Annotated in this window: 50 protein-coding genes and 1 tRNA gene (2 of these 51 running past the window's edge); 22 read left to right on the plus strand and 29 right to left on the minus strand. The window is 65.8% G+C overall.

From position 1 onward, the window contains the following. The 5 genes from BM019_RS22265 to BM019_RS22285 form a co-directional block, all read right to left on the minus strand. A tRNA-Cys gene (locus tag BM019_RS22265) sits at nt 1-8 on the minus strand; it reaches 66 nt to the left of the window's first position. 268 nt (nt 9-276) lie between these two features. Continuing rightward, nucleotides 277-1,410 carry an MFS transporter gene (locus BM019_RS22270; protein WP_092420468.1) on the minus strand — a complete coding sequence of 378 codons (1,134 nt, stop codon included), beginning with the start codon at nt 1,408-1,410 and terminating at the stop codon, nt 277-279. Between the two features lie 118 nt (nt 1,411-1,528). After that, nucleotides 1,529-1,906, minus strand: coding sequence for a VOC family protein (locus BM019_RS22275; RefSeq protein WP_092420471.1), 378 nt, complete (start codon nt 1,904-1,906; stop codon nt 1,529-1,531). A gap of 55 nt (nt 1,907-1,961) precedes the next feature. Next, entirely contained in the window at nt 1,962-2,780 is an 819-nt protein-coding gene (locus BM019_RS22280; RefSeq protein WP_092420317.1) for an alpha/beta fold hydrolase, read from the minus strand. 120 nt (nt 2,781-2,900) lie between these two features. Then, a complete protein-coding gene (locus BM019_RS22285; RefSeq protein WP_092420319.1) occupies nt 2,901-3,809 on the minus strand; it encodes a LysR family transcriptional regulator in 909 nt (302 codons plus the stop codon). Between the two features lie 105 nt (nt 3,810-3,914). On the opposite strand from BM019_RS22285, the gene BM019_RS22290 reads away from it, so the two are divergent. From BM019_RS22290 to BM019_RS22315, 6 genes are all read left to right on the plus strand, one after another. Then, nucleotides 3,915-4,586, plus strand: coding sequence for an RraA family protein (locus tag BM019_RS22290; RefSeq protein WP_092420322.1), 672 nt, complete (start codon nt 3,915-3,917; stop codon nt 4,584-4,586). Further along, complete coding sequence (locus BM019_RS22295) at nt 4,579-5,238, plus strand: RraA family protein (RefSeq protein ID WP_092420325.1); 660 nt, start codon at nt 4,579-4,581, stop codon at nt 5,236-5,238. Before BM019_RS22290 ends, BM019_RS22295 begins: the two co-directional genes overlap by 8 nt. Beyond that, nucleotides 5,235-5,873 carry an RraA family protein gene (locus tag BM019_RS22300; protein ID WP_092420328.1) on the plus strand — a complete coding sequence of 213 codons (639 nt, stop codon included), beginning with the start codon at nt 5,235-5,237 and terminating at the stop codon, nt 5,871-5,873. Before BM019_RS22295 ends, BM019_RS22300 begins: the two co-directional genes overlap by 4 nt. Next, nucleotides 5,870-7,084: a pyridoxal phosphate-dependent aminotransferase gene (locus BM019_RS22305; protein WP_092420331.1), complete on the plus strand. Its 1,215-nt coding sequence runs from the start codon at nt 5,870-5,872 to the stop codon at nt 7,082-7,084. Before BM019_RS22300 ends, BM019_RS22305 begins: the two co-directional genes overlap by 4 nt. A 182-nt stretch (nt 7,085-7,266) precedes the next feature. After that, complete coding sequence (locus BM019_RS22310) at nt 7,267-8,241, plus strand: quinone oxidoreductase family protein (protein ID WP_092420334.1); 975 nt, start codon at nt 7,267-7,269, stop codon at nt 8,239-8,241. Nucleotides 8,242-8,299: 58 nt separating this feature from the next. Then, nucleotides 8,300-9,238, plus strand: a complete 939-nt coding sequence (locus BM019_RS22315; protein WP_092420337.1) for a LysR family transcriptional regulator — start codon at nt 8,300-8,302, stop codon at nt 9,236-9,238. A gap of 6 nt (nt 9,239-9,244) precedes the next feature. Here BM019_RS22315 and BM019_RS22320 read toward each other — a convergent pair whose 3' ends face one another. Then, nucleotides 9,245-10,138, minus strand: coding sequence for a LysR family transcriptional regulator (locus BM019_RS22320; protein ID WP_092420340.1), 894 nt, complete (start codon nt 10,136-10,138; stop codon nt 9,245-9,247). An 85-nt stretch (nt 10,139-10,223) separates the two neighbouring features. Here BM019_RS22320 and BM019_RS22325 point away from each other — a divergent pair, with 85 nt between their 5' ends. The 4 genes from BM019_RS22325 (at nt 10,224) to BM019_RS22340 (ending at nt 14,892) form a co-directional block, all read left to right on the plus strand. Further along, complete coding sequence (locus BM019_RS22325) at nt 10,224-11,015, plus strand: NAD(P)H-dependent oxidoreductase (protein ID WP_092420343.1); 792 nt, start codon at nt 10,224-10,226, stop codon at nt 11,013-11,015. Nucleotides 11,016-11,224: 209 nt separating this feature from the next. Continuing rightward, entirely contained in the window at nt 11,225-12,481 is a 1,257-nt protein-coding gene (locus BM019_RS22330; protein ID WP_092420346.1) for an HlyD family secretion protein, read from the plus strand. After that, nucleotides 12,478-14,685 (plus strand): peptidase domain-containing ABC transporter, encoded by a 2,208-nt coding sequence (locus tag BM019_RS22335; protein WP_092420349.1) that lies wholly within the window; start codon nt 12,478-12,480, stop codon nt 14,683-14,685. The genes BM019_RS22330 and BM019_RS22335 overlap by 4 nt, the downstream gene beginning before the upstream one ends. Before the next feature lie 6 nt (nt 14,686-14,691). Continuing rightward, nucleotides 14,692-14,892, plus strand: coding sequence for a hypothetical protein (locus tag BM019_RS22340; protein ID WP_092420352.1), 201 nt, complete (start codon nt 14,692-14,694; stop codon nt 14,890-14,892). 237 nt (nt 14,893-15,129) lie between these two features. Here BM019_RS22340 and BM019_RS22345 read toward each other — a convergent pair whose 3' ends face one another. Genes BM019_RS22345 through BM019_RS22355 form a run of 3 tightly spaced genes read right to left on the minus strand, consistent with a single transcriptional unit; the run spans nt 15,130 to nt 20,854 of the window. After that, the gene (locus BM019_RS22345) at nt 15,130-16,506 is read right to left on the minus strand and encodes an efflux transporter outer membrane subunit (protein WP_092420355.1); all 1,377 of its coding nucleotides are present in this window, start codon (nt 16,504-16,506) and stop codon (nt 15,130-15,132) included. Then, on the minus strand, nt 16,503-19,649 hold the full coding sequence (locus BM019_RS22350; RefSeq protein WP_009044254.1) for an efflux RND transporter permease subunit: 3,147 nt from the start codon (nt 19,647-19,649) through the stop codon (nt 16,503-16,505). Before BM019_RS22350 ends, BM019_RS22345 begins: the two co-directional genes overlap by 4 nt. Before the next feature lie 2 nt (nt 19,650-19,651). After that, a complete protein-coding gene (locus BM019_RS22355) occupies nt 19,652-20,854 on the minus strand; it encodes an efflux RND transporter periplasmic adaptor subunit (RefSeq protein WP_009044255.1) in 1,203 nt (400 codons plus the stop codon). 146 nt (nt 20,855-21,000) lie between these two features. On the opposite strand from BM019_RS22355, the gene baeS reads away from it, so the two are divergent. Together baeS and BM019_RS22365 are read left to right on the plus strand one after the other, a co-directional pair. Further along, on the plus strand, nt 21,001-22,386 hold the full coding sequence (baeS, locus tag BM019_RS22360; protein ID WP_037004800.1) for a sensor histidine kinase efflux regulator BaeS: 1,386 nt from the start codon (nt 21,001-21,003) through the stop codon (nt 22,384-22,386). Between the two features lie 3 nt (nt 22,387-22,389). Beyond that, the gene (locus BM019_RS22365; protein WP_092420358.1) at nt 22,390-23,079 is read left to right on the plus strand and encodes a response regulator; all 690 of its coding nucleotides are present in this window, start codon (nt 22,390-22,392) and stop codon (nt 23,077-23,079) included. Between the two features lie 235 nt (nt 23,080-23,314). Here BM019_RS22365 and BM019_RS22370 read toward each other — a convergent pair whose 3' ends face one another. The 3 genes from BM019_RS22370 to BM019_RS22380 form a co-directional block, all read right to left on the minus strand. Further along, nucleotides 23,315-23,764, minus strand: a complete 450-nt coding sequence (locus BM019_RS22370; RefSeq protein ID WP_009044258.1) for a hypothetical protein — start codon at nt 23,762-23,764, stop codon at nt 23,315-23,317. Between the two features lie 107 nt (nt 23,765-23,871). After that, nucleotides 23,872-25,131 (minus strand): sensor histidine kinase, encoded by a 1,260-nt coding sequence (locus BM019_RS22375; RefSeq protein WP_009044259.1) that lies wholly within the window; start codon nt 25,129-25,131, stop codon nt 23,872-23,874. Beyond that, nucleotides 25,128-25,811: a response regulator transcription factor gene (locus tag BM019_RS22380; protein WP_009044260.1), complete on the minus strand. Its 684-nt coding sequence runs from the start codon at nt 25,809-25,811 to the stop codon at nt 25,128-25,130. Before BM019_RS22380 ends, BM019_RS22375 begins: the two co-directional genes overlap by 4 nt. A 224-nt stretch (nt 25,812-26,035) precedes the next feature. On the opposite strand from BM019_RS22380, the gene bamA reads away from it, so the two are divergent. Next, nucleotides 26,036-28,402: an outer membrane protein assembly factor BamA gene (gene bamA / locus BM019_RS22385; RefSeq protein WP_009044261.1), complete on the plus strand. Its 2,367-nt coding sequence runs from the start codon at nt 26,036-26,038 to the stop codon at nt 28,400-28,402. Between the two features lie 7 nt (nt 28,403-28,409). Here the strand turns inward: bamA and BM019_RS22390 are convergent, their stop codons facing one another. Both BM019_RS22390 and BM019_RS22395 read right to left on the minus strand, forming a co-directional pair. Then, complete coding sequence (locus tag BM019_RS22390) at nt 28,410-29,189, minus strand: SDR family oxidoreductase (protein ID WP_092420361.1); 780 nt, start codon at nt 29,187-29,189, stop codon at nt 28,410-28,412. 35 nt (nt 29,190-29,224) lie between these two features. Beyond that, the gene (locus tag BM019_RS22395) at nt 29,225-29,620 is read right to left on the minus strand and encodes a GlcG/HbpS family heme-binding protein (protein WP_092420363.1); all 396 of its coding nucleotides are present in this window, start codon (nt 29,618-29,620) and stop codon (nt 29,225-29,227) included. Between the two features lie 94 nt (nt 29,621-29,714). Between BM019_RS22395 and BM019_RS22400 the strand changes: the two genes are divergently transcribed. Beyond that, nucleotides 29,715-30,638: a LysR family transcriptional regulator gene (locus BM019_RS22400; RefSeq protein WP_092420366.1), complete on the plus strand. Its 924-nt coding sequence runs from the start codon at nt 29,715-29,717 to the stop codon at nt 30,636-30,638. 19 nt (nt 30,639-30,657) lie between these two features. Here BM019_RS22400 and BM019_RS22405 read toward each other — a convergent pair whose 3' ends face one another. After that, on the minus strand, nt 30,658-31,218 hold the full coding sequence (locus BM019_RS22405) for a TetR/AcrR family transcriptional regulator (RefSeq protein WP_239691097.1): 561 nt from the start codon (nt 31,216-31,218) through the stop codon (nt 30,658-30,660). A gap of 277 nt (nt 31,219-31,495) precedes the next feature. Here BM019_RS22405 and BM019_RS22410 point away from each other — a divergent pair, with 277 nt between their 5' ends. The 6 genes from BM019_RS22410 to BM019_RS22435 all read left to right on the plus strand — a co-directional run bounded on the left by BM019_RS22410 (nt 31,496) and on the right by BM019_RS22435 (nt 37,000). Beyond that, on the plus strand, nt 31,496-32,524 hold the full coding sequence (locus BM019_RS22410; RefSeq protein WP_009044266.1) for a cupin domain-containing protein: 1,029 nt from the start codon (nt 31,496-31,498) through the stop codon (nt 32,522-32,524). 29 nt (nt 32,525-32,553) lie between these two features. Continuing rightward, nucleotides 32,554-33,498, plus strand: a complete 945-nt coding sequence (locus BM019_RS22415; RefSeq protein ID WP_085530600.1) for a DMT family transporter — start codon at nt 32,554-32,556, stop codon at nt 33,496-33,498. Continuing rightward, nucleotides 33,495-34,283 (plus strand): glutathione S-transferase family protein, encoded by a 789-nt coding sequence (locus BM019_RS22420; protein WP_085530599.1) that lies wholly within the window; start codon nt 33,495-33,497, stop codon nt 34,281-34,283. The genes BM019_RS22415 and BM019_RS22420 overlap by 4 nt, the downstream gene beginning before the upstream one ends. After that, nucleotides 34,273-34,716 (plus strand): acyl-CoA thioesterase, encoded by a 444-nt coding sequence (locus BM019_RS22425; RefSeq protein ID WP_092420372.1) that lies wholly within the window; start codon nt 34,273-34,275, stop codon nt 34,714-34,716. Before BM019_RS22420 ends, BM019_RS22425 begins: the two co-directional genes overlap by 11 nt. A 12-nt stretch (nt 34,717-34,728) precedes the next feature. Next, nucleotides 34,729-36,015 carry a cation:proton antiporter gene (locus tag BM019_RS22430; protein ID WP_092420375.1) on the plus strand — a complete coding sequence of 429 codons (1,287 nt, stop codon included), beginning with the start codon at nt 34,729-34,731 and terminating at the stop codon, nt 36,013-36,015. Nucleotides 36,016-36,166: 151 nt separating this feature from the next. Then, the gene (locus BM019_RS22435) at nt 36,167-37,000 is read left to right on the plus strand and encodes an enoyl-CoA hydratase/isomerase family protein (protein WP_092420378.1); all 834 of its coding nucleotides are present in this window, start codon (nt 36,167-36,169) and stop codon (nt 36,998-37,000) included. A gap of 76 nt (nt 37,001-37,076) precedes the next feature. Here BM019_RS22435 and BM019_RS22440 read toward each other — a convergent pair whose 3' ends face one another. Together BM019_RS22440 and BM019_RS22445 are read right to left on the minus strand one after the other, a co-directional pair. Continuing rightward, complete coding sequence (locus tag BM019_RS22440; protein ID WP_092420381.1) at nt 37,077-40,220, minus strand: efflux RND transporter permease subunit; 3,144 nt, start codon at nt 40,218-40,220, stop codon at nt 37,077-37,079. Nucleotides 40,221-40,232: 12 nt separating this feature from the next. Further along, nucleotides 40,233-41,369 carry an efflux RND transporter periplasmic adaptor subunit gene (locus BM019_RS22445; RefSeq protein ID WP_239691095.1) on the minus strand — a complete coding sequence of 379 codons (1,137 nt, stop codon included), beginning with the start codon at nt 41,367-41,369 and terminating at the stop codon, nt 40,233-40,235. A gap of 156 nt (nt 41,370-41,525) precedes the next feature. Between BM019_RS22445 and soxR the strand changes: the two genes are divergently transcribed. Then, nucleotides 41,526-42,011 (plus strand): redox-sensitive transcriptional activator SoxR, encoded by a 486-nt coding sequence (soxR, locus tag BM019_RS22450; protein ID WP_092420387.1) that lies wholly within the window; start codon nt 41,526-41,528, stop codon nt 42,009-42,011. A 54-nt stretch (nt 42,012-42,065) separates the two neighbouring features. On the opposite strand, the gene BM019_RS22455 is transcribed toward soxR, so the two are convergent. The 6 genes from BM019_RS22455 to BM019_RS22475 form a co-directional block, all read right to left on the minus strand. Beyond that, a complete protein-coding gene (locus BM019_RS22455) occupies nt 42,066-42,761 on the minus strand; it encodes an anaerobic ribonucleoside-triphosphate reductase activating protein (RefSeq protein ID WP_175510710.1) in 696 nt (231 codons plus the stop codon). Further along, the gene (locus BM019_RS31205) at nt 42,758-42,880 is read right to left on the minus strand and encodes a hypothetical protein (protein ID WP_275668617.1); all 123 of its coding nucleotides are present in this window, start codon (nt 42,878-42,880) and stop codon (nt 42,758-42,760) included. Before BM019_RS31205 ends, BM019_RS22455 begins: the two co-directional genes overlap by 4 nt. A gap of 26 nt (nt 42,881-42,906) precedes the next feature. Next, nucleotides 42,907-44,097, minus strand: coding sequence for an NnrS family protein (locus BM019_RS22460; protein ID WP_092420393.1), 1,191 nt, complete (start codon nt 44,095-44,097; stop codon nt 42,907-42,909). Between the two features lie 344 nt (nt 44,098-44,441). Further along, entirely contained in the window at nt 44,442-45,800 is a 1,359-nt protein-coding gene (locus tag BM019_RS22465) for an oxygen-independent coproporphyrinogen III oxidase (RefSeq protein WP_092420395.1), read from the minus strand. A 91-nt stretch (nt 45,801-45,891) separates the two neighbouring features. Then, complete coding sequence (locus BM019_RS22470; protein WP_092420398.1) at nt 45,892-46,335, minus strand: CopD family copper resistance protein; 444 nt, start codon at nt 46,333-46,335, stop codon at nt 45,892-45,894. A 248-nt stretch (nt 46,336-46,583) separates the two neighbouring features. After that, complete coding sequence (locus BM019_RS22475) at nt 46,584-47,933, minus strand: hypothetical protein (RefSeq protein WP_092420401.1); 1,350 nt, start codon at nt 47,931-47,933, stop codon at nt 46,584-46,586. Nucleotides 47,934-47,989: 56 nt separating this feature from the next. Here BM019_RS22475 and BM019_RS22480 point away from each other — a divergent pair, with 56 nt between their 5' ends. After that, complete coding sequence (locus tag BM019_RS22480; RefSeq protein WP_092420403.1) at nt 47,990-49,642, plus strand: hypothetical protein; 1,653 nt, start codon at nt 47,990-47,992, stop codon at nt 49,640-49,642. A 58-nt stretch (nt 49,643-49,700) separates the two neighbouring features. Here BM019_RS22480 and BM019_RS22485 read toward each other — a convergent pair whose 3' ends face one another. The 6 genes from BM019_RS22485 to lptA form a co-directional block, all read right to left on the minus strand. Next, the gene (locus tag BM019_RS22485; protein WP_092420406.1) at nt 49,701-52,181 is read right to left on the minus strand and encodes a TonB-dependent siderophore receptor; all 2,481 of its coding nucleotides are present in this window, start codon (nt 52,179-52,181) and stop codon (nt 49,701-49,703) included. A gap of 103 nt (nt 52,182-52,284) precedes the next feature. Next, nucleotides 52,285-53,244, minus strand: coding sequence for a FecR domain-containing protein (locus BM019_RS22490; protein ID WP_092420408.1), 960 nt, complete (start codon nt 53,242-53,244; stop codon nt 52,285-52,287). Beyond that, complete coding sequence (locus BM019_RS22495; protein WP_092420411.1) at nt 53,241-53,762, minus strand: sigma-70 family RNA polymerase sigma factor; 522 nt, start codon at nt 53,760-53,762, stop codon at nt 53,241-53,243. The genes BM019_RS22490 and BM019_RS22495 overlap by 4 nt, the downstream gene beginning before the upstream one ends. A 162-nt stretch (nt 53,763-53,924) precedes the next feature. After that, on the minus strand, nt 53,925-54,944 hold the full coding sequence (locus tag BM019_RS22500) for a fimbrial protein (RefSeq protein ID WP_092420414.1): 1,020 nt from the start codon (nt 54,942-54,944) through the stop codon (nt 53,925-53,927). A 532-nt stretch (nt 54,945-55,476) separates the two neighbouring features. Beyond that, nucleotides 55,477-57,387, minus strand: a complete 1,911-nt coding sequence (gene estP / locus BM019_RS22505; protein WP_092420417.1) for an esterase EstP — start codon at nt 57,385-57,387, stop codon at nt 55,477-55,479. A gap of 167 nt (nt 57,388-57,554) precedes the next feature. Next, nucleotides 57,555-57,671, minus strand: partial view of a lipopolysaccharide transport periplasmic protein LptA gene (gene lptA / locus BM019_RS22510; protein ID WP_092420420.1) — the end only. The gene runs 435 nt beyond the window's last position; the window shows 117 of its 552 coding nt (coding positions 436-552); its start codon lies off the right edge, out of view — the gene reads right to left on this strand; it ends in the stop codon at nt 57,555-57,557.

Here is a 57,671-nt window from a genome sequence, read left to right on the forward strand (position 1 = left end):
ACTCGGCCAAACTTTCGATGCTTTGCAACCGCATCAAAGGCATACAACTCGAAGCTGGAAACCCGAACTTGATCTAGCTTCCAACCCTTTGAATTCTAAGGGTTTTTTCGCATTCCTGAATCAGGAATGGACGCAATTCTGGACTTGTTCGCCGGGCATGTCAAGAACAGGAATAAAATAATTCAATGCCCGGCGCCGGCATCCGTCGCGTCTGGCGCAAGCCCCCTTCCCTGCTTCTTTTATCCTGTGGCGGGCATCGACAGACTAACAGGACTGTCATGACGGTCTTTGCGGAGCGCGTGATACCAGCCTGATCAACCACCCCACCAACAGCACATTCAGCAGCGCCAGCGAGCAGAGCGTTGCCAGCACCCCGCCCGCCCCCAGCGCTTGCAACAGGAAGCCGCCGGCCAGCGGCGTCAGGGCCTGGCCAATCAGCGATGGCCGTGACATGCGCCCCATCAGCAGGACATAGTCCGCCGGTGACATCAGGACCAGCGGCAGCAGGCCGCGAACGATGGCGCGCAGGCCATTGCCGGCGCCGTAAAGCACCAGGCCGAGCGCCGTCGCGCCAGGCGCCAGCGCCACCAGCAGCAGCCCCATGGCCACCAGGGTGACGGAGATCAAGGCAGTCCACACCGGGTGCCGCTTGCGCGCGAATACTTGCAGCACCCGCGAGCCTACCTGGCTGGGCCCCAACAGCGCACCAAAACCAATGGCCGCGGCCAGGGAGTACCCCAGGCCCTGCAGCAGGGAAACCAGTTGCACGGAGATCGCCGTCATGATCACCGCGCCCAGGGCGAAGATCGTGGTCAACAGCCCATAAATACGCCGGTCGATCGCGACCACGGCGGCAACGGCGGTTTGCTGTTTCGCCAGGGACCCGCGCCCGCGCGGCAATGCCCACAGGTACAGCGGCGCCACGGTCAGCGCCAGCAGCACGGCATACACCTGGCAGGTGGCGCGCCAACCGATGTGCTCGATCAGCAGCGCCACCAGTGGCCATGCCAGGGTGCTGGCAAACCCGGAAATCAAGGTGATGCCGGTGATCGCGCTGCCCGCCCGCTCGCCATAAAGCGCGCCCAGGCTGGCGAACAAGGCTTCGTACAAACCCAGCGCCATGCCCAGGCCGATCACCACCCAGGCCAGGAGGAACATCGGCAAGGTTGTCGAAGCGGCCATCAGCCCCAGCCCCGCGGCGACCACCAGGCCACTGCTGGCCAGCACCCCGCGCCCGCCATGCCGGGCGATCAGCCGGCTGGTCACGGGCGCCAGCAACGCCGAGACGAGGATGCTCAGGGACAGCGCGCCATACACCCACTGGCTGGCCCAGCCGGTGTCCTTGATGATCGGCCCGGCCATCACCGCCATCAGGAAGAACGAGCCGCCCCAGACCAGGATCTGCAACAGCCCCAGGACAACAATGCCGAGGACGCCCGGCAACCGTGAATGATCGTTCAAGACAATGCCGCCAGAGGGATGGGAATGCGCAAGGCCCCGAGCCAACGGGGCGACGCGTTTGCGCGCGCTACAGGTACTGCGAGATTTCGATCAGGTTGAGGTCGGGGTCGCGTACGTAGACCGAACGGATCGGCCCGGTGGCGCCCGTACGCTGCACCGGCCCTTCGACGATCGGCCAGTTGTGCCACTGCAGATGGGCGATCACCGCCTCCAGCGGCTGGGCACTGATAAAGCACAGGTCCAGCGCGCCCGGCACGGGCAGATGCGCCTTGGGCTCGAACTCCTGCCCCCGCACATGCAGGTTGATCTTCTGGTTACCGAAACGAAACGCCATGCGGCCGTTGCCGAAGGTTTCCAGGGTCATGCCCAGCACCCGCAGGTAAAAGTCCTGGCAGGCCTCGGGGTCCACGGTGGTCAGGACCAGATGGTCAAGGTGATCGATCAGCATGGGGCGGCTCCTCGTAAAAACGCTGTGCCGCAAGCGCGGCAGGTTACAGGCTTCAACCGGCGTGCGCGCCGGCCTGGAACTCGGCGATGTGCTGCCACATCGCCACGGGGTTGGAGTACATGGGAAAGTGCCCGCAGGCCGGGATCTGCGCCAGCCGCACGCCCTGGGCCTGGATATGCGCCAGGTAGGACAGGTGGGCATTCTGCTCGCCGTACATGAACATCCGCGTGCAGCCCAGGCCGAGAAACTTGTCCATCAGCTCGCCATGATCCGAGAGTTCAACCATCGACTCGAAGATCCCGCGCACCGCGCCGGGGCGCACCTTGTGCCGCAGGCTGGCGGCATACAGCGCGCTGGCGTAGGCCGGCGCATGCCGGGCGCGCTCGATGAAGTCGTCGAAGAAGCGCTCGGCGTCGGCCTCGGGGTAGTCGACTATCTGCCGGCTGAGGAAGCAGTCTTCCGGGGCGATATTGCCTTCGATATCGACGAAGCTGAGCACCCGCTCCGGAAACTCATGAGCCAACATCAGCGCAGTCAGGCCGCCCATGGAATGTCCGACCAGGTGGAACCGCTCGATCTGGAAGTGCTCGAGGATCTGCAGCGCGGTGTCGAGCAGGAACGGGATGGAGATTTTTCCCAGGTCGGCACAGTGGCTGGCGCCGCAGCCCGGTGCATCGTAGGCCACGAACGGCCGCCCGGCGAAAGCCGCCTGCCGCACGATGTCGGCGTAGTCTTCCTTGGTCGAGCCAAACCCGTGCAGGAACAGGATCGGCGCCCGCTCGCCGGCGCGATGCAGGCTGGCGATACTCAGCTCGACGCCCTGCACGGTCAGCGGCACCTGTGTAGCGATGAATTCTGCTTGCGCAGCCACGTTGAACGCTCCTTTGACGAATCGCCGCCGGCAGACGGTGACGGCCGGTGCATCGCGCACTCTCCGGGGACGCGGGACTTATGTAAATTCCGGATTCAAGAAGGAATCCATACGGCAAACCTATGGAACGTTGACCCGGCCCTTGCCCTGGAACTGCGCCACCAGTTCCTCCACCAGCGGGTTGGTGCGTGTCGGGTTCCAGGCCAGCGCGGTGGTGACCACGTTCAGCCGCTGGCTCAGCGGGCGCAGCACCACATTGCTCGGCGCGACCTTTTTCAAGGACGCCGGCACCAGGGCAATGCCCTGCCCGCAACTGACAAAGGCGATCTGCGAAGCCACCGAACGCACCTCGTGTAACACCCGCGGGGAAAAACCGCTGGCGCGGCAGGTGGCGATCAGGTTGTCGAAATACATCGGGCTGACTTTGCGCGACGACAACACCAGTGGCTCGCCCGCCAGGCTGGCCAGGCTGATGCGCGAACGCGCGGCCAATGGATGGTCGCTGGGCAGCGCCACCGCCAGGCGATCCTCGGTCAGCGCAATCGAGCGTACGCTGCTGCCCAGCTCACCCTCCACGCGGGCGAAGGCCAGGTCGATGTCGCCGGCCTCCAGGGCCGGGATTGCCTCGACGCTGTCGATCTCCCGCACCGACACTGTGAGCTGCGGATACCGGGCCTTCAGTTTCTCGATCAGCGTCGGCAGTACGTCGAGCATCGCCGTGGTGATGGCACCGATGGTCAGCACCCCCGACTGCCCCGCCACCGCCTCGTGCACGGCCAGCTCCAGGCGCTCCAGCTGCTCGGCGAACTTGCGCACCGCCGGCAGGATGGCCTGGCCCACCGGGGTCAGCTTGGCACCCCGTCGCGAACGGTCGAAGAGCTTGACCTTGAGGGCCTGCTCCAGCACCTGGATCTGCTCGGTCAGCGGCGGCTGCGACATGCCCAGGCGCTTGGCGGCGCGGCTGAAGTTCTGTTCCTCGGCCACCGCCAGGAACAGCCAGAGATGACGAATCAAGCGAAAATTGATCATGACGGCACCATAGGTTTTTCGTATGCAAGACTTACTTGATTCGTAATATACCTATCAAACGCGCTCGTCGACACTGGGGCCCTCCGTCACCACAGGGGTTACCCCATGAGCACTGCCACCTTGCTTGATCGCCTGGCGGCGCTGGACACCAACACGGTGTCCGACGCCCTCGATTTCCTCGGCCTGCCTGGCGCCACCGTCGGCCTGCGGCCGTTGTGGGACTGCCCGAAGATCGTCGGCCGCGCCAGCACCGTACGGCTGGGCGCCAAGACCTACAGCGCACCGACCGTGCACCTGATTTCCCCGGTGGTCGAACGGATCGCCAGCGCCGATCGCATCCTGGTGATCGCCGGCGGCCTGGAAGGCATTTCCTGCTGGGGCGACATCCTCGCCAACGCGGCGCAGCACAAACGGATCCGCGGCAGCGTGATCGACGGTTACAGCCGTGACATCGACGGCAGCGCCGCCATCGGCTACCCGGTCTATGGCCGTGGCGTGACCATGATCAGCGCGCGCAACCGGGTGATCCAGCTCGACGCCGGCGTGCCGGTGCAGATTGCCGGGGTCCAGGTAAGCGAAGACGACTACGTGATCGCCGACCGCTGCGGCACGGTGTTCGTCGCCGCCCGGCATATCGAAAAAGTCCTCGACCTGGGCGAACGCGTCGACCGTCGCCAGCACGCCATGGTCGAGGCGGTGCGCGCTGGCCGCTCGGTCGCCGAGGTGATGCATGACCGCCAGTTCGAAGCCATCGCGGTGGAGCACGAGCATGAATGATCAGCAACTGGTCGAGCTGTTCGCCGGCCTGGATACCCCCGGCGTCTCCGATGCCCTGGACAAGCTCGGCCTGCCCGGCCAGTGCCTGGGCATCGCGCCGCTGGACAACTACCGCCAGGTGGTGGTCGGCCCGGCGTTCACCGTGCAGTACGTCTCGGCCAGCGTGCCGCCCGGCACCGTCGGTGACTTCATCGACGACGTGGCCCCGGGCGACGTGGTGGTGATCGCCAACGGCGGCCGCACCGACTGCACCGTCTGGGGCGACATCATGACCCAGTACGCCGGCAGCCGACAGATCGCCGCCACGGTGATCGACGGCGTCTGCCGCGATGTCGGCAAGGCCCTGGGCGACGGCTATCCGCTGTTCAGCCAGGGTCGCTTCATGCGCACCGGCAAGGACCGGGTGCAAGTGCAGTCGGTGAACCAGCCGGTGTCCATCGGCGGCGCCCGGGTCTGTGCCCGCGACATCGTGGTCGCCGACGCCAACGGCGTGGTGGTGGTGCCCCGCGCCCGCGCCGCCGAAGTGGCGGCCTGTGCCCGGCAGATCGAGGCGGTCGAAGCCGATATCCGTGCCTTGATCGATCAAGGCAAGACCCTCAAGGAAGCCCGGGCCGCCCTGGGTTATCACCACCTGCAGAGGCAAGTCCGATGACCACGCTCCCCCTGCCCCTCGACTTCCACGAGCGGGCCAAAGTACTCGGCAGCTCGACGCTGTATGAAGCCTCGCACCTGCCCTGCGCCGTCGACAGCGCGATCCGTCCGGTCTGGGACGGCGCCTTCATCGCCGCCCTGGCCTACCCGCTGCAATGCTCGCCGGGCGACAACCTGGCCCTGCACCTGGCCATGGAACGGGTGCCCCGCGGCAGCGTGCTGGTGGTGGGCACCGACAATTTCATCGCCGGTTACTGGGGCGAAGTGCTCACCGTGGCCGCCGAAGTGGCCGGCGTGGTCGGGCTGGTGATCGACGGCGGCGTGCGCGATATCGCCGCCCTGAAAAAACGCCGGTTCCCGGTCTTCGCCCGCGGCATTTCGGTCAAGGGCACCCTCAAGGCCAGCGCGCCCTCAGTAGGCCAGCCGTTCAACTTCAATGGCGCCTGGGTCGCGCCGGGCGATCTGCTGGTGGCCGACGATGACGGCGTGATCGTCATTCCCCAGGCCGACGCCGCCCGCACCCTGGCCGCAGGCGAGGCCCGCGCCCACAAGGAGGCGCAGATGATGCAGGCGCTGAGCGAAGGCCGCTCGACCCTGGAACTGATGAACCTGACCGAGTGGAGAAGCCGTGCATGAGTAACGATATCCAGCGCCTCAACCAGCGCCTGGCCAGTGCCCGGCCTTCGGCGACCTACCGCATCATGGACCGGGTGGCGGAACGCCGGGCACAAGGCGCGCAGATCATCTCGCTGTGCGCCGGCGAGCCGGACTTCGACACCCCCGAGCACGTACGCCAGGCCGCCATCCAGGCCATCGAGAGCGGCCATACCCGCTACACCCAGGTGGCCGGCGTGCGTGCGCTGCGCGAATCGGTGGCCGCCAAGTTCCGCGACGAAAACGGCCTGGAAGCAGGCTGGCAGGACAGCATCGTCAGCAATGGCGGCAAGCAAGTGATCTACAACGCCCTGGCCGCGACCCTGAACGACGGCGATCAAGTGATAGTCCCGGCGCCCTACTGGGTCAGCTACCCGGAAATGGTCCAGTTGTGCGGCGGCACGCCGAACATCGTCACCTGCGACGCCGCGAGCGGCTTCAAGCTGACCCCGGCGGCCCTGGCCGCGGCAATCAATCCGCGGACCCGCTGGTTGATCCTCAACTCGCCCTCCAACCCGACCGGCGCGGTGTACAGCCGCGACGAGCTCCAGGCCCTGGCCAAGGTGCTGCTGGCCCAGCCGCAGGTGCTGATCCTGGCGGACGACATCTACGAGCACCTGATCTTCGATGACCAGCCGTTCCATACCCTGGCCCAGGTCGAGCCGCGCCTGGCCGCGCGCACCCTGACCATGAACGGTGTGTCCAAGGCCTACGCCATGACCGGCTGGCGCATCGGTTTCGCCACGGGTCCGCGCTGGCTGCTGGACGCCATGGAAAAACTCCAGGGCCAACAAACCTCCGGCGCCAGCGCCATTTCCCAGCAGGCGGCGCTGGCCGCGCTGAGCGGCCCCAAGGACTTCATCCAGCACAGCCGCGCGGTGTTCCAGCGCCGCCGCGACCTGATGGTCGAGTTGCTCAACGACACGCCCGGGCTGCACTGCGCCCGGCCGGCCGGGGCGTTCTATGCCTTCGCCAGCTGCGCCGGGCTGATCGGGCGCACCTCGCCCGGCGGGCGTTTACTGGCCAGCGACGAGGACGTGGCCCATGCCCTGCTCGACGAAGCCGATGTCGCGGTGGTGCATGGCAGCGCCTTTGGCCTGGGCCCCTACATTCGCATCGCCTATGCCCTGGACGATCGATCGTTGCGCCAGGCCTGCGAGGCCATCCACCGCTTCTGCAGCGCCGTGACGTAACGCTGCGCAAGCGCCTGCCTTACCCCTGGGAATCCCGGCCTCGCGCCGGGATTTTCCTGTCAACTGCTGCACCGCATGCAGCAGTCAAATGCAAACAGACCAGATTGTTGAGCCCGTAGCACAGCCCTATCCTCGTTTCCTACACCCTGCGTCCTACCGCAAAGCTTCCAAGGAGATCGAGCATGCTCACCCGCGTACAGCTTCACCAAGTCGGCGCCCCCCAGGTCCTGCAGTTCGAGCAGGTGCAAGCCCAGGCGCCCGGTGCCGGCGAGGTCTGGCTGGAGCAGACGGCCATCGGCGTCAATCCGCTGGACCTCAGCCAGCGCAGCGGCGCGGTGCCGGTTGCCCTGCCCTGCGGGCTCGGCCTGGAAGGCGCGGGGCTGGTCAAGGCGATCGGCCCTGGCGTCACCCAGGTCCAGGTGGGTGATCGCGTCGCTTATGCCACCGGGCCCCTCGGCGCGTATGCCAGCGCCCGCCTGTACCCGGCCGAGCGCTTGGTCAAGCTGCCGCCGGCGCTGGCCTCGGACGCCGCCGCAGCCCTGCTGTTCAAGAGCATCACCGCCCAGTACCTGCTCAAGACCACCTACCCCGTCGGTCCTGGCACGCGGGTGTTGATCTATGGCGCCGCCGGGGCCCTGGGCCAGTTGATGGTGCCCTGGGCCAAGCACCTGGGGGCCACGGTCATCGGCGTCGTCTCCAAGGCGCAAAGCGTCGAGCGGGCCTGGGCCGCCGGTTGCGACGAGGTGCTGGTGTTCGACCCCGCGACCCTCGCCCAACAGGTCGTCGAGGTCACTCAAGGGCACAAGGTCGATGTGGTGTACGACCCGATCGGCCGGGTGTCCTTCGAAGCCTCCCTCGACAGCCTGCGTCCCCGTGGCCTGCTGGTGTCCTTCGGCGCAGCGTCGGGCGCTCCGGAGGCGGTGCAGGTCGGCACGCTCAACGCCAAGGGCTCGCTATTTCTCACCCGCCCGTCCCTCGCCGCCCACACCGCCAGCGCCAGCGAGTACCAGGCGCGCGCCGCCGATGTGCTGGACGCCTTCGCCACGGGTATCATCCAGCCCCGGATCTGGCAGCGTTACCCCTTGGCCGACGTGGCCCAGGCCCACGCCGACCTGCACGACGGACGCGCGCAAGGCGCCATCGTGCTGATACCTTGAGGCCGATCCTTTCCGTCCCTTCCGGCCATTTGGCCGCACAACGAGGCAGCCCAGGCACATGGATCCGTTCGACAGCCGACAGGCCGATGAACTCGCCACCTTGATGGCGCTCTTCGAGCACGGCTCTTTCGCCGCCGCCGGGCGGGCCTTGCAGCGCCACCCTTCGGTGCTGTCCAAGCGCCTGGCGGCACTGGAAAGCCGCCTGGGCATTCGCCTGGTGCAACGCACCACCCGGCAATTGCGCTTCACCGACGAAGGCGCGCGGCTAGTGGAGCGCTTGCGGCAGGCGGCGGGCCTGATCAGCGAAGCCGAACACGAAGCCTCCCAGGGCGCCGCGCAGATCCGCGGGCGCCTGCGCCTGGCCTTGCCGGCCGCCATGGGCCGGCGCTGGCTCAGCCCGATCCTCGCCGAGTTCGCCCTGGCCCATCCCGGGGTGACGCTGGAGACCGAGTATTCGGACCGTTTCGTCGACATCGTCGGCGAAGGTTTCGACGCGGCGATCCGCATCGGCGAACTGGCCGACAGCCAGCTGGTGGCGCGCAAACTCTGTGCGCACCGACGTATCCTCTGCGCCACCCCCAGCTACCTGCAACGCCATGGCGAACCAGGGCTGCCCACCGATCTCGCCAGCCACAACTGCCTGGGCTTTACCGGCCTGCGTTCCTGGCCCGACTGGCGCCTGACCCGCCAGGGCCGGCTGGAAACCGTGCGCGTCCACGGCACCTTGCAGAGCAACGACAACGAAGCGCTGCTGGCCGCGGCCCGGGCCGGCGTCGGCATTCTTGCCGGCGGCGACTGGCTGATGAACCAGGACCTCGCCTCGGGGCATCTGGTCCGGGTGCTGCCGCAGTGGCAGCTGGACAGCGACTCGGGGATCTTCCTGCTGCGCCCGTCGGCGCGCTTCAGCAGCGCCACCACCCAGGCGTTCAAGCAGTGGATCGAGGCGCGCTTTGCCCAGGGCGCGCCGTGGGAAACGCCGGCCAGGGACGAGCCGTAGCAGCGTTCACAGCGAACTGACGATGAACTCCCGCAGCCATTGATGGGCCGGGTCGCGGTGGCAGCGCTCGTGCCAGAGCATGGCCAGGTCATAACCCGGGACTTCCAGCGGCGGCTCGACCACCTTCAGCGCCGGGTTGTCGCGCACCAGGCGCGACGGCAGCATCGCCACCAGGTCGGTGCTCGCCAGCGCCGAGAGGACAAACAGAAAATGCGGCACCGACAGCACCACCCGGCGCGTCAAGCCCACCTCGCCCAGCGCGCTGTCGGTGACACCATGAAAACCGCCGCCATCGGGCGATACCACCACATGTTCCAGCTTGGCAAACTGCGCCAGGCTCGGGCGTCGTTGCAGGCGTGGATGGCCCGCGCGGCCCACCAGTACGTAACGCTCGCTGAACAGCACGCGGCGGCGCAGCCCCGGCGGCGAGTCCTCGCTGGTGTGCAGGGCCAGGTCGATGATGCCCTGCTCAGCCTGCTGGACCAGACGCCCCGGCTCCAGTTCGAGCACCGCCAGCCGGGTCCCGGGGGCCGCCGCGCGCAAGCCGGCCAGCGCCGGCAGGATCACCGTCGACTCGCCGTAGTCGGACGCCGACACGCTCCAGGTATTGGCCGCCGCGCCCGGGTCGAACGGGCTGGCCGGCGACACCGCCAGCTCTAACGCTTCCAGCGCCCGGCGCAACGGCTCGCGCAAGGCGTCGGCCCTGGCGGTGGGCCGCATGCCCCGCGGCCCCGGCAGCAGCAACGGGTCACCGAAGATCTCCCGCAGCTTGGCCAGGTGCACGCTGACCGAGGGTTGCGACAGGTTCAGGCGGTGCGCCGCGCGGGTCACGTTGTGCTCGGCGAGCAGCACATCCAGGGTCAACAGCAGGTTGATGTCCAAGCGCCTTAAATTATTCACGACAATACCTGGGATATTGGATATTCATTTCCAATATACCTGGCAGCGGCCGATCCTGCTGTCTCCCGACATTGGAGACCCTGTGATGAATGTACTGCTGGTGTATGCCCACCCCGAACCCCGCTCCTTGAACGGCTCGCTCAAGGACTTCACGATCAAGCGCCTGGAGGCCGCCGGCCACGCGGTCCAGGTTTCGGACCTGTATGCGATGAACTGGAAGGCGCCGCTGGATGCCGACGACAGCCTGGGCCGGCCGGAGAACACCCGCTTCGATCCGTCCCTGGACTCCAAGCGCGCCTTCGAAGAGGGCCTGCAGTCGGCGGACATCGCCCGCGAGCAGGAAAAACTGCTCTGGGCCGACACCGTGCTGCTGCAATTTCCCCTGTGGTGGTTCTCCATGCCGGCGATTCTCAAGGGCTGGGTGGAACGGGTCTACGCCTATGGTTTCGCCTATGGCGTGGGCGAGCATTCGGATGCGCGCTGGGGCGACCGCTACGGCGAAGGCACCCTGGCGGGCAAGCGGGCGATGCTGATCGTCAGCGCCGGCGGCTGGGAATCCCACTATGGCCCACGGGGCATCAACGGGCCGATGGACGACCTGCTGTTCCCGATCCACCACGGCATCCTCTATTACCCGGGCTTCGACGTGCTTCCGCCCTTCGTGATCTACCGCACCGGGCGCATCGACGAAGCGCGTTTCGCCACAATCTGCGACCAGCTCGGGCAGCGCCTCGACCAGCTGGCGCAGACCGCGCCTATTCCTTTCCGGCCACAGAACGCCGGGGCCTACAGGATTCCAGAACTGACCCTGCACCCAGACGTCGCCACGGACCGGCAGGGCTTCGCCGCGCACCTGATCCCGCCAGCGATCCCCTGAATCGAGCGCCAGTGCAGCAGCCGGCCGCGCAGATAGCTGAATCACAACGAGAAAAGGACCTTTCCATAACCAAACAGCGACAACGCTGATTTACCCTGAAATCAGGGCCAACGAGAATTTCCGGCCCTTCATTTCAGCCAGTCAGTCATGCAACGCTTCCCCCTTCCCTCCGGCCCGGTTGTGCCGCCCGCTGAACATCGGTACCCGGCATGACCGGTCCGCTTTACCGCGAAGCCGCGCTGCAAGCGGAGCAACGCAGTGCCCTGGGCGGGGTCACGCTCTATGGCCCCCCTCATCACGCCTGGCTGGCGGCAGCCGCGCTGTTGTTCACCGCCAGCGTCGCCCTGTTTCTTTATGCCGGCAGCTATACCGCCCGTGAACGGGCCAGCGGCGACCTGCTGCCGGAACAAGGCGTGCTGAATATCGTGCCGCCGACCGCGGGCACCGTGACCAAAGTCTTTGTGCGTGACGGCCAGGAAGTCGAGCGCGGCGCGCCCCTGTTGGCAGTGTCCAGCGACGTGGCTACCGGGCTCGGCGCCACCCGCGTGCTCATCGCGGAGCGCCTGCAACAGCAACGCGCGACGCTGGAGCTCGACCAGGGTTCGCAGTCGGCGCTGGCGTCCACCACGCTCGATGAGCTGCGCGCCCGCGCTGGGGTGCTGGCCGCGCAGCAGGCCGAATCCGCCAGCGAAATTGTCCGGCGCCGTCGGCAAGCCGAGCTTGCACGGGAGAAGCTGGCACGCTGGCGTACGCTGCGCGAGAAAGGTTATGTGTCAAACGGCAAGCTCGCCGACGAGGAAACCACGGTGCTCGATGCCGAGGTCCGGGTTCAGGAGGCCATCGGCCAACACCTCAAGCTTGAGCAAGAACAGCTCGACACTCGCCGCCAACTGGCCGAGGCGCCGCTGGCGGCGGCCCTGAGGCAGCGCGATATCCAGCGCAAGCTTGGCGAGCTCGACCAGCAGATCGCCGCCAACGAAGAACAACGCGAACGCATACTGCGCGCGCCGCAGGCGGGAACCGTCGCCGCGCTCCTGGCGCATCCCGGACAGACCGTCGCGGCCGGCGAACTGGCCGTCGCCCTGCTGCCGGAAAACGCCAAACTGCAGGCGCGCCTGCTCGTGCCAAGCCGGGCCATCGGTTTCGTTCGCGAAGGCGATCGGGTCGTGCTTCGCTACCAGGCCTATCCGTTCCAGAAGTTCGGCCTGCATTACGGTCGAGTCATCGATGTCTCCCGCACCGCGCTGTCGGCTCGCGACGTTGCCACACTCACCGGCAACCCCGAGGCCCGCGGGCAGTATTACCGGGTGGTTGTCGCGCCCGACCGGCAAGACATCGATGCTTATGGACGTCGCGAACGCCTGCGTGCCGGCATGAGCCTGGAGGCGGACATCCTGCTGGAGCGGCGACGCTTGGTCGAATGGCTGTTCGAACCGCTGTATGCCATTGGCAGGCTGGCACGATGAGGCCGGGTTTCGCCCGCACACGCCTGCCGATGCTGCTGCAGGCCCAGATGGCCGAATGCGGTCTCGCCTGCCTGGCGATGATCGCCTGCTATTACGGAGCCGACACCGACCTGGCCGCGCTGCGGCGGCGTTTCATGCCGTCGGTGCGCGGTGCCACCCTCAACGAGCTTGTCGGCTACGCCGATCAGCTGGGCCTCGGCGCGCGGGCACTGCGCCTCGAGCTCGATGAACTCGAACGCTTGACGCTGCCGTGCATTCTTCACTGGGACATGAACCACTTCGTGGTGCTCAAGCAGGTGGCCCGCGACCATGTCGTCGTGCATGACCCGGCGCGCGGCGTGCGGCGCCTGACCTTCGCGCAGATTTCCCCCTGCTTTACCGGCATCGCCCTGGAGTTGTGCCCGATGCCGTCGTTCGCGCCGGTACGGGACAAGCCGGCCGTCTCGCTGACGACGCTGATCGGCCGGGTGAATCACATCGGCCGAGCCCTGGGGCTGACCCTCGCCCTGTCGCTGGCAATCGAGATGGCCGGCATCCTGACGCCCCTCTACCTGCAATGGGTCGTCGACCAGGTCCTGGTCTCGGCGGACGTCGACCTGCTGTCGCTACTGGCGATCGGCTTCCTGCTGCTCGTGCTGTTTCGCGATCTGTTCGACGGGCTGCGCGCCTGGGTGCTCACCGGGTTCTCCAGCCAGTTGAACGTGCAATGGAGCGCCTCGGTGTTCGCGCACCTGCTGAAACTGCCAATCACCTACTTCGAGCAGCGCCATGTCGGAGACGTCGTCTCCCGCTTCAACGCGATCCATGAAATCCAGCACACGCTCACGTCGCGCTTCGTCGGGACGTTGCTCGATGGCGTCCTGGCCATCGTCATCCTGGTGGTGCTGTTCACCTACGAAACGACGCTGACCTGGCTGGTGATCGCCTCCTTCGTCATCTATGGCCTGGTGCGCTACCTGGCGTTCCGCCCCCTGCGCCGGGCGCAAGAGGAATATCTGGTGCACGCCGCGCGAGCCGAGACACTGTTGCTGGAGTCGATCCGCGGCGTGCGCGCGCTGAAAATCGCCAACCAGCAGGAACGGCGCACCCAGGGTTATGCCAATGCGACCGTCAACGCCACCAACCGCCACGTCAGGGTGCAAAGACTGTCGATCAGTTTCTCTTCGTTTCAGCACCTGCTGATCGGCGCATCCCGGGTGCTATTGATCTGGGCCGCGGCGCGCCAGGTGCTCGACGGCGAGTTCAGCGCGGGCATGCTGATGGCCTTTGTCAGCTACGCCGATCAGTTCATGACCCGCGCCTCGGGCCTGATCGATGCGCTGATCGAGTTCCGCATGCTGCGCCTGCACGGCGAGCGTCTCGCCGACATCGTGCTGGCCGAGATCGAGCCCGGGGCAACCACCCTTCCCGCGCCAGCCGGCCCCCGTCCCGCGCCGGCGCCGAGCGTGGAGGTGCGAGGCTTGCGCTACCGCTACGCGGACAGCGAGCCCTGGGTGCTCGACGGCTGCGATTTCTCCATCGCCCCCGGAGAATCGGTAGCCCTGGTCGGTGCATCGGGGCAAGGCAAGTCGACCCTGACAAAGCTGTTGCTGGGCCTGGTATCGCCCCAGGAAGGCTGTGTGCTGATCGACGGCATCGACCTGCGGACGATCGGCCCCCGCGCCTATCGCGACATGATCGGCTGTGTGCTGCAGGACGACATCCTGTTCGCCGGCACCCTCGAGGACAACATCAGCTTCTTCGCCACCGAACCGGACCGGAGCCGCATCGTGGAAGTGGCCCAGCTCGCGCAGATTCACAGCGACATCAGCACGATGCCGATGGGCTATCGGACGCTCGTCGGCGACATGGGCGACGCCCTGTCCGGCGGCCAGCGCCAAAGGGTGCTACTGGCGCGGGCGTTGTACCGCCAGCCGTCGATCCTGGTGCTGGACGAGGCCACCAGCCATCTGGACGCCGACTGCGAACAACGGGTCAACGACGCCATCCGCCAACTGCCCATTACGCGGATCATCGTCGCGCACCGCGCACAGACCATCCGCAGCGCGGATCGCGCCATCGAGATCGAATGCGGTAAGGCCCATGACGCCAGCGCCGCGACAACGAACCTGCGAGCCGAAGAGGCCCGCGAACGTCTTCGGCCGGATTGGCCGGCCGAAGCGGAGGCCTCGGCGAACGGCCGGCCTCCCTTACCACAGGAGTAATTCCCTATGCGTCAACTCACTCAACAGGAAATGACGGTCGTCAGCGGCGGCGGCATCAGCATCTCGGGCAGCATCAGCGGTAACACCGGCTCCGGCAGCAACTCGGTGAACGTCGGTATCAGCATCGGCCGCAACGGCACGGGTAACGGCAACGGCGGGACTGGCATCGGCGTCAGTATCGGCGGCAAGTCGTCGGGCGCGAAGTAAAGCGCGGATGCGCAGACCCGCTCGCCTGCAACGGATCCGCGCATCAGGCCGTTGAAGCGTTACCCCCTGTCGCGCAAGCGGCAAAGCCTCGATAGCCATTACCGAAGCACGAAGCACGTGCCGGGCACCTCCAGGTGTCCGGCACACTTCTTTCCCTGGCCACCGATCCTCTTGGCCAGAAGCGACCGGACAGCGTCGCCCCGAGCGCCTCTCCTACCCCCTTGAATGCAGCCCCTCTCACTGCCAACCGCCACCCAGCACCTTGTACAGGGTCACCCGGTTGCTCTGCTCGGTCAGGCGCAGGCTGATCAAGTCCTGCTGGGCGCTGTACAGCGAACGCTGGGCGTCCAGGACTTCGAGGTAGCTTTGCGAGCCGCCGCGATACAGCGCGTCGGCCAACTCGAAGCTCTTGCGGTTGGCGTCGGTCAGGGCTTGCTGGGCCGCCAGGCGTTCGGCCAGGGTGCTGCGTTCGGCCAGGGCGTCGGCGACCTCCTTGAAGGCACTCTGGATTGTCTGCTGGTAGGTCTGCACCTGGATCTCGCGCTCGATCTTGGCCGCGTCCAGGGTCGCCCGGTTACTGCCGCCGTCGAACAGCGGCAGGCTGACGCTCGGGGCGAAGCTCCAGGCGCCGCTGCCGCCCTTGAACAGCCCGGACAACGCCGAACTCGCCGAGCCGGCATTGGCGGTGAGGCTGATACTGGGAAAGAACGCCGCACGCGCCGCGCCGATGTCGATGTTCGCCGACTTCAGCGTATGTTCGGCCGCCAGCACGTCGGGGCGCTGCTGCAACAGGCTCGATGGCAACTCGGCCGGCACCTGTACCAGCAATGCCGCCGTTTGCAGGCTGGCGCCGGGCAGCAGTTCGTCGGGGATCTCGCTGCCCACCAGCAAGCGCAGCGCATTGAGGTCCTGGAGAATCTGGCTGGCGTATACCGCCACGTCGCCGCGGGCCGACTCCACGGTGGTCTGCGCCTGGACCAGGTCCAGCTCGGAGGATCCGCCCAGGGCATGGCTGCGCCGGGTCAGCTCGTAGGTCGCCTGCTGGCTGCTCAGGGTGTCTCGAGCCAGTTGCAGCAGCTGGTTATCCGCGGCCAGGGTCAGCCAGGCGGTGGCCACTTGGGCCACCAGGCTGATCTGCGTGCTGCGCCGGGTTTCGTCCAGGGCCAGGTAGTCTTCCAGCGCTTCGTCCTTGAGGTTCCTGAGCCGGCCGAAAACATCCAGCTCGTAGCTGCTCACGCCCAGTTGCGCGTTGTAGTCGTGGCTGATGCTATCCGTGCCGCTGCGGCTATGGCTACCGCTGACCTCGGCTTCGACCGTGGGCAGCAACTCCGCGCGCTGGATGCGGTATTGCGCCTGAGCCTTCTCGACGTTCAGGGCGGCCAGGCGCAGGTCGCGGTTGTTGGCCAGGGCGAGGGCCTGCAAACGCACCAGGCGGCTGTCACTGAAGAACTGCCGCCAATGGATATCGGCGGCGGCCTCCCCACTGGGGTTCGCGCCACCCGGCAACCATTGCCCGGCGATCGGCGCCTCGGGGCGCTGGTACTCCGGCGCCAGGTTGATGCAGCCACCGAGCAACACCAGGGTGGCCAGCAACGTCCAACGAAATTTGATCATGCATCACCTGCCGGAACACGGGAATTAGGAGTGGAAACCGCGGATACGCGGGTAAAACGGCGACGGATCAACACGAAGAACAGCGGCACCAGGAAGATCCCCAGCAGCGTGGCGCTGAACATCCCGCCCAGCACCCCGGTGCCGATGGCCCGGCGCCCGGCGGAACCCGCGCCGCTGCTCAAGGCCAGCGGCAACACGCCGAACATGAACGCCAGGGAAGTCATGAGGATCGGCCGCAGGCGCTGGCGCGCGGCGGTCAGGGTCGACTCCAGCAAGCTGTTGCCCTGCTCCTGCAGATGCTTGGCGAACTCGACGATCAGGATCGCGTTCTTCGCCGCCAACCCCACCGTGGTCAACAGCCCCACCTGGAAATACACGTCGTTGCTCAGGCCGCTGGCGCGGGTCGCCAGCACCGCTCCCACCACACCCAGGGGCACCACCAGCATCACCGAGAACGGCACCGACCAGCTCTCGTACAAGGCCGCCAGGCAGAGGAACACAAACAGAATCGAAATCCCGTACAGCAAGGGTGCCTGGGAACCGGACAGGCGCAGCTGGTAAGACTGCCCGGTCCACTCGTAGCCGACCCCTTCGGGCAGTTGCTGGACCAGTGCCTCCATCGCGTCCATGGCCACTCCGGAGCTCACCCCCGGCGCCGGGTCGCCCACCACTTCAAGGGACCCATTGCCGTTGTAGCGCTCGAGCAGGGGCGAACCGTAGCTCCAGGCACTGCTGGCGAAGGACGAGAACGGCACCATGTCGTCATTGCCGTTACGCACGAACCAATGGTCCAGGTCCGCCGTCTGCATGCGCGCCGAGGCCTCGCCCTGGACATAGACCTTCTTCACCCGGCCCTGGTTGAGGAAGTCGTTGACATAGGTCCCGCCCAGGGCGGTGGACAAGGTGCTGTTGATGTCGCTGGTGCTCAAACCCAGGGCGCCGGCCTTGCGGTCGTCGATGCTGACCTTGAGCTGCGGAGCGTCGTCCAGACCGTTGCTGCGCACGCCGAGCAGGCGCGGGTCCTGCCGGGCCAGCCCGATGAGCTGCTCGCGGGCCGCCACCAAGGCTTCGTGGCCGACGCCGCCTAGATCCTTGAGCTGCAGGTCGAAACCCGAGCTCTGCCCCAGGCCGCGTATGGCCGGCGGCTGCATGACGAACACCCTGGCGTCGCCGATGCTCGACAGCGCCAGGGTCGCACGCTGGGCAATCGACGCCGAATCCTGCCCGGCCGCGCTGCGTTCGCTCCAGTCCTTGAGTTTGATAAAGGCACGGCCGGTGTTCTGGCTGTTGCCACTCATGCCTAGGCCGCTGATGCTGATCAGGGTCTCGATTTCCGGCTGGGCGAGCATGTAGTTCTCGAACTGCTTCATCACCGCCTGGGTGCGGCTGTCGGTGGCCCCCACCGGCAGTTGGATCTGCGCCATGAGGATGCCCTGGTCTTCGTCCGGCAGAAACGAGGTCGGCAGACTCGCATAGCCGCCGGCCATGACCAGCAGGATCGCCGCGTACAGCAGCAGGCTGCGCCGGTAACGCTGCAGAACGCCACCGAGCAGCCCCTGGTAACGCGCGGTGCCGCGCTCGACGTTGCGGTTGAACCAGGCAAAGAAACCGCTGCGTGCGTCATGCCCCTGGGCATCGGCGGGCTTGAGCAAGGTGGCGCACAGGGCCGGGGTCAGAGTCATGGCCACCAGCACCGAGAGCAGCATGGCCGAGACTATAGTCATTGAAAACTGGCGGTAGATGATCCCGGTGGAACCGCCGAAAAACGCCATGGGCACGAACACCGCGCTGAGCACCAGGGCAATGCCGACCAGGGCGCTGGTGATTTCCGTCATCGACTGGCGCGTCGCCTCCAGGGCCGACAGCCCTTGCTCGGCCATCACCCGCTCAACGTTCTCCACCACGACGATGGCATCGTCCACCAGCAGGCCGATGGCCAGGACCATGGCGAACATGGTCAGGGTATTGATCGAATAGCCGAACAGCGCCAGCACGCCGAAGGTGCCCAGCAACACCACCGGCACGGTAATCGCTGGAATCAGCGTGGCCCGCAGGTTCTGCAGGAACAGGAACATGATCAGCACCACCAGGACGATGGCCTCGCCCAGGGACTTGACCACTTCCTCGATGGACAGGCTGACAAAAGGCGTGGTGTCGTAGGCGATGACGTTCTTGAGCTGCATTTGCGCCGGGTAATAGGGTTGCAGCTCCTTGAGCTTGGCCTTGACCGCCTCGCCGACGCTCAGGGCATTGGCCCCGGCCGCCAGCTTGATACCCATGGCCGCGGCCGGCTTGCCAGCGAGGGCGGTACTGATGTCGTAGCTATCGCTGCCCAGCTCGACCCGCGCCACATCCCCCAGCAGCACCAGGGCGCCGTCGCTGGAAGACTTGACCACCACCTTGCGAAACTCCTCCGGGGTCTGCAGCTTGCTGCGGGCACTGATGGTCGCGTTCAACTGCTGTCCGGGCACCGCCGGCAAGGCACCCAGTTGCCCGGCGGAGACCTCGGTGTTCTGCGCCTCCAGGGCGCTGCTGACGTCGGAGGGCATCAAGGCGTATTTTTCCAGCTGCGCCGGGTCCAGCCAGATCCGCATGGCGTAGCCCGAGCCCAGGGCCTGCACGTCGCCGACCCCGTCGATCCGGCTGATCTGGTCGAGCAAGGTGCTGGAGATGTAGTCGCCGATCTGGGTGCCGGTGACGCTCTCGTTGTCCGAGGCCAGGGCGGCGATCATCAGGAAGTCCGAACCGCCCTTGGTCACGGTCAGGCCTTCGCTCTGTACCGTCTGCGGCAACCGCGACTCGGCCTGTTGCAGCTTGTTCTGCACCTGCATCTGCGCCACATCCGGGTCGGTGCCGGCAGCGAAGGTCAGGCTGATGCTGGCGCTGCCCGCCGAACTACTGCTGGCCGACATGTAGGTCAGGTTGTCCAGCCCCTTCATCTGTTGCTCGATGACCTGGGTCACCGAGTCTTCCACGGTCTTGGCCGAAGCCCCGGTGTAGGTGGCGGAGATCTGCACCGTCGGCGGCGCGATGTCCGGGTACTGTTCCAGCGGCAGCTGGCTGATGGACAAGGCGCCGGCCAGCATGATGACGATGGCGATGACCCAGGCAAAAATCGGCCGGTCAATAAAGAAGCGCGCCATGTTCAACCCTCCTGCGCCAGGCCGGTGGGGGCGGTCTGCGGCGTGCGGCTACGGGTGCCGCTGCCGCTGTTCTGCGCCAGCACCGCGGCGCCGACCCGGACCTTCTGTCCGCCTTCGACAATCAACTGGTCGCCGGCGCTGAGCCCCGCGCTGACCCACCACTGGTTGCCTACCGCGCGTTCGATGGTCAGCACTCGCTGCTCGACCTTGCCGTCGACCACCACCAGTGCCGAGGTCACGCCACTGGCGCTGCGAGTCACCGCCTGCTGCGGAACCAGGATCGCCCGCTCGTCGCGAGCCTGCTCCAGCACCGCCCGCACATACATGCCCGGCAGTAACAGCCGCTCGGGATTGGGGAACTCGGCGCGCAGGGTCACGGTGCCGGTGCTCTGGCTGACGCTGACACCGCTGAACTTCAGGCGGCCGGCATGGGCATAGGTAGTACCGTCGTCGAGTTTGAGGCTGACCGGCGCTTCGTCTGCCGCGGAGCCCTGCAGGGCGCCGCTGGCCAGGTCGCGTTTGAGGCGCAGCAGCTCGCTGGTGGACTGGGTGACATCGACATAGATCGGGTCCAGTTGCTGCACCGTGGTCAGCGCGGTGTCCTGCTCGGCCACCACCAGCGCGCCGGGGGTCACGGTGGAGGTTTCGATGCGCCCGGCGATCGGCGAGGCGATGCGCGTATAGGCCAGGTTGATGCGCGCCGTCTCGACCTCGGCCTGGGCCACCTGGACCTCGGCCTGGGCGGTCAGAAGGCTGGCCTGGGCGTCTTCGTTGTCCTGCTGGCTGATGGCGTCGATTTTCACCAGTTGGGCATCGCGGGTAGCGGTGGCCTGGGCCGACTTCAGGGTGGCCCGGTTCTTGGCCAGGGTCGCCTGGGCTTCGGCCAGCGCCGCCTTGTAACTGGCCGCGTCGAGCTGATAGAGACTCTGCCCGGCCTTGACCTCGGCGCCTTCGACGAACAGCCGCTGCTGGACGATGCCGCCGACCTGGGGACGGATCTCGGCCACCAGGAAAGCCTGGGTGCGCCCGGTCAGCTCGGTGGTCAGGGCCTGGCTTTGCGCCTGTACGGTGATCACCGAGACCTTGGGCACCTGGGCGACAGGGTCCGGCGCGCCCGGCGAGCAACCGCTCAACACGAACAGCACCATCAGGGAAACGATGACCGCGGCGGTCACCAGGGACTTGGCGAAAATTTTGCTCGACATAACGGCCTCTGCAAGACGGAATGGCTTGTGCCTGCCGGCATGCTGCGAGGCAAATGTGCAGGAAAATTGAAGATTGCCCGCCAACCTTGAATCTTCCTCGCGCCGGGGCCTAAATGAACGGGCCATTCCTCCAGCCCCGCGAGCCCATGAAACTGAGCATCTCCACCAAACTGTTCGGCGCCGTCCTGACCAGCGTGCTGTTCGTCATCCTGAGCATGGGCCTGGCCACCGGCTGGAGTTTCGGCCGCGGTTTTCTCGGCTACATCAACGAGCAGGCGCTGCTGCGCATGGAGCCGGTGTTGCCACGCCTGGCGGCAGCCTACGAGCGCGAAGGCAACTGGGAATTCATCCGCGACAATCCCCATCGCTGGTTCGAGATCATGCGTCCCGAACCCGGGGAGGAATCCAAACTGCGCAAACTGAAACTACCGCCCACCTCGGACCTTACCGGTGCGCTGTTTCGCATCGCCCTGCTGGACCAGGACAAACACCTGGTGATTGGCTATCAGGCAATCGACGACGACGCCCTGCTGCGGCCGGTGGAGGTGAACGGCCGCACGGTCGGCTGGCTGGCCGCATCGCCGTTCCAGAACGTCACCGAGGCCGGCGGCGAACGCTTTTTCAAGTATCAGCTACGCACCAGCCTGGGGGTGGGCGTGGCCTCTCTGCTGCTGGCGATGCTGATCGCCTGGTGGATCTCGCGCACCCTGCTCGATCCGGTCAAGCGCGTGGCCGCCGCCACCCACCGCCTGGCCGCCGGGGAATACAGCAACCGGGTGGCCGTGGCGTCCAATGACGAAGTCGGCCAACTGGCCCGCGACTTCAACCAACTGGCCTATACCCTGGAACGCAACGAACAGATGCGCCGCGAGTTCATGGCTGACGTCTCCCACGAGCTGCGCACCCCGCTGTCGGTATTGCGCGGCGAACTGGAGGCCATCGAGGACGGCGTGCGCAAGCTCGATCGACAATCGATGCAATCGCTGCAAAACGAAGTGGGCATGCTCAGCAAGCTGGTGGACGACCTGTACGAGTTGTCCCTGGCCGATGTCGGCGCCCTCACCTACCGCAAGAGCGAGTGTTCGCTCAACGAGCTGCTGGCGCTCAGCGTGGCGATGTTCCAGGAACGCTGCCAGGCCGCCCGGCTCCAGGTCGAAATGAAACTGCCGGAGCGGCCGATGCAGCTGGACGCCGACCCCAAGCGCCTGCAACAACTGTTCGCCAACCTGCTGGAAAACACCCTGCGCTACACCGATGCCGGCGGCCAGCTACGCATCCGCGCCTGCGTCGAGGGCGATAACCTGCGGGTCGATTTCATCGACTCCGGCCCCGGGGTCGACGCCGAACAACTGCTGCGGCTGTTCGAGCGTTTCTACCGCGGCGAAGCCTCGCGCAACCGTGCCAGCGGCGGTGCCGGCCTGGGCCTGGCGATCTGTCGCAGCATCGCCCTGGCCCACGGTGGCAGCCTCGACGCCGATCACTCGCCCCTGGGCGGCCTGTGGCTGACCCTGCGCCTGCCCGGCAAGGTTTGAAGCATGAGCACTGGACAACCGATCCTGATCGTCGAAGACGAACCGAAACTCGCCGCCTTGCTGCGCGACTACCTGGACGCCGCCGGTTACCCCAGCCTGAGCCTGGACAACGGCCTGGACGTGGTGCCGGCGGTCCGCGCCCATCGACCGCGGCTGATCCTGCTCGACCTGATGCTGCCCGGGCGCGACGGCCTGGAGGTGTGCCAGGAGCTGCGGCGCTTCAGCGAAGTACCGATCATCATGATCACCGCCCGGGTCGAGGAAGTGGACCGCCTGCTGGGCCTGGACCTGGGTGCCGACGACTACATCTGCAAGCCCTTCAGCCCGCGCGAAGTGGTGGCCCGGGTCAAGGCCATCCTGCGCCGCGGCCCGCAGCTGACGGCAGCCGCACAGGCCCGATTGCAGATCGACGAAGAACGCTACCGTGCCTCGTTCGACGGTATCGCCCTGGACCTGACCCCGGTGGAGCTGCGCCTGCTCAAGACCCTGGCCGCGTCCCCGGGCCGGGTGTTCTCCCGCGACCAGCTGCTCGACCGCCTGTACTCCGACCACCGGGTGGTGACCGACCGCACCGTCGACAGCCATGTGCGCAACCTGCGGCGCAAACTGGCCCGGGCCTGCCCTGGGGAAGACCCGATCCAGTCGTTGTATGGCGTGGGCTACAAGCTCGAGCTGGGGACAATACCGGGCTGAGCGGCGGCGACAATGCCTGAAAGAAATGAGCGCCCGCTACCCGCGATGGGCGGCAGAGATCGGGTTCGGCCAAAGGCGGCGGCGAGTGCCCTACCCCCTCGCCATGAGAGCCGGGTTGCCGACGATCCCCCTTGAGAGCGATGCCGTCCTCAAGGCCGCTTCGCGAGCAAGTTCGCGCCTACAGCTCGGCGGCATGCGCCGGTGATCTGCAAGGCAGCGCCCGCCATGCTTGCGGTCAGCGATCCGCCACATAGATGACCGTTTGCCCGCCGCTGGCCGCGCTAGGCCGACGGGTGAAATAGGTATCGCCTTCATCGGTGTGGATCTCGTAGTCCGCCTTGCCGGCGGTACGCCCCGAGGGGTCGGCATGCTTGATGATTTTCAGCACCCGCTGGAACTTCAGGCTCTGGGTGCCGTTTTGCGCGGGTCCGGTCAGTACGTTGACCGTTTGAAACCAGCCCTGGTTCTTCTTGTTCGACACCAGGGTATGGGTCAGCGCCTCGAAGCGCTCCAGGCGGGTAAAGCCCCAGAGCGTCTGCTCCTCGACCGCCTTGCCGGGGGCACTGGAGCCGGTGAACACGAACAGGTTGATGGCCGGATTGTCTTCGCAGAAGAAATCGTAGGGCACCAGCCCGTCGACCATTTTCTTGCCGGAAACGAATCCTTTTTTATGCACCAGAAACATCGCCACCTCCACTCAATGGCCCCGCCGGAACAGCAAAAATGCTGAGCAGGAAGTCTACTGAGGGGCGACGTACAGGGCGGTCAAGGCAATGTAATTTCGTGTAAAGCTCAGGCCCGCCGAGGCAGCCTGATCTCCACGGCCAGCCCGGCGCCCGGCTCGTTGCGGGCCTCGATGCTGCCGCCGTGCAGTTCCACGGCCCTGGCCGCGATGGCCAGGCCCAGGCCGAAACCGGCGGCCGCCTCGCCCACGCCACGCTCGAAGGGTTGGAACATACTCTGCAACCACGCGCTTTCGACGCCTGGGCCCCGGTCGATGATGCGTACCGTCAGGCCCTGCGCGGACAGATCGATGTGCGCGCTGACCTGGACCCCGGTTCCCGCGGCGGTATGGCGCACCGCATTGCGAATGACGTTCTCGAAGCAGCGATACAACAGCTCGCCGTTGCCCCGGCTGACAAAGCCCGGACAGGCCTGCAGGCTGACCTGGCAACCCTTCATGCCCGCCTCGAAGCGTGCGTCTTCGACGATCACCGCCAGCAGCTCGACGATATCCAGCGGCTCGCGCTCGATGCTCTCGGGCCGGCCCTGCAGGCGTGCCAGGGTCAACAGCGCTTCGATCAGGGTGTCCATGCGCTCCGATTCACGCTCGATACGCCCGAGCATTTCCAGCTGCATCGGGTCCTGCCGCAACAGGCCGATGGCCGCCTGCATGCGCGTCAACGGCGAGCGCAGTTCGTGGGAGATGTCATGCAGCAGATGTTGCTGGGCCTCCACCAGCAGTTTCAGCTGGTTGGCCATGCGGTCGCAGTCTTCGGCCAGGTCGACGATCTCATCGCGGCGCGCGCCCATCATCGGCTTGACCCGGGTTTCGAAGCGCCCCTGGGCGACGTAGCCCATCGCCCGCCGCAGGTGGGCCAGCGGCCAGGCCAGATAGTAGGCCATGTAGGCGCTGAACAGCGCGCTCATCAGCGTACCGATCAGCAACGGGATCAAGCGCCCCGGCGGCCGGCGGTGATCGCCAGGCACCAGGGAAGACTTGAGCGAAAGCCTGAGCCCTTCCTTGCTGACCAGTGTTTTTTCATAGACCGGGTGCGCGACCGGCGACCCGGCCAGCAATCGGTCGCTGCTGTCATAGACGCCAACAGCCTGGTCCGGCGGGTGCCGCCAGACCGTCAGCAGCTGCCTGCCCGAATCGATGCCGTACTGTTGCAGCAACTGCTCCTCGCTGGCCAGGATCACTTCCAGATGCGGGTCCCCGGGGAGGGAGCCGCTCAGCAGCAGAATGCCCACGCCGACAAAGAAGGTCAGGCTGGTGGCCAGCCAGAAGGCCAGGAACAGTTTCCAGAACAGCCGGCTGGGTTTGCTCATTCGGCGATCAACAGGTAGCCCACGCCACGCACGCTCTGGATCCAGGCCTTGGTGTCGGGGCGCGGGCCGAGCTTCTGGCGGATGCTGCTGATATGCACGTCGATACGCCGGTCGTAGCGGGTCAAGGGACGCCCCAGGGCCTTGAGCGACAGGTCCTCCTTGCTCACCACCTGCCCCGCGCAACGGGCCAGCTCTTCGAGCAGACTGAACTCGGTACTGGTCAACTCCAGCTCGCTGCCCTGCCATTGGGCCTGGCGCTTGCCGGGCCACAGCGCCAGGGTGCCGCTCCTGATCACTTCGTTGGTCGGCGGCTCGGCCGACTGCACCCGGCGCATGATCGCCCGCAAGCGCGCCACCAGTTCGCCCGGCGAGCTGGGCTTGGGCACATAGTCGTCAGCGCCCAGTTCCAGGCCGGTGATCTTGTCGATGTTGTCGCCACGGGCGGTGAGCAACACCACCGGGATCTGGCTGCTGGCACGGATGCGCCGGAGCACCTCGATGCCCGACAGGCACGGCAGCATCACGTCCAGAACCACGATGTCGTAACCTCCGGAAAGCGCCTGGGCCTCGCCCTCTTCGCCGGTGTGCACGGCGGCCACCGCAAATCCTTCGCGTTCCAGGTACTGGATGAGCATGCCAGTCAGTTCCTGGTCATCGTCGACGAGCAATACGCAAATCATGGCGAACTCTTGAAGGGGCACCGGCGCATTATCCCCTGCGCGCCGCGCAGCGTCATCGCCCCGGGCCCAACCTTTACCTAATTTGACACTCTGTTAACCGCACCAAACACCCCGCACTCTTATGCTTGACCTCCACCCGCCAGGCCGCTGTGGGTTGTCCCGTCCGCAGCGGGTCATTCAAGCGCGCCTGCGCCGCTTGTCGATGTGTCCTGGAAAAGATCCCGATGAATTTTTCGCGCCTGCTCTGCTCGGTTGCGCTGCTGCTCAATGCCACTCTGGCCCACGCTCAAGGCTTCAAAATCTCCGATATCCGGATCAACGGACTGCAACGGGTCTCCGCCGGCAGCGTGTTCGGCGCCTTGCCGCTGAACGTCGGTGACGAAGTCGATGACCGGCGCCTGGTGGAGTCCACCCGGACCCTGTTCAAGACCGGCTTCTTCCAGGACATCCAGTTGGGCCGCGAAGGCAATGTCCTGGTCATCACGGTAGTCGAGCGTCCATCCATCGCCAGTATCGAAATCGAAGGCAACAAGGCGATTTCCACTGAAGACCTGATGAAAGGTCTCAAGCAGGCCGGTCTCGCAGAAGGCGAGATCTTCCAGCGCGCCACCCTTGAAGGCGTGCGCAATGAACTGCAGCGCCAATATGTCGCCCAGGGTCGCTACTCGGCCGCGGTCGACGCCCAAGTGCTGGCGCTGCCGCGCAACCGCATACAGTTGAAGATCAGCATCGACGAAGGCAGCGTGGCCGCCATCCAGCACATCAACGTGGTGGGCAACACGGTGTTCACCCAGGAAGAACTGACCGCTCAGTTCCAGCTCAAGACCAGCAACTGGCTGTCCCTCTTCAAGAACGACGACAAGTACGCCCGCGAAAAGCTCTCCGGCGACCTGGAACGCCTGCGCTCCTATTACCTGGACCGCGGCTATATCAACATGGATATCGCCTCGACCCAGGTTTCCCTTACCCCGGACAAGAAGCACGTCTACATCACCGTCAACATCAACGAAGGCCAGAAATACACGGTTCGCGAGGTCAACCTCAGCGGCGCGTTGAAGGTGCCTGAAGACCAGATCAGGTCACTGTTGCTGGTCGAGAAGGGCCAGGTGTTCTCGCGCAAGCTGATGACCACCACCTCCGAGCTGATCACCCGTCGCCTGGGCAACGACGGTTACACCTTCGCCAACGTCAACGGCGTGCCACAGCCCCACGACGACGATCACACCGTCGATATCATCTTCGTGGTCGACCCGGGCAAGCGAGCCTATGCCAACCGCATCAACTTTCGCGGTAATACCAAGACCGACGACAAGGTACTGCGCCGGGAAATGCGCCAGATGGAAGGCGGTTGGGCCTCGACCTACTTGATCGACCAGTCCAAGACCCGCCTGGAACGCCTGGGTTTCTTCAAGGAAGTCAACGTCGAAACCCCGGCCGTGCCAGGTGTCGATGACCAGGTAGACGTCAACTACGCAGTGGAAGAACAGGCTGCCGGTTCGATTACCGCCAGCATCGGTTTCGCCCAGAGCGGCGGCCTGACCCTCGGCGGTTCCATCACCCAGAACAACTTCCTGGGTACCGGCAACTACGCCAGCCTGGGCCTGACCCGCTCGGAATACCAAAGCAAGTACAACGTCGGCTTCACCAATCCCTACTTCACCCCGGACGGCGTGAGCCTGGGCTACAACCTGTTCTACAGCAGCACCGACTACAACGATTACTACGACGACGGCGTCTCCTACTACGCCATCAACAGCTATGGCGTCGGTACCTCGCTGGGCTACCCGATCGACGAAACCTCGCGCCTGAATTTCGGCCTGACCGTGCAACACGACAGCATCGAGCCAGGCACCTACAGCGCCGACGAGATCTACGATTTCATCGAACGCGAGGGCAAGGAATTCACCAACTTCAAGGCCAACCTCGGCTGGTCGGAGTCAACCCTCAACCGCGGCGTGCTGGCCAGCCGCGGGCACTCGCAGAGCCTCAACCTGACGGTGACGGTGCCCGGCAGCGACCTGAGCTTCTACAAACTCGACTACAGCGGGCAGACCTTCCTGCCGGTCAGCCGCGCCACCTCGCTGCGCTTCCATACCAAGCTCGGCTACGGCAACAGCTACGGCTCGACCGATGGCCTGCCCTTCTATGAGAACTACACAGCCGGCGGCGAAGGCTCGGTACGCGGCTTCGAAAGCGGCACCCTGGGCCCGCGCAACACTCCGGCCACCGGCGCCTATGCCAGCGCCGGCCAGGCCTATTACTCCGACCGCGACACCGATGCGTTGGGCGGTAACATCCTGATCACCGGGGGCGTGGAATACCTGTTCCCGATGCCCTTCATCAAGGACAGCACGTCGGTGCGCACCTCGTTGTTCTGGGACGTCGGCAGCGTCTATTCGGACAAGTGCTACCTGAGCACCACCCAGGGTTGCGACGGCGTCGACTTCGCCCAGATGGCCAGCTCGGTGGGGGTCGGCGTGACCTGGTACAGCCCGCTGGGGCCCTTGAGTTTCAACCTGGCGTATCCGATACGCAAACCCGACAACGCCGACACCCAGGTGTTCCAGTTCTCCCTAGGGCAGACCTTTTGAGCCGGCCTCAGGATTGCTGGCGCGTCCAGGCATCCTGCTGGTCCTGCTTGACGATGTCGACGAAGTGCGCCGGCAGCAGGTTGCGGAAAGGCCCGCCGTCGCGCTCCACCACCTCGACCATCTTCGCCACCATCTCTTCGGGATCGTACTGCTCGAAGGGAAACTTCAGGCCGGAGTGATCGGTGAAGTTCTTTTGCGGGTCGTACCAGCTTTTCCAGGTTTCCATCATCCGGTCGTTGAAACCGGTGGAGTACGGCCCGGGGTTGATGGTCGCGACCTGGATGCCGAACTCCGCCAGCTCCATGTGCAGGGCCTCGGCGATGGATTCCAGGGCATGCTTGGAGGCGCAGTAGGCGCCGGTGAACGGCCCGGTGAGCAGGCCGGCGATCGACGAGACAAAGACGATCTTGCCCTGGTGCCGCTCGACCATCTGCCGCACGAAACCCTGGGTCAACTCCAGGTTGGCGAACACATTGGTCTCGAACTGGGAACGCAGGATGTCCACGGGAATTTCCGCGATGGCGCCGGTCTCGGCGTCGCCGGCGTTGTTCAGCAGCACGTCGATGTCCCATTGCCAGGCATGGGCGCGGTCGCGGGCCGACGTGATGTCGAGCTTCTCCACCCGCAGCTTGAGGTCCAGGCTGGCGGCAAGTTCGCGCAGCTCGGTGACCTGCGGGGTGATCTGCACCCCGGCGATCACCTCATGCCCGTTGGCGGCCAGGCGCAGCGCCACCGCACGACCAAAGCCCGAACCGGCGCCGGTGACCAGAATACGTTTTTTGCTCATTGTGATTTCTCCAAGGAAATGTCGGTGACCAGGGCTCAGACGCAAGCCCGGGCAATGATTTCGTCTTCAACCCCGCTGCCACCGGAGACGCCGATGGCGCCCAGGCAACGCCCCGCCTGATCGACGATGGGCAGGCCGCCGGCAAAGCTGGTCAAGCCGCCGTTGCTCTGCTCGATCGACCACAACGACTGCCCCGGCCCGGACAACGCGCCGAGTTCGGCGCTGGCGGTGCGGAACAGCGCCGAAGTCCGGGCCTTGCGCTGGGCCAGGTCGATCGCCCCCGGCACGGCGTCGTCCATGCGCACGAACGCCAGCAGATTGCTGCCCTGATCGACGATGGCGATGCACACCGAAAGCTGCATCTGCATGGCTTTGGCGATGCCCTTGTCGAGCATCTGCCGGGCGGGTTTGAGGGTGACGGGCCAGTGCATGGCGGGACTCCTTTGCGGTTGAAAAGAGTCTATGAAGCTCGTAGCTTTAAGAGAATCCGCATTTCCCCAACAAGACTATTAAGTATTCCTAACAATGAGCCGACGCGATCCACTGGCCGGGCTGCACCTCTTCATGGCGGTGGTCGAGACCGGCAACTTCACCCGCGCCGCCGCCGTGCTGGGCGTGACCCCGGCGGCGGTGAGCCTGGCCATCAACCAGCTGGAAAGCGAACTGCAGACCAAGCTGTTCCATCGCACCACCCGCGGCGTCAGCCTGACGGAGAGCGGCCAGCGCTTTCACGAAGGCAGCGAAGCCGGCTACCGCAGCCTGCTGCAGGCCCGGGACGATCTGGGGGAAACCCAGGGCGAGCCTGCGGGGCACTTGCGCATCAGCGCCCTGCACATGGCCAAGCACCTGATCGTCGCCCCGCTGCTCGAGGATTTCTTCCAACGCTACCCCAGGATCACCCTGGAAATACGCTACGAAGATCAGCTGGTGGACATCGTCAAGGAACAGCTCGACGCCGGCATCCGCCTGGCCGATGCCCTGCATCCGGGCATGCACGCGGTGCAGATCACCCCGCCGTTGCAATGCGCCCTGGTGGCCAGCCCGCAGTACCTGGCGCGCCACCCTGCGCCGCGCAGCATCGACGAGCTGCACCAGCATGCCTGTGTGCGCTTTCGTTTTCCCAGCAGCGGGCAGATGCACAAATGGCACCTGCACGACGGTCAGCACGAGGTGAAGCTGGATGTGCCCGGGCGCTTTATCAGCACCGACACCCAGGCGGTAATCGAAGCCGCCCGCGCCGGTGTCGGCATCGCTCATGTGTTCATTCGCGAACGGATCGCCGCCGACCTCGACAGCGGCCAGCTGGTGGAAGTCCTGCCCGGCACCTGCCAGCCGCTACCGGCCATGTGGCTGTACTACGCCAACCGCCGGCACGTTGCGCCCAAGCTGCGCGCCCTGATCGAGGTGTTGCGGGACTGGAAGCAGTCGCCCGGGCGCGACACCCGGTAAAGCCGCGCAGAGGTACGACTCAGGCCCGCGCCCGGACGCCCGGCACCAGAAGCTGCACCAGGGAATCGGCAGTCGTGCGCAAACGTTCCGGCTCCTGGTAGATGCGTTCCATCACCGCCAGCCCGCGGGTGAAGGTGACCATGACCTGCGCCGCTTCATCCGGCGCCAGGGCCAGGTCGCCCTGGATCGGCTCGGCCGACAACGCGGTGCTGATGGTCAGTTGCAGGGCGTCCAACAGGTCGCGCAAGCGCTGCTGGATGCGCGGGCCGATGGTGTCGGCGTCGGTGGCTGTCTTGGTGGTCAGGCAACCTTTGGCTGGCGTGCCGCTGGTCATGTTGCTGATCGCCACCTGGAAAAACTGCCGCAGCGCGGTCTCGGCGTCCGCGGCCTCGAGGGCCTTGGCCGCGTTGCCCAAAAAGCGCGTGGCGTAGGCTTCGAACGCCAGCAGGAACAACGCCTCCTTACCGCCATAGGCATGGTACAGCGAGCCGCGCTGGACCTCGGCCGCTTCGGCCAGATCGGCCATGGAGGTGGACTGCCAGCCCTTGCGCCAGAACACATCAAGGACCGCCGACAACACTTTTTCTTCGTCAAACTGCCTGACACCCGCCATAAAAATCACTGCTCACATAATTGTTGACAACCTTGTCAAAGATACCAACACTGCGATCTTTGACACACCTGTCAATCATACCCGATAGGTGCTGTGCGGTAAGCATGCTTGATGTACTGGTCCACGGCTTTCGTTCCGCGTCACGCAAGGAAGTCGGCTTCACCTGCGCAGTCACGCCCGGTAACAGCGGTCGTGGGCGCGAGCGGTTTTCTCTTTTTACGTCAGGGAAAAAGGAGTCTACGAAATGGTTTCGAACAGTCGTATCCAGTATGGCTACATCAATGTCATCGAGCCCGCCGAGCACAAGGGCGAGCTCACCCGGGACAAGGTCGAGCGCTTCACCGAGGGGTTCAGCAAACCCGCCCTGCTACGCAAACTCGCGCCCATCGGCGAGGAGTTCTCGCAACGGTCGTTCTTCGACCAGGTCGGCTCGGGGAAAAACCTGCAATGGCGGGTCAAGTCCGGCGACCAGCCGGTGTCGATGCGCGACGAGAACGGCGCCTCGGACTACAACTACGTCACCGGCCGCGTCGGCACCGGGCAGGAATTCCTCGACGACATCTTCACCCACCACCTCGACGTCTATTCGCACCTGGGCACGATTTCATCGAGCTACAACGACCCCTACGAATGGGGCAAGGACGCCTTCAACCTGGTCAAGCAGCAGGTGTTCAGCAAACCCTGGTTCAACATCGACGCCTGGAAAGTCACCGGCCACATGTTCCTTGGCTACAGCACCCAGGAATACGGCGAGCCGGCCCGGGGCGCGGTGGGCAGCGACTGGCACATTTTCCCGACCCTCAACATTTTCGTGATGATCGCCGGCACCAAGAAGTGGAGCACCCGACCACCGCAACTGGGCGACCAGTTCCGCGACTACGACCTGATGTTCGAAACCAGCAGCGGCCGCGAAGCACCGGGCGGCGACTACGAGGCCGATACCGTCTACGTCGAGCCGGGCGACGTGCTGATCAACCCGCCCTTCGAATGGCACAAGGTGCTCAATGCCCGCGGCCTGAGCATCGGCGCGGCGTTCCGGGTGATCGACATCGACTACCTGAGCAAGCTGGAGAACCGCCGCAACCTGGACCTCTCCAAGGTCGCCCATGACGATGGCAACTTCGCCGAGACCGAGGAGCTGGCGCACTTCCTCACCAGCCTCAACTACGCCTCACGCCACATCAACCGGGCGCAGATGCTGCTCAACGACCTCGAGTACGCCTACCTGCGCAAGCGCGGCAACGCCGGCTCGGTGAAGATCGGCCACCGCTAGCCCCCAGGCGCCGCAGCGAGGACCCGCTCATGACGCTTACCGTCAGTCCCGAACAGCGTTGGGCCGGCATTCTGTGCGGCCTCGCCGCGGCCCTGATCTGGGGCGCGTTCCCGGTGGTCACCCGGCTGGGGCTGACCCGCACGCCGCTGGATGCCTACGACATCACCTGCATCCGCTACGGCGTCTCCGGGCTGATCCTGCTGCCGTACCTGCTCCGCCATGGCCGTCGGGGCCTGAGCTGGACAACCATCGGCCTGATGGTCGTCGGCATCGGCGCGCCGTACATGCTGGTGGTGGCCCAGGGGCTGGCCCTGGCCCCGGTGGAACTGTTCGCGGTGGTGACTCCCGGCAGCATGATCCTGTTGTCGATCCTGATCAGCGCGCGGCTGTTCGGCACCCGCCTCGGCGCCCGGGCGAACGCCGGCACCGCGCTGATCATCGGCGGCGTGCTGCTGGCCGGCTGGCACAGTTTCGCCGGGGCCCAGGCCTCGCCCTACGCCTACCTGATGTTCCTGCTCGGCGGCCTGCTGTGGGCGATCTATACCCTGGTGTCGAAATGGTCCGGCAGCGATGCGCTGCACGCCACCGCGATCGTCTCGGTGTGCTCGATGGTCCTGTACCTGCCGGTCTACCTGGGCAGCCGCGGGCTGCGGATCCTCCAGGCGCCGCTCTGGGATATCGGCATTCAGGTGGTCTACCAGGGCCTGCTGGTGTCGACGGTGGCGTTGTTCTTCTACAGCCGCTCGGTCCAGTTGCTCGGTGCTGCGCTCGGTTCCACCTTCGCCGCGCTGGTGCCGGGCACGGCCATGGTGCTGGCCGCCCTGCTACTCGGCGAGCGCGCGGACAGCACTGCCATCGCCGGCTTGCTGGTGGTGACCGCCGGCATGCTCCTGACCCTGCTGCCGCAACGCCCGCGCCCGCTGCCGGGCGCCATCGGCCAGCCGACGCCCAGGCCACCAGGACCCACGCCATGAACGACCTGCATGAGCGGACAGCGGCCACTGTCCACAACCAAGGAAAACCCAGTATGAGCAGCGCACCCCTGACCCTCTACGAACTGGCCGGCGCCGACCCGGACCTGCGCTTCAGCCCGCACTGCTGGAAGACCCGCATGGCCCTGGCCCACAAGGGGCTGCAAAGCCAGCGCATCGCCTGGCGCTTCAGCGACAAGGCGCGTATCGCCTTCTCCCGACAAGGCGCGGTCCCGGTGCTGGTGGATGGGGACCAGAGCATCAGCGACTCCTGGCGCATCGCCCTGCACCTGGAGCAGCGTTACCCCGAGCGCCCGTCCCTGTTCGGCGGCCGTGAGGCCATCGCGCTGTCGGCTTTCGTCAACCGCTGGGCCGACAGCATGCTGCTGCCCGCCGTGGCCCGGGTGATCCTGCTGGATGTCTACGCGCAACTGGCCGCCGAGGACCGGGCCTATTTCCGCAGCTCCCGCGAAGCGCACTTCGGCACCTCGCTGGAACAGTTGGTGGCCCCCCAGGCTCAGCACCTGGAGCAACTGCGCCAAGTCCTGACCCCGCTTCGCCAAACCCTCAAGGGCCAGCCCTTCCTGGCCGGCGAAGCCCCGGCCTACGCCGACTATTGTGTGTTCGGCATGTTCATGTGGGCGCGCTGCACCAGCGGCGAAGAACTGCTGGCCCCCAACGACGCCCTGCATGCCTGGCGCGAACGCCTGCTGGACGCCTTTGGCGGGCTGGCGCGCGCGGCCACCCTGGCCACCCCTATCGAGACTGGAGCACGCCATGTCCAATGATCCCGCCCTGCACGACTTCGCCGTCCGTTCCTCGGACAAGATCCGCTACGCCGATACCGACCGCCAGGGCCATGTGAACAACGCGGTGTTCGCCACCTTCCTGGAAACCGGGCGGGTGGAGATCATCTATGACCCGCATGCGCCGCTCGCCGAACCCGGCAGCGAATTTGTCATCGCGCGCCTGGAGCTCGACCTGCGCGCCGAACTGCGCTGGCCCGGCACGGTGCAGATCGGCACCCGGGTCGCCAACCTCGGCAAAAGCTCGATGACCCTGGAGCAGGCGCTGTTCCAGGACGGACGCTGCGCGGCCCTGGCCAGCACCGTGATCGTGCAGATCGATGCCCAGAGCCGGCGCTCGAAACCCTTTGGCGAAGAGGCACGGCGCCGCTTGAGCGCCCTGACCACGGCCGCGGACTCGTTCGCGGTGAAATAGGCGGAGGACGCCATGTCGACGCTACAGCAACTGTTCTCGGCCCTGCCGTTTTTCCAGCTGGCGGTGATCATCGTCGCCAGCCAGCTGTGTGGTGCGCTGCTGGCCCGCTGGGGGCAGTCGCGGGTGATCGGCGAAATCTGCGTGGGCATCCTGCTGGGCCCCTGCCTGCTAATGGCCCTCGGCGCGCAGTGGCATGCGGCGGTGTTTCCGGCAGCCATCCGTCTGGGCATCGAGACCCTGGGCAATATCGGCCTGGTCCTGCTGATGTTCCAGATCGGCCTGCGCTTCGACAGCCATCACCTGGACAGCCACAAGATCGGCTTCAGCGCCCTCGCGGTGGCCGCCGGCGGGGTGATCCTGGCCTTTGCCCTCGGGGCCATGGTCGGCCTGCTCTCCCACTCCGCCCTGGCGCCCGCCCAGCCCAGGCTCGGCTACGTGCTGTTCTGCGGCATTGCGCTGTCGATCACCGCCCTGCCGGTGCTGGTGCGAATTATCAGCGACCTGGGGCTGGAGCACTCGCTGGCCGGGACCGTCGGCATCGCGGCCGCCGCCATCACCGACATCATTGGCTGGGTGCTGCTGACGGTCATCGTCGCCCTGTCCAGCAGCGACAGCTCGCTGTTCGGGGTGCTGCGCCAGCTGAGCTTCATCGTCCTGTTCCTCGCCCTCGCCCGCTGGGGCCTGCGCCCGCTGCTGCACACCTTGTTTACGCGGCTGCCCGCGACCCGCAGCGCGGCCCCCGCCGCCGATATGAGCATGGCGCTGATGCTGGCGACCGCCCTGCTGTGTGGCTGGATCACCACCCTGATCGGCCTGCACAGCGCCCTGGGCGGGCTGATCGCCGGCTGGTTGCTGCGCGAGCGGCGCCAGCACTGGCACCGCCATATGGAAGGCTTCGTCAATATCGGGCTGGTGCCCTTCTACTTCGCCGCCACCGGGCTGAAGATGGACCTCGGCGCCCTGGCGCCGCTCGACAGCTGGCTGTGGCTGCTGGCCTTCTTCGTCGCCGCGGTGCTGGGCAAAACCGCCGGCTGCTACCTCGCCGGACGCTTGGCCGGCCTGTCGGTGGAGGTCTCGCGCAGCGTCGCGATATTGATGAACACCCGTGGCCTGATCGAGATCATCGTGCTCTCCGTGGGCCTGGACATGGGGCTGATCTCCCAGAGCGCGTTCTTCCTGCTGTTGATGGTGGCCATCGCCACCACCCTGATGACCACCCCGCTGCTCCGGCGCCTGGCCAGGATCGAGGCCCTTCCATCCGCCCTGGCGAAAGGCGAGCTGCAGACCTCCGATCGGTAAGCATCGGCCGACCGGGTATCCCGCATAAAAATCAGGCACGGCACAGAGCCGGGAAACCCGCCGGCTACACTCGCAGGTTGTGCCTTGCCTGCGCCCGAAAGCCTGGCCGGGCACTGGACTTCCCTCGCCAACCACAGGAGGTGCGGCGGTCATGGCCTTCACCGAAATCGACTACGAAACCCAGGGACCGATCAGGATCATCCGTTTCAACCGGCCGCAGAAACGCAATTGCATCGGCCCCACCACCCACCTGGAACTGATCGAGGCCTGGAGCCGTTTTCGCGACGATCCGCACGCCCTCGTGGCCATCATCACCGGTGCCGGCGACCAGGCCTTCTGTGCCGGCGGCGATCTCAAGGCGGCGCTCGACCTGGTGCCCACCACCGCGGACGAGATCGCCGCGCACAATCGCGGCGAGCGCCCCGGGATCATCGGCCCGAGCCGCTGGACGGATATCTACAAGCCGGTGATCGCCGCGGTGAACGGCGTGGCCTACGCCGGCGGCCTGGAGTGGGCCTGCTTCGCCGATATGCGCATCGCCGAGGAACACGCCACCTTCGGCGTGACCTGCCGCCGCTGGAACATCGGCCTGGGCGATGGCGGCACCCAGCGCCTGCCACGCATCGTCGGCATGGGCCGGGCGCTGGAGCTGATCCTCACCGGCAAGGTGATCTGCGCCAGCGAGGCGCTGGCTATCGGCCTGGTCAACGAGGTCGTCGCCAAGGGCCGCTCGCTGGAGCGCGCGCTGGAACTGGCGCGCCTGCTCTGCACCCTGCCCCAGCCCGCCATGCGCTCGGACAAGGAAGCCGTCATCCGCGGCTACGGCCAGCCCCTGGCCGAGGGCCTGCGCATCGAAGCCGAGTGTTTCAACCGCTCCATCCATGAGCCGGAAACCCAGGAAGGACTGCGCCGCTTCCGCGAGCGCGACCACCCGGACCTGCGCGACGACGCACCGGCCCAGACGCCGGGGTTGACCAGGGATTGAGGGCTGCGGCAAGCCGCGACGCCGGCGGTCAAGAATGACAGACCCGGGGCACCCGCCTCGCCCCCCGGGCTGCCTGCTACGCCGTGACCGCCGGCGCGTAGCGCACCGCCAGCTTGCGCAAGGCGACGTAGAACACCGGGGTCAGGAACAGGCCGAACAGGGTCACCCCGAGCATGCCGGAGAACACCGCGACGCCAGTGGCGCGGCGGATCTCGCTGCCCGCGCCGCTGCCGATCAGCAAGGGCACGGAGCCGGCGATGAACGCCACCGAGGTCATGACGATCGGCCGCAGGCGCAGGCGGCAAGCCTCCAGCGCCGCCTCGATGATGCCCTTGCCCTGGAGCTCCAGCTCCCGGGCGAACTCGACGATCAGGATCGCGTTCTTGCAGGCCAGGCCCATCAGCACCACCAGCCCCACCTGGACGAAGACGTTGTTGTCGCCGCCGCTGAGCCACACCCCCGACAAGGCCGCGAGCATGCACACCGGCACGATCAGGATCACCGCCAGGGGCAGCGTCCAGCTCTCGTACAGGGCGGCGAGGACCAGGAACACCAGCATCACCGCCAGCGGGAACACCACCGCCGCGGCATGGCTCTGCGTGACCTGCTGGTAGCTCAGGTCGGTCCATTCCAGGGTGATGCCGCGGGGCAATACCCGGGCGGCGATCTCTTCCAGCTTGGCGATCACCTGGCCCGACGACAGCTGCTTGGGATCGGAGTCGCCGATCAGGTCGGCCGCCGGGTAGCCGTTGTAGCGCACCACCGGATCGGGGCCGTAGCTGGGCGTCACGGTGATCATCGCGCCGAGCGGCACCATCTCGCCCCGGTCGTTGCGCACCCGCAGGTTGCCGATGTCCTCGGCGGTCTGCCGGTAGGAGCTGTCGGCCTGGGCCATGACCCGGTAGACCCGGCCGAACAGGTTGAAGTCATTGACGTAGACCGAGCCCAGGTAGGTCTGCAAGGTATTGAACACATCGCTCAACGACACCCCTTGCGCCTTGACCTTGACCCGGTCCACCTGCACCTCCAGCTGCGGGATGTTGGCCTGGTAGGAACTGACCGGGTAAGTCATGCCCGGGGTCTGCGCCACCGCGGCCTGGAAGGCGCTCAAGGCATTCTGCAGGGCGCCGTAACCCAGGCCCGCGCGGTCCTCGAGGTACAGCGAATACCCCGAACCGTTGCCCAGCCCCTGGATCGGCGGCGGCAACAGCGCATAGGCAAAACCTTCGTGGACCTGGGACAGCTTGGCGTTGAGTTCGGCATTGATCTCCACCGCGCCGCGCTCACGCTGGTCGAACGGCTTGAGGATCACGTAGGCGGCCATGACATTCGGCGTGTTGACCGATTGCAAGGCATTCAGGCCGCTGAAGGCCGGCACGGTCTCCACGCCCTCCACCGAGAGTGCCGTCTCGATCAGCTCGCGGGTCACCGCATCGGTGCGGGCCAGGGACGCGCCTTCCGGCAGCTTGGCGCCGGCGAACAGGTAGAGTTTGTCCTGGGTCGGGATAAAACCGCCCGGCACCAGATTGAACATCCAGGCCGTGCCGATCAGCAGCAAGGCGTAGAGGAAGAACACCGAGCCGCGCCGCCCCAGGGAGTAGGACACCAGGCCGTGATAACCCTCGGAGCGGCGTTTGAACATCCGATTGAAGGCGCGGAAAAAGCCCCCAAACACCTTCTGGATGCCCCGCTCCAGCCAATCCTGCGGCGCGCCGTGGGGCCTGAACAGCTTGGCCGCCAGGGCCGGCGACAGGGTCAGGGAGTTGATCGCCGAGATCACCGTGGAAATCGCGATGGTCACCGCGAACTGCTTGTAGAACTGGCCGGTGACGCCGGAGAGAAAGGCCATGGGAATGAACACCGCGCACAGCACCAGGGCGATGGCGATGATCGGCCCGGACACCTCCTTCATCGCCCGGTGCGCCGCCTCCCGCGGGTCGTAGCCCTTTTCGATGAAGCGCTCGACGTTTTCCACCACCACAATCGCGTCGTCGACCACGATGCCGATGGCCAGCACCAGGCCGAACAGGGTCAGGGTGTTGATCGAATACCCCAGCAAATACAGCCAGGCGAAGGTGCCGATCACCGACACCGGCACCGCGATCAGCGGGATGATCGAGGCGCGCCAGGTCTGCAGGAACAGGATCACCACCAGCACCACCAGCACCACGGCTTCCATCAGGGTGTGCTGCACCGCGCTGATGGATTCCCGGACGAACACCGTCGGGTCCCACACTGCCTTGTAGGCCACGCCTTCGGGGAAATGCCGGGACAGTTCGTCGAGCTTGCCGTAGACCGCCTCGGCGACCTGCAAGGCGTTGGCCCCCGGCGAGAGGAAAATCCCCACCGTCGCCTGGTTGCGGTCGTCCAGGTGCGCGCGCAGGGTGTAGTCGCCCGCGCCAAGCTCGACCCGGGCCACATCCGACAGCTTCACCAGCTGCCCGTCCGCCCCGCTCTTGAGGACGATATCGGCAAACTCCTGTTCGCTGCGCAAGCGCCCGCGCACGCTGATCGACACCAGGAAGTCGGCGCCCTGGGGCGAAGGCTCGGCGCCCAGCTGGCCGGCCGAGACCTGCACGTTCTGCTCGCGGATCGCGTTCACCACGTCGGCCGCGGTCAGTCCCCGGGCCGACAGGCTGTTGGGGTCCATCCAGATGCGCATCGCGTAGTCGCCCGAACCGTAGACCCCGACATCGCCGATCCCGGACAGCCGCGACAGCTCGTCCTTGACGTGCAGGGTCAGGTAATTGCGCAGGTACAGCGAGTCGTAGCTGTTGTCCGGGGACAGCAGGCTGACGTACATCAGCGGCGTCGGCGATTGCTTCTGGGTGGTCACGCCATACTGCCGCACCTCTTCCGGCAGCCGCGACAGCGCCTGGCTCACGCGGTTCTGCACGCGCACCGCGGCGGTGTCCGGATCGACGCCGGGGACGAAGGTGATGCTCAGCGCCAGGCTGCCGTTGGAGCCGGTGACCGACTTCATGTACATGATCCCTTCGACGCCGTTGATCGCCTCTTCCAGGGGCACGGCGACCGACTCGGCGATCTCCTTGGGGTTCGCCCCCGGGTAGGTGGCGCGCACCACCACGCTGGTCGGCACCACCTCGGGGTATTCCCCCGACGGCAGCACCGGGATGGCGATCAGGCCGAGGGCGAAAATGATGATCGACAGGACGATGGCGAAGATCGGTCGGTCGATGAAAAACTTGGAAAAATCCATGGCTGCTCTTCCTTAATTCGCCAAGGGTGTCTGGGGCGCGGCGGCCGCGGCCTGCTGCGGCGGCGCGGCGATGTCCCTGGGCTCCACCGCCATGCCCGGGTAGAAGATCTTCTGCGCCCCGTTCAGCACCACCCGGTCGCCGGCGGCCAGCCCGGCGCTGATCACCCGCAGGCCATCGAGCTGGCGGCCCAGGGTCACGTCTTTGCGCAGGGCCTGGTTTTGCGGGCCGATGACGTACACGTATTTGCGGTCCTGGTCGGTTTGCACCGCGCGATCGTCGATCAGCACCGCATGGGTCTCGCTGCCGCCTTCAAGACGTACCCGGGCGAACAGGCCCGCGGTCAGCCGACGCTCGGGGTTGGGCAGCACCGCGCGCACGCGGATGGTGCCGGTGGCCGGGTCGACCTGGTTATCCAGGAAGTCCACGGTGCCGGTCAGGGGGAAGGTCCCGACATCGTTGGCAAGACCCACCCGCACGGTATTGCTCACCCCCGGGCGCTGGCCCTTGCTCAGCAGCTCGGTGTAGCGCAGCAGGCTCTGCTCGTCGGCGTCGAAATAGACGTACATCGGGTCCTGGGAAACGATGCTGGTCAGCACGCTCTGATCGGCCTGGGCCAGGTTGCCGAGGGTCAGCATGGCCCGGCCGACACGCCCGGAAAACGGCGCGCGGACCTGGGTGAAGTCGAGGTTGAGCTGGGCCGTGGCCACCTCGGCGACGGCCGCGTTCACGTCCGCCACGCCCTGGGCCAGGGAGGCGCTGCGAATGTCGCCCTCCTCCCGGGACAGCGCCGACTGCTTGACCAGGGCCTGGCCGCGGCGGTCCTGCTCGCTGGCCAGGCGCACCGTGGCGCGGGCCCGGGCCAGCCGGGCCTGGGCACTGGCCAGCGCCTCGCGGTAAGGACGCGGATCGATGACGAACAGGGTCTGGCCCTTTTCCACCTCGTCGCCCTCGCGAAACGCCACCCGGTCGACATAACCGCTGACCCGTGGCCGCAGGTCGACGGCGTCGATCGCACTGATACGGCCATTGAACAGGTCCCACTCACGCACCGCCTGCACGCTCACGGTCGTCACCTCGACCACCGGCGCCGCGGCGGCGACCGGCTCGCCCTTTTCGTCACAGCCGCCCAGCGCCAAGAGGAGGCACAACGCGCCCAATCGATGGGTTGAAGAACAGCCTCGACCGACTACTCGGCGAATTCGATTCATGAACGTGGACTCCCGCTGCACCAGAGGTGTTGATTTATAGGCAGACGGAATATAAAAGTTAAAGCTAACTTTAAGTAAAGCCCCTTCGGAGGCCCCATGAAAAAGCCCAGCGAACCGCTGCTGACCATCACCGAAGTGGCCCGGCGTAGTGGCGTCATGGCCTCGGCCCTGCGTTTCTACGAGACCCGCGGGTTGCTCCACTCGATCCGCGTGGGCAGCGGCCACCGCCGCTACCCACGCTCGATCCTCAGGCGCATCGCCTACATCGTGTTCGCCCAGCGCATCGGTTTCTCGCTGGATGAAATCATCCAGCAACTGACCGGCCTGCCCATCAACACCGCCCCGGCGGGCGCGGACTGGCGGCGCCTGACCGCCACCTGGAAAACCCGGGTGCAGCAACGCATCGCCGAACTCGAACGGCTGAACATGAGCCTGGAGGAATGCATTGGTTGCGGCTGCATGTCGATGGAACACTGCCAGCTCAACAACCCCGAGGACATCTACTCGCGCAACGGCTGCGGCGCCCGGCGCTGGATGGGGGACCAGAAAATCGCGATCCCCGGCGAGCCGCAGGCCGATTGATCGAGGAAGTCGCCTGCCCTCCCCGGCGGCGACCGTCCCATCCGCGCCAGCGCCTTAGCCGCGCAACACGAACACCGGGAACATCTCGCGCAGGTGCTGCCACAGGTCCGGTACCAGCACCTGTTGCGGCGTGCTCGGCAATTGCGGGTCGAGCATGCGCGCGGTGCGCACCATCTGCACCGCGAAGCGCTTGACCCCCAGGGCTTGCAGGCGCTGGCCGAGGAGCAACAGGCGGGCCGGCTGCAACAGGTGCCAGTGCACGGTGGTGCGGCATTCGTAGTCGACGCCGCTGGCCAGCAGCAGCTCCAGGCTGCGCCAGTTGGCCTTGCCGCTGCCCGGCACGCCGGTAATCATCGGGCCGTCTTCGGCCAGGGCCTTGACGTCGAAGCCGACCCAGTCGGCGCCGGCCAGCGCCCGGGCAAAGGCCGCCGGCTTGATGCCGGCGCTGTGCAGGCCGATGCGCAACCCCATGGCGCGCACTTCCTCCATCGCCGCCGGCAAACCGTCCTGCAGGGTCGGCTCGCCGCCACTGAACACCACCGCGTCCAGCAGGTCCTGGCGGCGTTGCAGGAAACTCAGGACCCGGCACCAGTCCAGCTCCTCGCTGCCGCGCGGCGGGATCAGTTGCGGGTTGTGGCAGTAGCGGCAACGCCAGGCGCAGCCCTGGCAGAACAGCACGCAGGCGAGCAGCCCCGGGTAGTCGAGAGTGGTCAGGGGCACCATGCCCCCGACCCGCATCTTTCGGCTCATGGGCGCCCTGCCGCGGTCGCCTGTTCGGTGACGTGCAGGCTGCACACCTCGAAGAACCGCGTGCCGATAAGACCGAAGGCCGCCAGCAAATGGGTGACCGGTAACCTGGGGTAGATCATTGCCCTTCTCCTTGCTTGCTCTGCGCTCACCCCGGGTGCCCGTCGACCCGCGCCCGCAGCAACATCGGCCCGTAGCGCCAGACGTACAGGGCAAAGGCCAGGGCCCAGCACAGGCCCGCCAGCCACAACGCCGCCACCGGCAGCCAGAGCACCAGCAGCACCCGGCTGAGGCAGGCCAGATTGAGCAGGATGAACGCCAGGGTCATCCCTGCTGGCGGCTCCAGCGGCCGCCCGGTATGGCCCAGGCTGACCCGGGCGATCATCGCCAGGATCAACCCGGCCATGGCGCCGATGGTCAGGCCGTGCACGGCCAGGCTGGGGTTCAGCGGCGCGCCGAAATGCCACAGCGCCATGCCCAGGCACGCCAGCGCCAGCCAGCCGTAGGCCAGGTGCAGCGACCACAGCAGCGGCACGCGCCACAGCCCGCGGTCCTGCCAGCGCCACAACCGCAGCAGATGCGCGGCCGCCAGCAGCAGGAACAGCGCGCCAACCCAGGTATTGGCGATGAGCGCCGGCCCGACGGCATACAGCAGCGCCACCAGGGCCGAGCCCGCCAGCAGCAGGTAATCGAGCCATGGCCAGGGCGCCACGGCCGCGGCCCGACCGAGGCCGCGCTGGGTGAAAAACGGAATCACCCGCCCGCCGATCAGGCTCATCATCGCCGCCACCAGCCACAGGCCGCTCAGCACGCCCTGGCGCTGCCAGCCTTCATGGCCTTGCAGCAGGCCGGCCACCGACAGGCCGTCCGCCGCGGCGAGCAACAGCAGCACCAGGACAATCGGGTAGTTGCGCTGTTGGCGCACCTTCCACAGCATGCGGCCCATCAACCCGGCCAACGCCAGGGGAAACCCCAGTTCCAGCACGGCCAGCAACGGCCAGGGCGCGCTGCCCAGCCAGGCCAGGCGCGCGGCCAGCCAGAGCAAGGCCAGGGCCGCCAGCGGCTGGCCGCTCAGGCCCGGCTGGCCGGTCCAGGTCTGCGCCGCGGTCAACAGGAAGCCGGCGATGATCGCCAGGCCGAAACCGAACAGCAGTTCGTGGCGGTGCCAGCCCAGCCAGCCTCCCGCCGGTTGCCAGTCGCCCAGGGCGCCCTGCAGCGCCGTCAGCCACAGCGGCACCACCAGCAGCGCCAGGACACAACCGGCGAGGAAAAACGGCCGGAAGGCCAGGCGTAACAGCGGCACGATCGCCAGCGCCGCACGACGCTCAAGTACTTGCATCAAGCCCACTCCTTTACCCAGCGTGCGACCCGGCGACGGTCGACACGCGGCGAATGAAATCCCCGGCCATCATCGGCCATTGGCGCGCCCTTGCCGTTGTCGCCCATCAAGCTTGCCCGGGATGCGGCGGGCGGTTGTGCCCGCCATCCTTTCCAGCAGTGCAAGGGCCGTGCCCCAGGGCCCGATCACCACCAGGAACGGCCATAGGCCGGCGGGCCGGGGTTGCGGCCGGCGCGGTGCCGAGGCTCGCCTTACAGCGCGAGGGTCAAAATGACCATTCGCTAGTCATTTGCACCCGAAATCGCCAAGTCCTTTTGACTACGCCTTTGGCATTCCCCCTGCAATCAACGCTCGCAATCGGGCTCCACGCACTCGCAACCGCAGGCTTGCCCCGGACTGTCCAGGTCCTCCTGGAACAGCTGGCAGATGTTGTCCACTTCCAGCCGGCCGGCGGGCAGGATGCTGATGAAGCGCTCCGAAAGCTCCACCAGGCCATTCCAACTCAGCTGTTGCAGGCGCAGCCAGGCGGACGCGAAGTACTGGCGGAAGATCAGCCCGTAGCGGCTTTCGATGGCCAGGATGTCCAGCTCCAGGTCGCACGCCAGACGCTCCATGACCAATTGCCGGACCTGGTCGCCGGCCTCGCAGCGCCAGCCGCGACGGGTCGCCAGCTGGCCCAGGTCCAGCTGTTGCAGATAGTCGTCGAGCAGCTCGCTGTTCTGCGTATACAGCTCGTCGAACTGGCTGATGGCACCCAGGCCGAAACCCACATGGTCGCAGTAGCCGTGGCAGGTAAACCCCTGGCAGTTGCGGCGCAGTCGGCCACGCTCCTGGGCCATCATCAGGTCGTCGTCGGGGCGCACGAACTGGCCCAGGCCGATGTACTGGTAACCCGCCGCCAGCAGGCGCTCGAAGCAGATGCGCCGCATCGTCTCCTTGGCCTCCTGGCTGCAGGCCGCCGCAGGGCGCTCCTGGCCCTGGCGCCGGTAGCGCAACGGTGGCCGGGCATAGTCGAACACCTGCAGGCGGTCGGGCTCCAGCTCGATCAGGGTGCCGAGCTTCGAGGCGAAGCTCGAAGGGGTCTGCCAGGCATGGCCGTAGCCCAGGTCGACATTCACCGAGCGATAACCGAAGGTCCGCGCCGCATCGATCAGCGAATGGATGGGCGCCGGGTCCTGGTAGCAGGCCACCGACAGCTGGCTGTCGCTGCCAATATCCGGCACCCCGATATTGACCTGGTTGAACCCCTGCTCGCGCAACAGGCCCATGGTCGCCCAGTCGGTGGGGTGCAGGTCGACGTCGATGCTGTAGTCGCCGCAATCGTGTTCGAGGAAGTGGAAGCGCTGGCGCAGGTGCTGCATCAAGCGTTGCAGTTGCGCCGCCTCCGGGGTGCCGCCACCCAGGTGGAACTGTTCGATGCGCTGCTCCGGCCCCAGGTGGCAGCCCACCAGGTCGATCTCGCGTTCCAGCCGCCGCAGGTAGCTTGCGCCAGCGTCCACCGCCGCGCCCGACAGGCGCGGCGGGAACTGCACGTTCAAGGACAGCGGCCGGCGCTTCTGCCGGCTGTTGCGCAATGCCCGCAGCAGGTCCAGGGAACCGATGCCGCCGTGAAAGCGGCGGGTGTCGGCATGGCCATTGGGATCGAGCACGCCTTGATCGCGTCGAACGACCGGCTCGCTGCGGTGCGGGAGTAGATCAGGCATGACAGGGCTCCATGGCTGGCGGTGGAGGGCCAGTGTCCGGCGTTAACGCCCGGGGCTCCTTGACTTGCATCAAGCGTGGGGCGCCGCCGGCCTACCAGTTCAGGTAGAACATGCCCTTGGCCAGCAGCACGATCAGCAGCATATGGCCGAACAGGCTGTGATGGATAAAGCGCGAATAGCGGGCATTCATGCGCCCGCTCCGGAACAGCAGCATGGCCACCAGGAAGTGCCCGAGCACGCTGGCGGCCAGCAGGATCTTCAGCAGCAGCAAGGTGCCGAACGACGACGCCAAGGGCGCCGCCAGCACCGGCAGGTAACGCACCCAGACCATGCCCAGCCCGGCGCCGAACAGCACCAGCAGGACCCAGGGCATCAGTTGGCGGGCACGCCGGGCGATGCCCTGTTCGAGCAGCACCATAAGCTTGGCCGGCAGTTGCTGGCGGATGTGTTCCAGGAACAGCACCTCGAAGAATACCGTGCCGATGAAGACCAGCGCGGCGAGCAGGTGCAGGGTGAGCAGCAGCGGATAGATCATAGGCCCTCCGAATCAGAGTTGCGCGGCCTGGGCCAGCGCCTCAACCGCCGGTCAGCGTGGGAAAGAACGCCACCTCGATGGGCTCGGACCAGGCGGAATCGCCCCGGCCTCGCACGTTGCCGCGAGACTACCGCCCCGCCCCGCCGGCGCGGTTGACGTCAATCAAGAAAGCCACAAGTCCCCGAGAGGGTCGTCATCACCCCATTCACTGAAGGCCTAAAGAGCGACCGCACCCATGATCCGCCGCTTCAATCGCGATAACCCGCAAGCCGCAGGTAGCGTTCGCCTTCCGATTGCAGCTGCGCATCGCTCGCCGCCAACTGGGCCTGAGCTTCGGCCAGGTTTTTCCGGCAACCATCCCAGCGGCAATCCGGCAGCTGTTTGCTCAGTGAATTGGGCGACACATTCGCGGCGCTCGCCTCCAGTCGCTCGCCATTGCTCCAGTCCATCCGCCACTCAGTGCCGGGCAGCGGGGGCTCATTGTTGTAATGCAATTGCCCGCGGTAGCGCATCAGCTTGCCTGCGAAGAACAGCCAGGTTTCGCGCTTGACCGGCACGTGCCCCTCGATCGCCCGCTCAGCGCCCGCTTCGGCCAGCAGTTCCACCTGCGCGAGGGGACCGCTTTGGGTCAGATGCAACCACACACCCTTGGGCGCGTTGTAGTGCTTCAAGCCATACCAGCGCGGTGTGCTGTCCGGCATCACGACGGTGCTGATGCGTTCCTTGGCACTATACGAAGAGAGTCGCCAGGGAAACTGATTGAGCTTGACGGCAGCCGGCACGCGGCCGGTCCTGGCCCAGTCCGGCGACGCCTCAAGCCGTTCCTGCAGGTCCAGGCTCAAGTGCCCCGGCCATGCCATCTGTCGCACGCTGCCGTCCGGCGCCTTCAGGTTGGCACGCAAGGTCGTCACCGCCATAGGATCGCCAGGGTGGCTATCTCCCCCTGGCGTTCTGACGGCGAGATCCACCATCTGATAACCGGGTACATCCTGCTTCGGGAAGACCAGCGCAATACTCAGGGGTTGCTTGCGTCGCTTGGAGAATCCCCGCCGTGCCTCCCACGACAAATCGCGGGCCCAGTTTGTAAACAAGGGCTCGCGCCACAGCGCCTCCGCCGGTGCGCGCAATTCGGCATGGCTGAAGCTGTAATGCTCGGCAGGTGTTTCGGGCAACTCGAAGCGCAGCTTTAGCGGCTGCCCCGCACTGCCCTGCAACACCTGTGCGCGAACCGTCACTTGGCGCCGCACCGGCAAGCTTTCCATCTCGAAACGAGGCGCCGGGACACAGGCGGTACCGACCATGCAGGTGAACAGTTGCAAGCTGGGCCGCGTCTTCTGCGTCTTGCCCTTGCTACCGATAGAGGGGAAGTAATAGGCAACGAGCTCGGCCCCCGTCCATACTTGCGGCCACAATCGCGCCTGGGTCGATTCATCGAGGTAGGCAATGGAGCTGTCGGCCAGTTCGACCTCCAATGACAGCGACGCCGCCTGCAGGGGCGCAACAGACGAGGCCACCAGCAATGCAGCGGTCGCGATGGCGCGCCGCAGGGTCGCTCTGCTAGCCGGATTGGCGAAAAACAGGATTGTTTGAATGAGCATTCTCCCTCCATGGAAATGAAACGACACATCGATACAGCACCACTCAGGGAGCAGCAATGACCAGCATCATGGACCCCACCTTGCGCGGAACCGGCAGGATCACCGGCGCGTTCTTCAACCCGGCGGGGGATATCGCCGCCGTGGTCTCGGAGTTTGCATTGCTGGTCAATCCGCCCGCGCGGGCGGCCTATGGCGGCACCGGCTTGCGTTATCGGTTCGGCCTGTACCGACGTGGCGAGCCGGTGCCGTTCGCCATCTTCGACGAACTGTGCCTGCCGATCAACGATGTGGGTTTCCACCCCACCCTGCCCCGCATCGTGATCGGCGCCGGCCGCTATGACGGCGGCTACCTGTTCGAAGGCGAGCTGGCGGTGTGGAACTGGCAGACCGGCGAAAGCCGGCGTCCTTTTGCCGATATTCCCGAAGTGGTGCGCTGCCGCTACGACGCCAGCGGCGAGCGGATCGACGCCTGGGTGCGGCCATGGAACGAAGAATGGGACGGGCTGGACGACAGCGACTGGTCGGTGATCCTCGACACCCTGTTCCTGGTGCAGGCCAATGACAGCGAGGCAGCCTGGGCTGGGCAAACGCCCGCGGTGCTGGAACTGGACTCGGCCGCGACCGTCGCTGCCTCGGGCCTTGCCGCAGATGACCAGCGCCTACCGGCCACGCGCCTGGCCCATTGGCTGGGTGTGCCCGAGCTGGAATGCCGAGGCGCGATCCGCGATATCGCCTGGCTCGGTCCGGACCGTATAGGCGTTACCCACGACGGCTGCCTGCTGGACATCTACAGCACGGACGGCAGCCGGCTCGCCCACCATGGCGGTTCGGGCTACGGCGCCGAGATCCTGCGCGGGGCCGGCGTGCATGTGCACGGGGTGCTGGTGCAGGACGGGCCCGAGGCCTATCGCCGCGATTCCCGCGTGTATGCCCTGACAGGCAATGGCCTGGTCCTGGTACAGGAATACGACGATGAATACACCTTTTCGGCCGCCAGCGACGGCCGTCTGCTGGGGCGGCGCAACCGATTGAGAAGCCCCGATTCGAAGGCCGTCGATCTGCTGCTGGACCCCGCTCGCGACAACGTGCAGCCCGTCGATGTCGGCCACTACGACTGCTTCAACCACTACATCGGCATCAGCGGCGCCCCCCATCTGTTCGCGCTCCAGGGCACCCCGGCCAGTTCCCATGAACACAAGCACCTGTGCATCGTCCAGCCCGACGGGGCCGTGCAAAGACTCTGGCCGCTGCTCAAGCAGGACGGCACCCGGGCCAGCCACGCCATGGAATGCCGCGGCGCTTATGTGGCGGATGCCCTGGGCGCGGGTGTGGTTATCGCCGGCCAGCACTACAACCCTTCGGTCGGCGATGCGTACCAGGGCTTCATCTACCGCCGGCTCTTGGAGCGCGGCCAGGAACTGTGGCGGCATCCCACCCCGGCCTCGCCCAGCGCGATCGTCCACCTGCCCGAAGCCGGCCTGGTGGCGGCGGCTTTCCTGGACGGAACGCTCATGCTGATCGATGCCCGCAGCGGGCAGCTACGGCTGAACGCCAAGGCGCGGATCGACGGCTTGCCGACCCTCATCCACGCCATGGACGCCCGCGACGGACAGCTGGCGCTGGGCACCGTGGATGGCCGGATTGCGGTGAGGCCGGTCGCCGATCTGCTGGCCGCTGGCGATGCCCGGGGATGGGTGGAAATCGGCTGAGCCGGCCGCAGACAAAAACGCCACTCCCGGGAGTGGCGTTTTTTATTGGCTGAGCGACTCAGAACTGCGCCTTGAGGGTCATGGTGAAGTTACGCGGATCGCCGTAGTAGTTGCCGAAGGTCTCGGTGCCGATGGTGGCGTAGTAGCGCTTGTCGAACAGGTTGTTGCCGTTGAGCGCCAGCGACCAGGTGTCGTCGATGCGGTAGCCGATGCGGCCGTTCCACACCGCGTAGCCGGCCTGGGTGATTTTTTCGCCGGTGGCCGGCGAGACCCGGAAGTTATCGCTTTGCGCGTTGACCCCGGCGCCGATGCTGAAGCGCTCGAACGCGCCATCGAGGGCATAGTCGCCCCACAGGCGCAGCACATGGCGCGGCACATAGCTGTTGAACGCGGCGCCATTGAGCCCGCTGTCGATGTCGTCCAGGGTCTTGGTCTGGGTATAGGTGTAGCCGGCCAGCAGTTGCAGGCGCTCGATGACCTCGCCGCTGATTTCGGCTTCGAAGCCCTGGGCGCGGACCTTGCCGGAGTTCAGGTAGCAGTAGCCGTCCGATGACGCACAGCTGGAGTTGTAGTCGGTCTGCGCGAGGTCCTTCTGCACGGTCTGGAACAGGTTGAAGGCGCTGTTCAGGCGCCCTTCGAACCATTCGCCCTTGATCCCCAGCTCATAACTTTCCCCCACCAGCGGCTTGAGCGCCGAGCCGCTTTCCGAGCGGTAGTTGCCTTGGGGCGTGAAGATCTCCGCGTAGCTGGCATAGGCGGTCAGGTTGTCGTTGAGGTCCAGCAACAGGCCGGCAAAGGGCGTGACCTGCCCGGTCTCGGTGCTCCTGGCGTGCTCCGAGGTGCCCGAGCTGAGGAACACCGAATCGCTTTTCGAGCGGTACCAGCTCACCCGGCCGCCGACGACGAAGGTCAGGGGTTCCGCCAGCTTGAGCCGCAGGGTCGAGTACAGGCCGCGCTGCTCGGTGACGGTCTTCACCGGGCCACCGCGGGTCGAGTTCTCGATGAAGTAGTTGTCGTCCGGTTCGGGGATATGCCGGTCCGGGTTGAACACGTTCTGCCGCTGCGGCAGCAAGGCTACCGAGAAGAAATCGTCCTTGTCCGCGCGACTGCCGTTGACCCCCACCACCAGCTCATGCTGCAGGCCGAACGCGGTGAATTTGCCATCCAGGTAGGCATCGAGGCCGTAATCGACCTGGTCGTAGTCGTACATGCTGCCGAGCATGCCAGTGGTGTCGACGCCGGGGGTCACCGAGCCGGAGGCGAAGGTGTATTTGATGTCCTGGGTGTTCTTGGTGTAGACGCCGGCGACCTTCAGCGCCCAGTCGTCGTTGAGCTGGTGCTTGAGGTCGCTGAACACCGTGGTGCGCTTGCTGCGCCAGGTGTTCCAGGACGGATCGAGGCAGGTCGAGCGACTGAGTTTCAGGTCGCTGCCGTCCTTGTAGCGCGGCAGGCCGCCCCAGCACGGGTTGGCGTCGACGTCTTCATAGGCGATGCCCAGGCCGAGGGTGGTGTCGGGGCTCAGGTCGAAGTCGAGCGCACCGTAATACACCTGGTCCTTGCGACTGGCGTCGTCGATGAAGTAACGCCGGCTCTGCTCGGCCACCACTGCGCGGCCACGCAGGGTGCCGGACTCGTTGAGCGGGCCGCCGGTGTCGACCTGGCCGCGGTAATTGTCCCAACTGCCACCGGACAAGGTGACTTCGGTCTGCGGCGTGCTCTGGCCACGCTTGCGCACGAAGTTCACCCCGCCGGCAGTGCCGCCCGCGCCTTTCATCATCCCGGCGGCGCCACGGAGGATTTCCACCCGGTCGTAATAGGCCATGTCGCCGCTGAAGCTGTCGGCCTGGACATAGAGGTTGCCCATGTCCAGCGGCACACCGTCGTACTGATACTGGCCCGACATGCGAAAGCCGCGGGAGTAGAAATACTTGCCGCCCATGGTCGAGTCGTAGACGGTGATGCCCGGGGTCTTTTCCATGACCTGGTCGATGCTGTGCAGGTTCTGGTCGTCGAGCATCTTGCGGGTCATCACCGTCACCGATTGCGGGGTCTCGCGCAGCGAGTGCTGGCCCTTGCCGATGGTCACCGCCCCGGTGGTGTAGGAGCCGCTGCCCTCGGTGGTCGCCCCCAGCAATTGGCCGTCGATGTTGGTGGCGCCCAGTTCCAGCGCCGAGCCGAGCACCGGCACCGCGCGCAGCACATAGCTGCCGTTGGCCTGGGGCTCGGCGCGCAGGCCGCTGCCGCGCAGAATCCGCGCGAAACCTTCGTCGACCCCGAACTGGCCCTTGAGCCCGGGCGATTGCCGGCCCTGGGTTTGCTGTGCATCAAAGGAAATCGCCGCCCCGGCGGCGCTGGAAAAACGGGTCAGCACATCCACCAGGCTGCCGGCGCCAATGTCGTAGGCGCGGACCTGGCTCTGCTGCGCCGCGGCTCCTGTGGCCGGCTCGGCATTCGCCGAACAGGCGCTGGCCATGGTGGTTGCCAGCAAAGCGACTTTCACTGCGTTCGCCAGACGACCTGGCGCGTTCACCCGAGACATGCTCCCTCCCCCAAAACGGTCAATGACAACTCACTGAGGGATGAGCCGAACGGTGCGGTCGAAAAGTGCAGGCGCCGCAGAATTTTTTATCCAAGGCGCCTGTTCAGCGCGAATCGGCCCGGGCGACCTGGACCCAGAAACGGCTGTAGCGGGTCACGCGCAAGGCAAACCCACTCTCCAGCGCCGCCAGGGCGAGGTCGGTGTCATCGATGGGAAAGACCCCGGAGACTTTCAGGTCGCCGATGGCCGGGTCCCAACGCAGCACGCCGGGGCGATAGCGCGACAGGTCGTTGAGCAGCGCCGCCAAGGGCCGGTCGATGGCGATGATGCTGCCCTGCTGCCAGGCGCCCACCGAGACATCGTTGCCCCGTGGCGTGCCCAGGCTCCGCTCGTCGAACGCCAGCCGCTTGCCGGCCTCGACCCGCATTGCCGAACCGCCGCCCGGCACGCTGACCTCCACCGCCTTTTCCAGCACCGCCACCTCGCCGCCCCCGGGCTGGCTGCGCACGATAAAACGCGTGCCCAGCGCCAACACCTCGGCGTGGCGGGTGACCACCTTGAAGGGCCGCAGCAATGGATCAGGCGCGGTGCTCACCAGGATCTCGCCCCACAGCAGCTCCAGCACCCGCTGGCGCCCATCGAAGCGCAGGTTGACCGAGGTGTCGGTGTTAAGCAGCAGGCTGCTGCCGTCCGCCAGGCGCAATTCGCGGCGCTCGCCCACCCGGGTGCGGTAGTCGCACATCAGGTTCTGCGCGGCCTGGCTGCGCCAGCCCAGCCAGCCCAGGGAACCGGCGCAGGTCAGCAGCCAGGCGCTGCGCAGCACCTGGCGTCGGGAGCGATTGCCGGCCTGGCTCAAGGTCGGCGCCGCCAGGGCGCCCGGCACGCTGGCCATCTGCTCGGCCACGGCGGCCATTCTCTGCCAGGCCTGGCGATTCAGTGGATCGGCCGCCAGCCAGCTGTCCCAGGCGGCCCGGTCGGCGTCGGTCGCGGTGCCGGAATGCAGGCGGGCATACCAGCGCGCCGCGACACCGATGGCTTTCATTTCTTCGGCGGGCAGGCTCATGGGAGTTGCAACTGGATCTGCATCAGGCAGCAATGCTCCATGGCCCTGGCCATGTGGTTGTTCACCGTGCGCACGCTGACGCCCAGTTGCTCGGCGATTTGCGGGTAGGTCAGGCCACTGAACTGCGACAGGATAAAGGTCTGCTTGACCCGCGGCCCCAACCCTTGCAGCAGGCGGTCGATCTCCATCAACGCCTGGAACAGGATCGCCTGTTCCTCCGGCGACGGCTGCAGGGCTTCGGGCATGGCGGCCAGCACGTCAAGGTAGGCCTGCTCCAGCGAGCGCCGGCGAAACAGGTCGATCAGCAGGCCCTTGGCAATCATCGACAGGTACGAGCGCGGCTCGCGGATGTCCAGCGCGGAGCGGGCCTTGATCACCCGGACGAAGGTGTCCTGGGCCAGGTCCGCGGCATCGAAGGCGTTGCCCAGGCGCTTGCACAGCCAGCCCTGGAGCCAACCGTGATGGTCACAATACAGATCGTTGACAGCACTGCGTAAGGACAAGTCGTTGGCGGGCATGACGATGGAATAATTCGCGACTGATAATGACTCGCATTGTCATGTACGTCATCGTGGCTTGCAACAAATACCTGTGGGCGCGACAACCCTCCCCTTCGACCTTGGGGCTGGCTGTCCTTGATCGCGACACGGAACCGCCATGACAGCAAGCGTTCACGGCCTTCAAAGGTAGCTGAGGACGAAGGTCAGGGTGCCGTCGGCCTTGCCACTGGAAACCTTACTGGCAACCTGGATGTACCGGGCCGCCAACTTCAACGAATTGATCCCGCCACTGGCCAGCCCCATCATCTGTGGCTGCCCCAGAAGCATTGGCGTGTGGTTTGCCATGGAAGCATTGAGTATTTGGATGCCGACCCCTGTCGCCGACTGCGCCGAAGAGGCCAACCTGATGGTTCCCGGGTAGCCACCGACCTGATAGGTATTATCCAGGGTCAGATTGATCCTGGCTTCCGCATCGCAGCGCAGGTCGATGGAGAAGTTCTTTTCTTGCGCCATGCTGCCCGGGCCGCGAAAGCTGTTGGCATCGACCCTGCCCATCTTCACCAGGACGCTGTTCTCCATCACGAAGCAGGACGACACCGCCACATTGATCAGGGGAAAAGTGAAGGTGTTGAGCTTCTTGTCATACAGGCCACCCAGGAGAGAGTCAGGGCTGCTCATCACCGAGAAGTCTGGAAATCGAAAACTTCCCCCGGCCACATCCCCCAGTTTGATCAACTCGAAGGTGTGTTGGAGCGCGTAATATTTGTCCCCTCCCAGATAAGGAAAGGCGACGCCAACCATGGGACTGGTGCTGTTGAGATCGGTACTGCTGAACGAATAGTTTCCCGTGGGCGCCGACAGGTTCCACCTCAATCCGATCCCACTGTTGCTCGTCCTGAATGCCCCACGACTGACCCCAACCGCCGCATTGGAAGACGACTTGAAGTATTGGGCATAGCCCCCGGTTGGAAAGTAGCGGTTATTGCATCGAATAGGGGTCTTGACCTCCACGGATGCCAGTACGCCGCCAACCGGGACGTCCCGTTGCACAACCAGCGAGCTGGAAAAAGGAACACTGATAACAGCGGGACCGAAAGGAAGGCAGACATCGGAAAGGGCAGCGACCGAGTACGGGGAAAACAGGCTGCCAGCCGCTGCAAGCCAGACAGTCCAGGCACTGAGACCACGAATACTGAACAAGAAATGTCCCTCGAGAATTGAACGACCTGTGCAGCAACGCTACATAGAAGCTTCAACAGTCTAAATAAGATAATTCGCAATAAATTGATCTATTTTCTACAGAAAACTGAAGATTCTTACCCATGAAAATGATGAAATATCCTTAAGACAAGCTCTGTACAAGACAGCTTGCTCAACAGATCTTTCTGCGTTGACCGATCGAACTTTCCCTCCCCATCAAGCGAGCTTGCCCCTGCTCGGCCTTGAGGCAGCCACACGCCCCCAAACGCCAGGGCCCTGTTTGCGAAGCCTTGCGCCCTCCCCGTCAGGCCCTACCCGATATAGGCAACCTTGGCAGCAGAACAGCGCCGCTGTAGCCGTAGGGCGAGAAGGAGCTGTACGCCAGGTGCCGCTGAAGGCATAGGCGTTGACCTTCTCCAGGTACGGGTCGGTGACGTTGTCGCCGCCCGGGGTGAACAGCCAGTGCCGCAGTGCGATAAAAAAACGCCGCCTCCTTGCGGGGGCAGCGTTTTTTATGGCCTGCGGTTCAGGTTCAAAAGTCGAGACTGACCCCGACGTTGATGCCCTGTTGGGTGAAGTCATCGTCCTTGCGGATGTTGTAGCTGGCGCGCAAGGCCAGGTCCTGGGTGAGCTTGTGGCTGACCCCGAGGTTCAGGCGGTTGAGGTTGGTCTGCGGGGTATAGCCTTCGAGGGTGTAGCGGTTATCCGGCAGACTGTTGAGGGCCATGGTCAGCTTCTGGGTATCGTCCTCGTATTCCTTTTCGTGGGCGATTTCGCCGAACACCTGGGTTTGCCGGGTGATCTGGTACTTGCCCTGCAGGCCGATGCCCAGGCGCCGCGAGGTGCGTTTCTGGTCGTCGAAGGTCAGTGCGGTGGAGTCGTTGCCGTCCTCGGAATAACCGTCGACCTTGACCCGCGCGTAGTCGGCGCTGATGAACGGCGACAGGTGCCACGGGCTGCTGGCCTGCTGCGCGATGTCGTAGCCCAGGCGAGCGCTGAAGGCGAGGATGTCGCCGTTGGTGTCGCCTTTTTCCCCGCGCTCATTGGGCCCCAGGGCGAATTTGCGCTTGAGGTTGTCGTAGTCCAGGTGCCCGGCGGTGGCTGCCGCGTCGGCCCACCAGCGGTTTTGCTGGTACTGGACGAAGGCGGTGCCGAGGTAGGTGTTGAGTTTGTAGTCCGAGTCGTTGCTGCCCGCCTCGAGCTTCTGCCGATAGGCGCCGGCCAGCACACCCACTCGCCAGGCCTCATCGAGCCGGTAGCTGCCGCCGATGTTCAGGTTCAAACCGTTACCGTCGGCACTGGCGCCGCTGCGCTGGCTGTCGAAGTCCTGGTGCTGGCCGCCCGCGGCGACAATCGCCCGCCATTGCCCCACGCCCTGCCAGTTTTCCCAGTCGGCCTGCCATTGGTTGCGCAGTTCATCCTGGTGCGCGCGCAGGGTGCCCTGGGCCATTTCCGGGAGCAGGGTTATTTCCCAGGGCGCCGCCAGCAAGGAGTAAGCGTAATCGGCGATCAGCCGCTGGCCGGCTTCGGTGGGGTGGACCGCGTCGTTGTAGATCAGCTTGCTTGGGTCCGGCGTGGCGCTGTGAATGCCATAGCGGGCGTTTTCCGTGCAGCCTTTGCCGCTGAAGCAGGTACTCATGAGGTTCTGATCGGTGGCCAGGCCGAACTGCCCCGGATTGGCGAACCCCTCTTTCAAGAGCGCCGGGATGTTGAGGGGAATGACTTGGGCATCGACCGTGCGCAACTGGCGGACCAGCTCGCTGTTGAACCGGTTGCTGAGCTGCGAGGTAAATGCTTGCAGCGCAGTGCCGTTAAGCAATGGGGTCAGGCCGAGATCAGGCAGCAGCCAGACCATGATGTAGCGGGCACCAGCCTGTTGCAGCGCTTGCACGCTGTCGACCAGGCGGCCGGCCGCGGCGTCGGCCTGGCCGAGACTCGTGGCCCCCCCCTGGTAGAAGTCGTTGGCGCCACCGGTCAGGTAGTAGAGGGCATTCGGGTCGGCGCGAAAGTTGTTCGACGGCAGATAACCGGGACGGCTACGGCCGCCAACAGTAGAGGTGGTGGTGATCGAATCGAGAATCTGGTCGGTACGGTAACCGCCGACCGCCCAGTTGTCGCCATCAGGCAGGCCTTCCCTGGCGCGGGCGGCCGAGGTCGAACCGGCGAGCTGGTCGGCCGAGAACCCGAGTCTGGCACCCAGCAATTGCGGGGCAACAGCGGAATATTCTTCCCCACTGCCGTCCAGGTAGACCGGCCCCGTACGGTTGGTCGCGCGATAAGAAGACCCCGCGGGACCGCCGGGGTCGGCAACCTGCCCGGAACTGCTGAGGCTGTCGCCGAACACGATAAAGCTGGAATAGGGGGAAGGGGCTGCGATCGCTTGAGCGCAGGCCAGGGACAGAAGACTGCTGGCAAGCGGTACGAACAACGTCTTTCTAATCATGAGTAAGTCCATTTTTTGTTGTTTTAGAGAACGAAACGACAGTACCAAAAACTTTTACAATTGAGCTATGGCCATGAGCCATATGCCGGAAGGAGGCAATCCCCCCGATGCAGCTGATGATTGATAGGTCGTGAGCGTTGCCTAAGGGGTGATCTTGTCGGTGCCCATTACTGGGCCCTTTGCATTTCATTTTTCTTTTTCGGCTGGATGACCATGTTGACCCGTGGGCGCGACTCGGTGATCTTGCTACCGGTGCCGCGACCGACACTGGCGATCTGCTTGAC

It is taken from the genome of Pseudomonas sp. NFPP07 (assembly GCF_900115645.1).
Taxonomy (GTDB): Bacteria; Pseudomonadota; Gammaproteobacteria; order Pseudomonadales; family Pseudomonadaceae; genus Aquipseudomonas; species Aquipseudomonas chlororaphis.

Coding starts and splice junctions, on each gene's coding strand:
- BM019_RS22430 (WP_092420375.1), top strand. CDS start 34,729: ATGTCGACGCTACAGCAACTGTTCTCGGCCCTGCCGTTTTTCCAGCTG.
- BM019_RS22290 (WP_092420322.1), top strand. CDS start 3,915: ATGAGCACTGCCACCTTGCTTGATCGCCTGGCGGCGCTGGACACCAAC.
- BM019_RS22420 (WP_085530599.1), top strand. CDS start 33,495: ATGAACGACCTGCATGAGCGGACAGCGGCCACTGTCCACAACCAAGGA.
- BM019_RS22295 (WP_092420325.1), top strand. CDS start 4,579: ATGAATGATCAGCAACTGGTCGAGCTGTTCGCCGGCCTGGATACCCCC.
- BM019_RS22325 (WP_092420343.1), top strand. CDS start 10,224: ATGAATGTACTGCTGGTGTATGCCCACCCCGAACCCCGCTCCTTGAAC.
- bamA (WP_009044261.1), top strand. CDS start 26,036: ATGAATTTTTCGCGCCTGCTCTGCTCGGTTGCGCTGCTGCTCAATGCC.
- BM019_RS22425 (WP_092420372.1), top strand. CDS start 34,273: ATGTCCAATGATCCCGCCCTGCACGACTTCGCCGTCCGTTCCTCGGAC.
- BM019_RS22310 (WP_092420334.1), top strand. CDS start 7,267: ATGCTCACCCGCGTACAGCTTCACCAAGTCGGCGCCCCCCAGGTCCTG.
- BM019_RS22315 (WP_092420337.1), top strand. CDS start 8,300: ATGGATCCGTTCGACAGCCGACAGGCCGATGAACTCGCCACCTTGATG.
- BM019_RS22350 (WP_009044254.1), bottom strand. CDS start 19,649: ATGGCGCGCTTCTTTATTGACCGGCCGATTTTTGCCTGGGTCATCGCC.
- BM019_RS22400 (WP_092420366.1), top strand. CDS start 29,715: ATGAGCCGACGCGATCCACTGGCCGGGCTGCACCTCTTCATGGCGGTG.
- BM019_RS22465 (WP_092420395.1), bottom strand. CDS start 45,800: ATGCCTGATCTACTCCCGCACCGCAGCGAGCCGGTCGTTCGACGCGAT.
- BM019_RS31205 (WP_275668617.1), bottom strand. CDS start 42,880: ATGATCTACCCCAGGTTACCGGTCACCCATTTGCTGGCGGCCTTCGGT.
- BM019_RS22485 (WP_092420406.1), bottom strand. CDS start 52,181: ATGTCTCGGGTGAACGCGCCAGGTCGTCTGGCGAACGCAGTGAAAGTC.
- BM019_RS22475 (WP_092420401.1), bottom strand. CDS start 47,933: ATGCTCATTCAAACAATCCTGTTTTTCGCCAATCCGGCTAGCAGAGCG.
- BM019_RS22440 (WP_092420381.1), bottom strand. CDS start 40,220: ATGGATTTTTCCAAGTTTTTCATCGACCGACCGATCTTCGCCATCGTC.
- BM019_RS22305 (WP_092420331.1), top strand. CDS start 5,870: ATGAGTAACGATATCCAGCGCCTCAACCAGCGCCTGGCCAGTGCCCGG.
- BM019_RS22335 (WP_092420349.1), top strand. CDS start 12,478: ATGAGGCCGGGTTTCGCCCGCACACGCCTGCCGATGCTGCTGCAGGCC.
- BM019_RS22460 (WP_092420393.1), bottom strand. CDS start 44,097: ATGCAAGTACTTGAGCGTCGTGCGGCGCTGGCGATCGTGCCGCTGTTA.
- BM019_RS22490 (WP_092420408.1), bottom strand. CDS start 53,244: ATGAGCCTGCCCGCCGAAGAAATGAAAGCCATCGGTGTCGCGGCGCGC.
- soxR (WP_092420387.1), top strand. CDS start 41,526: ATGAAAAAGCCCAGCGAACCGCTGCTGACCATCACCGAAGTGGCCCGG.
- BM019_RS22410 (WP_009044266.1), top strand. CDS start 31,496: ATGGTTTCGAACAGTCGTATCCAGTATGGCTACATCAATGTCATCGAG.
- BM019_RS22365 (WP_092420358.1), top strand. CDS start 22,390: ATGAGCACTGGACAACCGATCCTGATCGTCGAAGACGAACCGAAACTC.
- BM019_RS22330 (WP_092420346.1), top strand. CDS start 11,225: ATGACCGGTCCGCTTTACCGCGAAGCCGCGCTGCAAGCGGAGCAACGC.
- BM019_RS22470 (WP_092420398.1), bottom strand. CDS start 46,335: ATGATCTATCCGCTGCTGCTCACCCTGCACCTGCTCGCCGCGCTGGTC.
- BM019_RS22380 (WP_009044260.1), bottom strand. CDS start 25,811: ATGATTTGCGTATTGCTCGTCGACGATGACCAGGAACTGACTGGCATG.
- BM019_RS22370 (WP_009044258.1), bottom strand. CDS start 23,764: ATGTTTCTGGTGCATAAAAAAGGATTCGTTTCCGGCAAGAAAATGGTC.
- BM019_RS22300 (WP_092420328.1), top strand. CDS start 5,235: ATGACCACGCTCCCCCTGCCCCTCGACTTCCACGAGCGGGCCAAAGTA.
- BM019_RS22390 (WP_092420361.1), bottom strand. CDS start 29,189: ATGAGCAAAAAACGTATTCTGGTCACCGGCGCCGGTTCGGGCTTTGGT.
- BM019_RS22375 (WP_009044259.1), bottom strand. CDS start 25,131: ATGAGCAAACCCAGCCGGCTGTTCTGGAAACTGTTCCTGGCCTTCTGG.
- BM019_RS22285 (WP_092420319.1), bottom strand. CDS start 3,809: ATGATCAATTTTCGCTTGATTCGTCATCTCTGGCTGTTCCTGGCGGTG.
- BM019_RS22435 (WP_092420378.1), top strand. CDS start 36,167: ATGGCCTTCACCGAAATCGACTACGAAACCCAGGGACCGATCAGGATC.
- BM019_RS22495 (WP_092420411.1), bottom strand. CDS start 53,762: ATGCCCGCCAACGACTTGTCCTTACGCAGTGCTGTCAACGATCTGTAT.
- BM019_RS22340 (WP_092420352.1), top strand. CDS start 14,692: ATGCGTCAACTCACTCAACAGGAAATGACGGTCGTCAGCGGCGGCGGC.
- estP (WP_092420417.1), bottom strand. CDS start 57,387: ATGATTAGAAAGACGTTGTTCGTACCGCTTGCCAGCAGTCTTCTGTCC.
- BM019_RS22480 (WP_092420403.1), top strand. CDS start 47,990: ATGACCAGCATCATGGACCCCACCTTGCGCGGAACCGGCAGGATCACC.
- BM019_RS22395 (WP_092420363.1), bottom strand. CDS start 29,620: ATGCACTGGCCCGTCACCCTCAAACCCGCCCGGCAGATGCTCGACAAG.
- BM019_RS22455 (WP_175510710.1), bottom strand. CDS start 42,761: ATGAGCCGAAAGATGCGGGTCGGGGGCATGGTGCCCCTGACCACTCTC.
- baeS (WP_037004800.1), top strand. CDS start 21,001: ATGAAACTGAGCATCTCCACCAAACTGTTCGGCGCCGTCCTGACCAGC.
- BM019_RS22415 (WP_085530600.1), top strand. CDS start 32,554: ATGACGCTTACCGTCAGTCCCGAACAGCGTTGGGCCGGCATTCTGTGC.
- BM019_RS22345 (WP_092420355.1), bottom strand. CDS start 16,506: ATGATCAAATTTCGTTGGACGTTGCTGGCCACCCTGGTGTTGCTCGGT.
- BM019_RS22355 (WP_009044255.1), bottom strand. CDS start 20,854: ATGTCGAGCAAAATTTTCGCCAAGTCCCTGGTGACCGCCGCGGTCATC.